This is a genomic window from Paenibacillus alvei DSM 29, assembly GCF_000293805.1.
GTDB classification, from domain to species: domain Bacteria; phylum Bacillota; class Bacilli; order Paenibacillales; family Paenibacillaceae; genus Paenibacillus_B; species Paenibacillus_B alvei.
The window spans coordinates 815,001-872,671 of the sequence record NZ_AMBZ01000002.1 but is presented as its reverse complement, the minus strand read 5'-3'; the positions used below and the strand labels follow the sequence as shown (position 1 = coordinate 872,671).

50 protein-coding genes, 11 tRNA genes, 2 rRNA genes and 1 pseudogene (1 of these 64 only partly in view) are annotated in these 57,671 nt (G+C 47.4%); 5 read left to right on the top strand and 59 right to left on the bottom strand.

All coding sequences use genetic code 11. The features are described from left to right. From rnr to PAV_RS10345, 13 genes are all read right to left on the bottom strand, one after another. Positions 1–758, bottom strand: partial view of a ribonuclease R gene (rnr, locus tag PAV_RS10400; RefSeq protein ID WP_005545820.1) — the 5' end (the start) only. The gene continues 2,458 nt to the left of window position 1, outside the view; the window shows 758 of its 3,216 coding nt (coding positions 1–758); it begins with the start codon at positions 756–758; its stop codon lies off the left edge, out of view. Positions 759–960: 202 nt separating this feature from the next. Then, positions 961–1,197: a preprotein translocase subunit SecG gene (secG, locus tag PAV_RS10395; protein WP_005545818.1), complete on the bottom strand. Its 237-nt coding sequence runs from the start codon at positions 1,195–1,197 to the stop codon at positions 961–963. A 179-nt stretch (positions 1,198–1,376) separates the two neighbouring features. Further along, positions 1,377–2,198: a pyridoxine/pyridoxal/pyridoxamine kinase gene (gene pdxK, locus PAV_RS10390; protein WP_005545816.1), complete on the bottom strand. Its 822-nt coding sequence runs from the start codon at positions 2,196–2,198 to the stop codon at positions 1,377–1,379. A gap of 91 nt (positions 2,199–2,289) precedes the next feature. After that, on the bottom strand, positions 2,290–2,853 hold the full coding sequence (locus PAV_RS10385; RefSeq protein ID WP_005545813.1) for a DUF4097 family beta strand repeat-containing protein: 564 nt from the start codon (positions 2,851–2,853) through the stop codon (positions 2,290–2,292). A gap of 5 nt (positions 2,854–2,858) precedes the next feature. Then, positions 2,859–3,155, bottom strand: coding sequence for a hypothetical protein (locus PAV_RS32270; RefSeq protein ID WP_005545811.1), 297 nt, complete (start codon positions 3,153–3,155; stop codon positions 2,859–2,861). Beyond that, positions 3,152–3,880: a DUF1700 domain-containing protein gene (locus tag PAV_RS10380; protein WP_005545809.1), complete on the bottom strand. Its 729-nt coding sequence runs from the start codon at positions 3,878–3,880 to the stop codon at positions 3,152–3,154. The genes PAV_RS32270 and PAV_RS10380 overlap by 4 nt, the downstream gene beginning before the upstream one ends. Positions 3,881–3,893: 13 nt before the next feature. Further along, complete coding sequence (locus tag PAV_RS10375; RefSeq protein WP_005545807.1) at positions 3,894–4,235, bottom strand: PadR family transcriptional regulator; 342 nt, start codon at positions 4,233–4,235, stop codon at positions 3,894–3,896. Between the two features lie 340 nt (positions 4,236–4,575). Continuing rightward, on the bottom strand, positions 4,576–5,862 hold the full coding sequence (gene eno, locus PAV_RS10370; protein ID WP_005545805.1) for a phosphopyruvate hydratase: 1,287 nt from the start codon (positions 5,860–5,862) through the stop codon (positions 4,576–4,578). A 66-nt stretch (positions 5,863–5,928) separates the two neighbouring features. Next, positions 5,929–7,467 (bottom strand): 2,3-bisphosphoglycerate-independent phosphoglycerate mutase, encoded by a 1,539-nt coding sequence (gene gpmI / locus PAV_RS10365; protein WP_005545803.1) that lies wholly within the window; start codon positions 7,465–7,467, stop codon positions 5,929–5,931. Position 7,468: 1 nt separating this feature from the next. Next, complete coding sequence (gene tpiA, locus PAV_RS10360; protein ID WP_005545801.1) at positions 7,469–8,221, bottom strand: triose-phosphate isomerase; 753 nt, start codon at positions 8,219–8,221, stop codon at positions 7,469–7,471. A 60-nt stretch (positions 8,222–8,281) separates the two neighbouring features. After that, positions 8,282–9,463, bottom strand: a complete 1,182-nt coding sequence (locus PAV_RS10355; RefSeq protein WP_005545800.1) for a phosphoglycerate kinase — start codon at positions 9,461–9,463, stop codon at positions 8,282–8,284. Positions 9,464–9,745: 282 nt separating this feature from the next. After that, a complete protein-coding gene (gap, locus tag PAV_RS10350; protein ID WP_005545799.1) occupies positions 9,746–10,750 on the bottom strand; it encodes a type I glyceraldehyde-3-phosphate dehydrogenase in 1,005 nt (334 codons plus the stop codon). 42 nt (positions 10,751–10,792) lie between these two features. Next, positions 10,793–11,842, bottom strand: a complete 1,050-nt coding sequence (locus tag PAV_RS10345; RefSeq protein WP_005545798.1) for a sugar-binding transcriptional regulator — start codon at positions 11,840–11,842, stop codon at positions 10,793–10,795. Between the two features lie 571 nt (positions 11,843–12,413). Between PAV_RS10345 and PAV_RS10340 the strand changes: the two genes are divergently transcribed. From PAV_RS10340 to PAV_RS10325, 3 genes are all read left to right on the top strand, one after another. Beyond that, positions 12,414–12,488 (top strand) — tRNA-Arg (locus PAV_RS10340). 204 nt (positions 12,489–12,692) lie between these two features. Then, entirely contained in the window at positions 12,693–13,274 is a 582-nt protein-coding gene (clpP, locus tag PAV_RS10335) for an ATP-dependent Clp endopeptidase proteolytic subunit ClpP (protein WP_005545797.1), read from the top strand. 638 nt (positions 13,275–13,912) lie between these two features. Then, on the top strand, positions 13,913–16,225 hold the full coding sequence (locus tag PAV_RS10325) for a helix-turn-helix domain-containing protein (protein ID WP_005545796.1): 2,313 nt from the start codon (positions 13,913–13,915) through the stop codon (positions 16,223–16,225). A 105-nt stretch (positions 16,226–16,330) separates the two neighbouring features. On the opposite strand, the gene PAV_RS10320 is transcribed toward PAV_RS10325, so the two are convergent. The 3 genes from PAV_RS10320 to PAV_RS10310 all read right to left on the bottom strand — a co-directional run bounded on the left by PAV_RS10320 (position 16,331) and on the right by PAV_RS10310 (position 19,986). Then, complete coding sequence (locus tag PAV_RS10320) at positions 16,331–17,929, bottom strand: extracellular solute-binding protein (RefSeq protein WP_005545795.1); 1,599 nt, start codon at positions 17,927–17,929, stop codon at positions 16,331–16,333. 167 nt (positions 17,930–18,096) lie between these two features. After that, complete coding sequence (locus tag PAV_RS10315; protein WP_005545794.1) at positions 18,097–19,011, bottom strand: carbohydrate ABC transporter permease; 915 nt, start codon at positions 19,009–19,011, stop codon at positions 18,097–18,099. Between the two features lie 18 nt (positions 19,012–19,029). Continuing rightward, entirely contained in the window at positions 19,030–19,986 is a 957-nt protein-coding gene (locus tag PAV_RS10310; protein WP_005545793.1) for an ABC transporter permease, read from the bottom strand. A 450-nt stretch (positions 19,987–20,436) separates the two neighbouring features. Between PAV_RS10310 and PAV_RS10305 the strand changes: the two genes are divergently transcribed. Further along, the gene (locus PAV_RS10305) at positions 20,437–21,117 is read left to right on the top strand and encodes an alpha/beta fold hydrolase (protein ID WP_005545791.1); all 681 of its coding nucleotides are present in this window, start codon (positions 20,437–20,439) and stop codon (positions 21,115–21,117) included. A gap of 65 nt (positions 21,118–21,182) precedes the next feature. Here PAV_RS10305 and PAV_RS10300 read toward each other — a convergent pair whose 3' ends face one another. The 28 genes and pseudogenes from PAV_RS10300 to hprK form a co-directional block, all read right to left on the bottom strand. Continuing rightward, on the bottom strand, positions 21,183–22,229 hold the full coding sequence (locus tag PAV_RS10300) for an ABC transporter substrate-binding protein (protein ID WP_005545790.1): 1,047 nt from the start codon (positions 22,227–22,229) through the stop codon (positions 21,183–21,185). 90 nt (positions 22,230–22,319) lie between these two features. Continuing rightward, a complete protein-coding gene (locus PAV_RS10295; protein WP_005545789.1) occupies positions 22,320–23,138 on the bottom strand; it encodes an ABC transporter permease in 819 nt (272 codons plus the stop codon). Continuing rightward, on the bottom strand, positions 23,135–23,986 hold the full coding sequence (locus PAV_RS10290; RefSeq protein WP_005545788.1) for an ABC transporter permease: 852 nt from the start codon (positions 23,984–23,986) through the stop codon (positions 23,135–23,137). Before PAV_RS10290 ends, PAV_RS10295 begins: the two co-directional genes overlap by 4 nt. Further along, complete coding sequence (locus tag PAV_RS10285; protein ID WP_005545786.1) at positions 23,983–24,954, bottom strand: ABC transporter ATP-binding protein; 972 nt, start codon at positions 24,952–24,954, stop codon at positions 23,983–23,985. Before PAV_RS10285 ends, PAV_RS10290 begins: the two co-directional genes overlap by 4 nt. Positions 24,955–24,961: 7 nt before the next feature. After that, on the bottom strand, positions 24,962–25,102 hold the full coding sequence (locus PAV_RS34570; protein WP_157266721.1) for a hypothetical protein: 141 nt from the start codon (positions 25,100–25,102) through the stop codon (positions 24,962–24,964). Between the two features lie 434 nt (positions 25,103–25,536). Beyond that, a complete protein-coding gene (locus PAV_RS10280; protein ID WP_005545784.1) occupies positions 25,537–26,304 on the bottom strand; it encodes an SIMPL domain-containing protein in 768 nt (255 codons plus the stop codon). 234 nt (positions 26,305–26,538) lie between these two features. Then, complete coding sequence (locus tag PAV_RS10275; RefSeq protein ID WP_005545782.1) at positions 26,539–26,805, bottom strand: HPr family phosphocarrier protein; 267 nt, start codon at positions 26,803–26,805, stop codon at positions 26,539–26,541. Positions 26,806–26,924: 119 nt separating this feature from the next. Further along, a pseudogene (gene whiA, locus PAV_RS10270) lies at positions 26,925–27,856 on the bottom strand (DNA-binding protein WhiA). 6 nt (positions 27,857–27,862) lie between these two features. Next, positions 27,863–28,849: a gluconeogenesis factor YvcK family protein gene (locus PAV_RS10265; RefSeq protein ID WP_005545777.1), complete on the bottom strand. Its 987-nt coding sequence runs from the start codon at positions 28,847–28,849 to the stop codon at positions 27,863–27,865. Positions 28,850–28,861: 12 nt separating this feature from the next. After that, a complete protein-coding gene (gene rapZ / locus PAV_RS10260; protein WP_005545775.1) occupies positions 28,862–29,758 on the bottom strand; it encodes an RNase adapter RapZ in 897 nt (298 codons plus the stop codon). A 30-nt stretch (positions 29,759–29,788) separates the two neighbouring features. Next, the gene (locus tag PAV_RS10255; RefSeq protein ID WP_005545773.1) at positions 29,789–30,739 is read right to left on the bottom strand and encodes an ROK family glucokinase; all 951 of its coding nucleotides are present in this window, start codon (positions 30,737–30,739) and stop codon (positions 29,789–29,791) included. Between the two features lie 364 nt (positions 30,740–31,103). Next, positions 31,104–32,069 (bottom strand): thioredoxin-disulfide reductase, encoded by a 966-nt coding sequence (gene trxB / locus PAV_RS10250; protein WP_005545771.1) that lies wholly within the window; start codon positions 32,067–32,069, stop codon positions 31,104–31,106. A gap of 39 nt (positions 32,070–32,108) precedes the next feature. Continuing rightward, a complete protein-coding gene (locus PAV_RS10245; protein WP_005545769.1) occupies positions 32,109–33,920 on the bottom strand; it encodes a tetratricopeptide repeat protein in 1,812 nt (603 codons plus the stop codon). Between the two features lie 405 nt (positions 33,921–34,325). After that, positions 34,326–35,036: a bifunctional phosphoribosyl-AMP cyclohydrolase/phosphoribosyl-ATP diphosphatase HisIE gene (gene hisIE, locus PAV_RS10240; protein ID WP_005545767.1), complete on the bottom strand. Its 711-nt coding sequence runs from the start codon at positions 35,034–35,036 to the stop codon at positions 34,326–34,328. After that, a complete protein-coding gene (gene hisF, locus PAV_RS10235) occupies positions 35,033–35,791 on the bottom strand; it encodes an imidazole glycerol phosphate synthase subunit HisF (protein WP_005545765.1) in 759 nt (252 codons plus the stop codon). The genes hisIE and hisF overlap by 4 nt, the downstream gene beginning before the upstream one ends. Before the next feature lie 20 nt (positions 35,792–35,811). Beyond that, positions 35,812–36,555 (bottom strand): 1-(5-phosphoribosyl)-5-[(5-phosphoribosylamino)methylideneamino]imidazole-4-carboxamide isomerase, encoded by a 744-nt coding sequence (hisA, locus tag PAV_RS10230; RefSeq protein WP_005545763.1) that lies wholly within the window; start codon positions 36,553–36,555, stop codon positions 35,812–35,814. A 46-nt stretch (positions 36,556–36,601) separates the two neighbouring features. Next, a complete protein-coding gene (hisH, locus tag PAV_RS10225; protein ID WP_005545761.1) occupies positions 36,602–37,240 on the bottom strand; it encodes an imidazole glycerol phosphate synthase subunit HisH in 639 nt (212 codons plus the stop codon). A gap of 3 nt (positions 37,241–37,243) precedes the next feature. Then, entirely contained in the window at positions 37,244–37,852 is a 609-nt protein-coding gene (hisB, locus tag PAV_RS10220) for an imidazoleglycerol-phosphate dehydratase HisB (protein ID WP_005545759.1), read from the bottom strand. A 191-nt stretch (positions 37,853–38,043) separates the two neighbouring features. Then, on the bottom strand, positions 38,044–39,357 hold the full coding sequence (hisD, locus tag PAV_RS10215) for a histidinol dehydrogenase (protein WP_005545758.1): 1,314 nt from the start codon (positions 39,355–39,357) through the stop codon (positions 38,044–38,046). A gap of 73 nt (positions 39,358–39,430) precedes the next feature. Next, entirely contained in the window at positions 39,431–40,096 is a 666-nt protein-coding gene (gene hisG, locus PAV_RS10210; RefSeq protein WP_005545756.1) for an ATP phosphoribosyltransferase, read from the bottom strand. 20 nt (positions 40,097–40,116) lie between these two features. Beyond that, positions 40,117–41,334, bottom strand: coding sequence for an ATP phosphoribosyltransferase regulatory subunit (locus PAV_RS10205; protein WP_005545754.1), 1,218 nt, complete (start codon positions 41,332–41,334; stop codon positions 40,117–40,119). Positions 41,335–41,605: 271 nt separating this feature from the next. Continuing rightward, complete coding sequence (locus tag PAV_RS32265; RefSeq protein ID WP_005545752.1) at positions 41,606–42,109, bottom strand: acyltransferase family protein; 504 nt, start codon at positions 42,107–42,109, stop codon at positions 41,606–41,608. 321 nt (positions 42,110–42,430) lie between these two features. Then, positions 42,431–42,811, bottom strand: coding sequence for an acyltransferase family protein (locus PAV_RS37545; protein ID WP_005545750.1), 381 nt, complete (start codon positions 42,809–42,811; stop codon positions 42,431–42,433). A 662-nt stretch (positions 42,812–43,473) separates the two neighbouring features. Continuing rightward, complete coding sequence (locus PAV_RS10195; RefSeq protein ID WP_005545748.1) at positions 43,474–44,703, bottom strand: polysaccharide deacetylase family protein; 1,230 nt, start codon at positions 44,701–44,703, stop codon at positions 43,474–43,476. A gap of 157 nt (positions 44,704–44,860) precedes the next feature. Continuing rightward, the gene (locus PAV_RS10190; protein WP_005545746.1) at positions 44,861–45,370 is read right to left on the bottom strand and encodes an acyltransferase; all 510 of its coding nucleotides are present in this window, start codon (positions 45,368–45,370) and stop codon (positions 44,861–44,863) included. A gap of 2 nt (positions 45,371–45,372) precedes the next feature. Beyond that, a complete protein-coding gene (ppaX, locus tag PAV_RS10185; RefSeq protein WP_005545744.1) occupies positions 45,373–46,020 on the bottom strand; it encodes a pyrophosphatase PpaX in 648 nt (215 codons plus the stop codon). A 5-nt stretch (positions 46,021–46,025) separates the two neighbouring features. Then, entirely contained in the window at positions 46,026–47,150 is a 1,125-nt protein-coding gene (lgt, locus tag PAV_RS10180) for a prolipoprotein diacylglyceryl transferase (RefSeq protein ID WP_005545743.1), read from the bottom strand. Between the two features lie 38 nt (positions 47,151–47,188). Then, positions 47,189–48,127, bottom strand: a complete 939-nt coding sequence (hprK, locus tag PAV_RS10175; RefSeq protein ID WP_005545741.1) for an HPr(Ser) kinase/phosphatase — start codon at positions 48,125–48,127, stop codon at positions 47,189–47,191. A gap of 383 nt (positions 48,128–48,510) precedes the next feature. On the opposite strand from hprK, the gene PAV_RS10170 reads away from it, so the two are divergent. Beyond that, a complete protein-coding gene (locus PAV_RS10170; RefSeq protein ID WP_005545739.1) occupies positions 48,511–50,334 on the top strand; it encodes a fibronectin type III domain-containing protein in 1,824 nt (607 codons plus the stop codon). Between the two features lie 282 nt (positions 50,335–50,616). Here PAV_RS10170 and PAV_RS10165 read toward each other — a convergent pair whose 3' ends face one another. From PAV_RS10165 to rrf, 15 genes are all read right to left on the bottom strand, one after another. Further along, complete coding sequence (locus PAV_RS10165) at positions 50,617–51,738, bottom strand: ABC transporter ATP-binding protein (protein WP_005545735.1); 1,122 nt, start codon at positions 51,736–51,738, stop codon at positions 50,617–50,619. Positions 51,739–51,849: 111 nt separating this feature from the next. Continuing rightward, positions 51,850–53,010: a PucR family transcriptional regulator gene (locus tag PAV_RS10160; protein WP_238555792.1), complete on the bottom strand. Its 1,161-nt coding sequence runs from the start codon at positions 53,008–53,010 to the stop codon at positions 51,850–51,852. A gap of 78 nt (positions 53,011–53,088) precedes the next feature. Continuing rightward, the gene (locus PAV_RS10155) at positions 53,089–53,274 is read right to left on the bottom strand and encodes a hypothetical protein (RefSeq protein ID WP_157266717.1); all 186 of its coding nucleotides are present in this window, start codon (positions 53,272–53,274) and stop codon (positions 53,089–53,091) included. A gap of 77 nt (positions 53,275–53,351) precedes the next feature. Then, positions 53,352–53,427: transfer RNA gene (locus tag PAV_RS10150), tRNA-Lys, on the bottom strand. 5 nt (positions 53,428–53,432) lie between these two features. Then, positions 53,433–53,518, bottom strand: a tRNA-Tyr gene (locus PAV_RS10145). Between the two features lie 9 nt (positions 53,519–53,527). Continuing rightward, positions 53,528–53,603: transfer RNA gene (locus PAV_RS10140), tRNA-Phe, on the bottom strand. A 53-nt stretch (positions 53,604–53,656) separates the two neighbouring features. Further along, a tRNA-Asp gene (locus tag PAV_RS10135) sits at positions 53,657–53,733 on the bottom strand. Positions 53,734–53,746: 13 nt separating this feature from the next. Further along, a tRNA-Thr gene (locus PAV_RS10130) sits at positions 53,747–53,822 on the bottom strand. Between the two features lie 6 nt (positions 53,823–53,828). After that, a tRNA-Val gene (locus PAV_RS10125) sits at positions 53,829–53,904 on the bottom strand. Between the two features lie 23 nt (positions 53,905–53,927). After that, positions 53,928–54,004: transfer RNA gene (locus PAV_RS10120), tRNA-Met, on the bottom strand. Between the two features lie 33 nt (positions 54,005–54,037). Continuing rightward, positions 54,038–54,126: transfer RNA gene (locus PAV_RS10115), tRNA-Ser, on the bottom strand. 112 nt (positions 54,127–54,238) lie between these two features. Further along, positions 54,239–57,166: ribosomal RNA gene (locus PAV_RS10110) — 23S ribosomal RNA — on the bottom strand. Between the two features lie 99 nt (positions 57,167–57,265). Next, positions 57,266–57,341 (bottom strand) — tRNA-Ala (locus tag PAV_RS10105). Positions 57,342–57,363: 22 nt separating this feature from the next. After that, positions 57,364–57,440, bottom strand: a tRNA-Ile gene (locus PAV_RS10100). Positions 57,441–57,483: 43 nt separating this feature from the next. Next, positions 57,484–57,600 (bottom strand): 5S ribosomal RNA (gene rrf / locus PAV_RS10095). Between the last annotated feature and the right edge of the window lie 71 nt (positions 57,601–57,671).

Sequence of the window (57,671 nt, the reverse complement as noted above, 5' to 3'; positions counted from 1 at the left end):
CCGCGTAAATCGCGGCGGCGTTGGCTAATGATTTCTTCCTCCGTAATGGAATCCGGCACAGCTTCTGCTTCTGCCATGACTTCATCCGGGAACGCTTCTGGGAGCTGATGCTTACGGATGACGGACAAAATATCAACACCCGGATCATCCTTATGACCAAGGATTTCGGCCACCATGCCTTGTGCAGCTGCCCTTCCTTCCGGATAGCTCACAATATGGACAACGACCTTCTGTCCGGTAACCGCGCCATGCATATCTTCCTTCGGAATGAAGATATCACGGTTGATCCGTTTATCATCCGGAATGACAAACCCATATGATTCGTAATTTTGAAAAAGACCGACGACGCGCTCCACTGCACGCTTCACTATGCGCACAACTTCGCCTTCCATTCGCGCACCATCAAAGCCTTTATTCGTCACGCGTACAAGCACGGTATCTCCATGCATCGCTGTTTTTAAATCATTCGCGTGAATGTATACATCGGGATGACCCGTTTCTTCTGGAATCAAGAACGCAAAGCCCTTGGCATGAGCCTGCAGACGCCCACGCAGCAAGTTCATACGCTCCGGCACGCCGTAGCGGTCGGTACGAGTGCGCAGTATCTTTCCCTCTTCTTCCATTTGATTCAGCATTTTCAGAAATGCTTTGAATTCTGAAGCGCCTTCAATATCGAAATGCTGCTCCAGCTCTTGATAGGTCATCGGCTTATAAGCGGTTTCACGCATAAAGTCCAACAACTGTTGTTCCGTTACCATTCCTTCACCTCACCTTGCCATGACCTGCATGATACAGTATACCAATATATAACCTAGTATACACGAAATAAAATCGTTACATCCCGGCGCTTTCCCTACATTTTTGCCGTTCGATCCACATCATAACAAGTTTTTTGTTTTTCCGGAAAAAAGGGTACAAAAAAGCGAGGAGCATGTCCTCGCTTTGCTTTACAAATGGAAATTAACTTTTAAGGAAATAAGCTACGATGAGTGACAAGATGAAGAATCCTCCTGCCAATACAACCGTTGCACGTTGCAGGAACAAGTCCAGACCGCGTGCCTTCTGCTTTCCGAATAGATGTTCCGCACCGCCGGAGATGGCACCTGACAAGCCGGCACTTTTCCCTTTCTGCAGAAGCACAATGCTAATCAAACCGATAGAAAAAATGACAAGCAAAATTTTCAAGAAAATTTCCACAGTTACACCTCCTAATGCGTGATACACGTTCGAAAAGCTAAAAACAGTACTTTCATTGTATCACACGTAACGGCAGTAGGCAAGGCCTATCCCTCTTCTTTCCTTTTCCACTTCAAGGATTTCCTATAGGTTCTGAAAAGCTGCACAATCATCGTATAACGTTTCGAAGCCCTTAAGGCTTATTCTTCTCCATGCTGCAGCAAACGCAGCGCATTGTGACGCACTGGGCCCACATACTGATTCAGTGGGAAAGAATGGCGGATCGCCTCCGTAATGAAGCTCTTTGCCCTATGAACGCTCTCCCTGACATCATTCCCCTTCGCCAGTTCTGCAGCAACTGCCGCGGAGTATGTGCAGCCAGCGCCATGTGTATATGTTGTATCGATGAGATCTGCCTCCAACATTTCGAAGGATTTGCCGTCGTACAATACATCGACGGAAGTAGGCAACCCAATCTTGGAACCGCCCTTTACCAATACATACTTAGCACCCTGCTCTTGAATGCGGGCTGCTGCTTCCTTCATATCTTCGAGGGTACGAATTGGTGCTGTCCCCGCCAATTGAGAAGCCTCGAACAAGTTCGGTGTTACCACGACAGCCTTCGGCACGAGAATATCGCGCAGGGCTTCGTTTGTCTCAGGATGCAGGGCTTCGTCAGCACCCTTGCATACCATCACTGGGTCAACGACAACATTCGGAATATTATGCTTCTCTATCGTACGAGCAGCAAGCTCAATAATATCAATGGAGCCAAGCATACCCGTCTTCATACCTGAAATGCCAACACTCATGATCGTCTTTAATTGTTCTTCTATTGTAGAAAGCGCGATTGGGAACACACGATGCGCCCATCCTTCTTCAGGATCCATGGTCACGATCGTTGTTAATGCGGTCATTCCATAAACACCGCGCTCTTGAAATGTTTTCAAGTCAGCTTGAATACCAGCTCCGCCGCTCGTATCCGAGCCAGCCAATGTCAGCACTTTATGAATCGATTTCATGTATCCTTACCCCTTTACTGTATCATGTACCTTTAATTTTAGATAAGTACATTATAACCGATTCGGGGAATACTTCCGATAATGACCCGTATTATTTTTCGACAATCTTTATGCCGCCTGCTTCTGTTCGTGCCTTAATGAGCATATCGCTTCGATTTTTCGACTCTGGCGCCTCTGTGCTTCCAAACTCCGTACGCAAATCATAACGACCATCAAACTCAGGAGAAACTCTAACATCAATACTGCCGAATTCGCTTTTCGCATCAATGGCGTGAGGCTCCAGTTGGTCAATTTCGATGCTGCCCGATTCTGCATGGACTTGAAGCGGCTTCCTTGTGTTCAGCAGCTCGATCGATCCGAACGAAGAGTGTGCCTGGATTTCCGCATCCACGCTGTTTGCTTTCACTTCACCTGCGTCCGAAGTCAATTTTGCAAATTCGCCCTTCAGTTTGCTCACGCTTACGCCTCCGAAGCTACTTGCTGCTTCTAATCGTTTTACTTGTCCGCCAGACATGTGGAATGCTCCCGCGGACTGCTTCGATGCAAGTCGATCTAGAACCATGTCCTCTGTCGCATGTATGATAACTTCGTGATTGCGGCTTTGGGATTGAAATCCGAAATTGATTTGAAACCAACCTTTATCTTGCGGGTTCACATAATTTAAGACAAGCTTTCCGTTTCTAACCTCGAATTCGCCGATTTTTTTATGACTTCGTCCGGCGCACGGCCCTTTAATTCAATCATTTGCTTATTATCGACTACCCAGTTGATTTCGACGTCCCCGAAATCTTCCTTGATCTCCAGTTCTCTCAGATCTTTTCCCATATCGATACGATATTCATATTTAGACAACTCAGAGCCTAAAATCTGATTGGATCCAAATAAAATCAGTCCTACGATACCTGCTGCTATACAAGCGATCGCAACAAAATTAATCGCCACCCGCTTTACGTTCATCTCATTCCCCCCTTTCCTTCATATACGGTCCAACGAAAATAGCTTGCATTCCATTTTGTATATTTACCACCCAAAAAGAGAACGGCTTGTATCAATAGAATGCCGAGACCAAAGGCAATCGCCAAGACTGACAATTCCGATCCATAAATGGGCGATCCAAGCACTAGCTTTACGACATATAGAATAGGAGACAGGAGAAGGGCAACAGCCGCTGCTCCAAGCCCAATGCAGACTCCCCACCCGCCAATTAAGAGTGGTACTATGAATAAGCTGATAAATAAAGTTCCTATGAGACCTGGAAAAGAACGTGAACGCCTTTCCTCATATGGCGCAATCGGAGGATACACATTCCTATTCATCATATCCCGCAAATGCGCATCATGTTGTTCATAGTGATGAAAGTGTAATGGCTGCTCTTGTTGATGCAGATACGTAGGATCCTCCCAGATCGGCGGCACCTGTTGTCCTTGGTTTGGGGGTTTATCGAACAGGTCTCCCGTCTCTCCTTCAATACTTTGAGCCTTGTCTCCGCGCCCGCCTAACAGCAGCTCCGCTGCCAGCTCTTCCGGATCGCCCAGCTCTCTTGCAATTTCCTCTTCTGTTCGTCCCTGCTGCTTGCTGAATTCGAAGTGCGCATCGTACTCTGCTAATATCTCATTGCGCTCCGCTTCTGGAAGCGACAACAGCCCCATTTTCAATTGCAGCATAAATAACTGCTTATGCACGCTGATTCACCTCTCACATCTCCTTGGTTTCTTCTTCTTCCGCTTCGATGAGCAAATTTGCTACCCCCGACACAAATTTATCCCACTCGGTCACGAGCTCATTCATATATGCCTTGCCGACTGGGGTAAGCTTGTAATACTTCCGTGGCGGACCCTCAGTCGATTCCTGCAAATATGTAGTGCAGTGGCCGTCAGCGACCATTCGCCGTAGAACCGGATACAAGGCGCCTTCGGCTACCTCCACATGCTTGGATATTTGCTGTGCCAACTCGAAGCCGTAGCGATCCCGCTGATTAATGAGAACCATGACACACAGACCGAGCACACCTTTTTTAAATTGAACGATTTCCTTCAACCCGGTCACCTCCTACCTCATGCGTGAATGATTTATTGTTTATGGTTCAGTATTGTATATTAATTAGTAGTACACGATGATTATATCTTCTGGAATAGTGTTCCACAATAGGCTTTTTCCAAAACTAGCCTCTGGTCTAGGTTAAACCCATCTATGGTCTGAATGAACCGACGGAGCATCATTTCACCAAGAAGAACAAGGTAAACAGGGGGTGACAAGAAAGAACAAAAGGAGAGCGCAGTATGCCTACTTTACATATGGAATCATAAAAAAGAAGCCAGACCCCTTCAAGGGAGTCTGGCTTCTATCGAATCAGCGAGCCGCTTGTGCGGCAAGCCAATTATTTTTTCAAGTTGTAGAAGGATTTCAAGCCATCGTAACGAGCTGTGCTTCCCAAGTTGTCTTCGATGCGAAGCAATTGGTTGTACTTCGCAACGCGGTCCGTACGGGAAGGAGCACCTGTCTTGATTTGGCCAGCGTTTGTTGCAACCGCGATGTCAGCGATTGTGCTGTCTTCGGACTCACCGGAACGGTGGGAGATAACAGCTGTGTAGCCAGCGCGTTTTGCCATTTCGATCGCTTCGAAAGTTTCTGTAAGCGTACCGATTTGGTTAACTTTAACCAAGATGGAGTTACCGATTCCTTTTTCGATACCTTGAGCAAGACGCTCAGTGTTTGTAACGAACAAGTCGTCACCAACGAGTTGAACTTTGCCGCCCAATTTTTCAGTGAGCAACTTCCAGCCATCCCAGTCGTCTTCGGACATACCGTCTTCGATTGTGATGATTGGGTACTTTTCGACCCAAGAAGCAAGAAGGTCGACATACTCAGCAGATGTGTAGGACTTGCCTTCGCCTGCCAATGTGTATTTACCGTCTTTGTAGAACTCAGTGGACGCAACGTCCATACCCAAGAATACTTCTTCGCCTGGCTTGTAGCCAGCTTTTTCGATTGCTTCAATAATCACTTGAAGCGCTTCTTCGTTGGAACCAAGGTTAGGAGCGAATCCGCCTTCGTCACCTACAGCTGTATTCAAGCCTTTGCTCTTCAATACGGACTTCAGGTTGTGGAAGATTTCAGCACCCATACGAAGTGCTTCTTTGAAGCTTGGTGCGCCAACTGGCAATACCATGAACTCTTGAACGTCGATGTTGTTGTCAGCATGCTCACCACCGTTGATGATGTTCATCATTGGTACTGGCAATTGCTTCGCGTTGAATCCGCCAAGGTACGTGTACAAAGGCATATCCAATGCATGTGCAGCAGCGCGAGCTACAGCCATGGATACAGCCAAGATTGCGTTCGCACCCAATTTGCCTTTGTTAGGCGTGCCATCAAGCTCGATCATCGCTTTGTCGATTGCAACTTGATCAAGTGCGTCGTAGCCGATGATTTCTGGAGCGATAATTTCGTTTACGTTTTTAACAGCGTTCTCTACGCCTTTACCAACGTAACGGCCTTTGTCGCCATCGCGAAGCTCAACTGCTTCGTGAGCACCAGTGGATGCACCGGAAGGTACGATTGCACGGCCGAAGCCGCCGGATTCCAATTTAACTTCTACTTCTACCGTAGGGTTACCACGGGAGTCAAGCACTTCGCGTGCGTATACGTCCATAATCATTGTCATGGTGTGTACAACTCCTTTTTGATTGTTTATAAATAAATTACTATATATCCAGGTAAGTTGTAAAACTTACTTCTTAATCATGCTTTGTCCCGTCATCTCGGCTGGCTGAGGCACGTTCATCAAGTCCAGAATCGTTGGAGCGATGTCTGCCAAGATGCCGCCTTCGCGCAACTCCACATCGTTCGAAGTGACGATGAATGGAACCGGGTTCGTCGTATGTGCTGTGAATGGACGGCCTGCTTCGTCGAATACCATATCCGCGTTGCCGTGATCCGCCGTAATAAGGCAGACGCCGCCTTTCGCCAATACCGCTTCAACGACCTTGCCCATGCACTCATCCGTAGCTTCTACAGCCTTGATCGTTGGCTCCAGCATACCGGAGTGGCCAACCATATCAGGGTTCGCGAAGTTCAGGATAATCGTATCGAACTGGTCAGAGTTGATTTCGTTCACGGCTGCTTCTGCAACTTCGTATGCGCTCATTTCAGGCTGAAGGTCGTAAGTTGCTACCTTAGGCGAGTTGATAAGCACACGCTTCTCACCAGGAAGCTCAACGTCACGGCCGCCGCTGAAGAAGAACGTTACATGCGGATACTTTTCTGTTTCCGCAATGCGAAGCTGCTTCTTACCATGCTGCACGAGCACTTCACCAAGTGTGTTGTCCAACTCTTTTGGAGAGTAAGCAACGTATCCGCCAACTGTCTCTGCGAACAACGTGAGCGCGACGAAGTGCAAGTTCTTAGGGAACTTGTCGCCACGATCGAAGCCGCGGAAGTCATCGTTGGTGAACACTTGGCCAAGCTGGATCGCACGGTCTGGGCGGAAGTTCATAAATACGACAGAGTCGCCATCTTGAACCAAGCCGACCGGCTGATCGTTCTCATCCACAATGACCGTTGGCATAACGAATTCGTCATACACGGATTGTGCATAAGATTCTTCAACTGCCGCAAGTGGATCGCGGTATTTCGGGCCTTCGCCGTATACCATAGCGCGGTACGATTTCTCAACGCGTTCCCAACGCTTATCGCGGTCCATCGCATAGTAGCGGCCTTGAACCGTAGCGATACGGCCAATTCCAACTTCAGCGATTTTGGCTTGCAGCTTTTCAATATATCCACGGGAGCTGTCAGGCGCAACGTCACGGCCATCCAAGAATGCGTGAACGTAAACATCCTTCAAGCCTTCGCGTGCACAGAGATCGAGCATCGCAAGGGCGTGGTCGATATGGCTGTGTACACCGCCATCGGACAACAATCCGTAAATATGAAGCGCCTTGTTGTTCTCCTTCGCACTCTTCACTGCTGCAAGCAATGTTTCGTTCGAGAAGAAGTCGCCTTCACGGATCGATTTCGTAATGCGAGTCAGGTCTTGATATACGATGCGGCCTGCACCAATATTCAAATGACCTACCTCGGAGTTCCCCATTTGACCTTCTGGCAAGCCTACCGCTTCGCCGCAAGCTGTCAGCGTCGTATGAGGATATTGACTCATGTAACGGTCGTAGTTCGGCTTGTTCGCTTGCGCGACTGCGTTGCCGACTACCGTATCGCGAAGTCCGAAGCCGTCCATGATGATAAGTGCTACCGGTCTAGGTGCGGACATCTTACTTCGCTCCTTCCACCAAGGAGATGTAGGAAGCTGGTTGCAAGCTTGCGCCGCCTACCAATGCGCCGTCAATATCACTTTCTGCCATGTATTCACGTACATTTTCAGGTTTAACGCTTCCGCCGTATTGAATGCGAACAGCTGCCGCAACTTCGTCATTGTACAAGCCCTTCACAACGCTGCGGATGTAGCTGATAACTTCATTCGCATCTTTCGCTGTGGAGGATTTCCCAGTACCGATCGCCCAGATTGGCTCATAAGCGATAACAGCTGCCTTAGCTTGTTCAGCAGACAATCCTTGGAATGCTGCTTCCGTTTGCACTTTGCACACGTCGTTCGTTTTGCCGGATTCACGCTCTTCAAGCGATTCACCTACACATACGATTGGCGTCAAGCCATGACGGAATGCTGCATGCATCTTTTTATTTACCGTTTCATCAGTTTCCGCGAAGTATGCACGACGCTCGGAATGTCCGATAATGACGTAGTGTACGCCAAGATCTTTCAACATTGCGCCGGAAATTTCGCCTGTGAATGCACCGGAATCTTCGAAGTGGAGGTTTTGAGCACCAATCTTGATGCTTGTCCCTTTCACTGCTTCAACCAATGCTGGCAAGTTTGTAAATGGTGCGCAGAGTACGCTCTCTACGCCTTCCACCTCTGCTTTGCCTTTCACTTCGGATACGAAAGCGACCGCTTCCGATACCGTTTTGAACATTTTCCAGTTCCCTGCGATAATCGGTTGTCTCACACGATTCACTCCTTTACGCATAAGGGAGCGGCCGAAGCCGCAATCCCCTTACTTGCTCTCTTACTTATCGTTCAATGCAACCACGCCTGGCAATGCTTTGCCTTCCATGAATTCAAGGGAAGCGCCGCCGCCTGTGGAGATGTGATCCATTTTATCTTTCAGCTTGAACTTCTCAACCGCTGCTGCAGAGTCGCCGCCGCCAATGATTGTGTAACCAGCAGTTTCCGCACATGCTTCTGCTACAGCACGCGTACCATGAGAGAACGGCTCGATTTCGAATACGCCCATAGGCCCGTTCCATACAACAAGCTTGGAATTCTTGATAACGTCAGCATAGATTTCACGAGTTTCTGGACCGATGTCAATGCCTTCCCACTCTGCAGGAATGCTGTCGATCGATACCACTTGCGTGTTTGCATCAGCGCTGAAGTCGTCTGTAACTACGATATCTACTGGCAAATAGAGGTTTTTACCAAGTTCTTTTGCTTTTTCGATGAAGCCAAGTGCAACATCAAGCTTCTCGTTGTCGACAAGCGACTTCCCGATTTCGTTGCCTTGTGCTTTGAAGAATGTGTACGTCAAGCCGCCGCCAATGACGATATTGTCAGCGATTTCCAACATTTTGTTGATAACGTCGATTTTATCTTTAACCTTGGATCCACCAACGATTGCTGTAAATGGACGCTCAGGGTTCGTCAGCGCTTTGCTCAGTACATTCAATTCTTTCTCCATCAACAAGCCGGACACGGCTGGCAAGTGATGTGCGATGCCTTCAGTGGATGCATGTGCACGGTGAGCCGCGCCGAACGCGTCGTTCACATACAAGTCCGCAAGCTCAGCGAAGGCTTTAGCCAATTCTGGATCGTTCTTCTCTTCGCCTTTGTGGAAACGAACGTTTTCAAGCACGATAACGTCGCCGTTTTCCATTTTTGCAATTTCAGCTTTTACGTTTTCACCAATCGACTCGTCCAACTTCTTAACGGGCTTGCCAAGCAGTTCGCCAAGACGTACTGCTGCAGGTGTCAGACGCATGGAATCCACAACTTCGCCCTTCGGACGACCCATGTGGCTTGCCAAAATAACTTTCGCACCTTGTTCCACCAAGTAGTTAATTGTTGGTAGCGTTTCTCGTACACGTGTATCATCCGTAATCACACCATTTTCCAATGGCACGTTGAAATCGACACGTACGAATACGCGCTTACCTTTAACTTCTACATCACGCACACTTTTCTTGTTCATCCCCGTGTTCCTCCTATCGTCGCTTACACCGGCACACGCCTCTCTCTGGTGTGTTGTTCGGTATGTTCTGTGTTCATGTTCTGTATGGGTTCCATCTAAATCTTTCTCTCTATTATATCGTATATCGTTCGTTAATATGTTCTGGTTTCTCTCTGTACTCTCTATCTCTGTATATCTATACAAATCTGTGTCCGCACTGGTTCTCGATATGCTCTAGGCACTATAAGGATCAAAAGAGGAGGCCTAAACGGTCACTCCTCTTTGATTGTAAGTGCTATGCGATTACAGACCTTTTTTTGCGATGAAAGCTGCCAAGTCTACAACGCGGTTGGAGTAGCCCCACTCGTTGTCGTACCAGGATACAACTTTCACCAAGTTGCCGCCGATTACCATCGTTGTCAAAGCATCGATAGTGGAGGAAGCTGGGTCGCCGTTGTAGTCGCTGGATACCAATGGCTCTTCGGAGTAGTTCAAGATGCCTTTCAATGGGCCCTCAGCTGCTTCTTTCAAAGCTGCATTCACTTCTTCAACTGTAACGTCCTTCTCAAGTTCTACTACCAAGTCCGTAACGGATACGTTAGGAGTAGGAACGCGCATGGACATACCGTTCAATTTGCCTTTCAATTCAGGCAATACGAGGGATACCGCTTTAGCAGCTCCAGTTGTTGTAGGAATGATGTTTTGAGCTGCTGCACGAGCACGACGCAAGTCTTTGTGCGGCAAGTCAAGAACGTTTTGGTCGTTAGTGTAGGAGTGAATTGTGTTCATCATACCTTTAACGATACCGAATTTCTCATGCAATACTTTTGCGAATGGAGCCAAGCAGTTCGTTGTGCAAGAAGCATTGGAGATGATTGTGTGGTTAGCAGCGTCATACTTGTCTTCGTTAACGCCCATAACGATTGTAATATCTTCGTTAGTAGCAGGTGCGGAGATGATAACTTTCTTCGCGCCGCCTTTCAAGTGCATTTCAGCTTTATCTTTCGCTGTGAAGATACCAGTGGACTCAACAACGATTTCAACGCCGTTAGCGCCCCAAGGCAAGTTCTCAGGGTTGCGCTCAGCGAATACTTTCACTTCGCGGCCGTTAACAATCAAAGCGCCCTCTTTAGCTTCTACGGAAGCTTCGAATTTGCCGTGAGTTGTGTCATATTTCAACAGGTGAGCCAGAGTCTTTACGTCTGTCAAATCGTTGATTGCAACGATTTCTACTTCTGGATTGTTCAATGCTGCGCGGAATACGTTACGTCCGATACGACCAAAGCCGTTAATACCAACTTTAACCATTGATGATTCCTCCCATTTCCTTCGCAATTTTTTTTATATATCTCAAGACGGCCTGTAAGGCACATCGAGACCACAATGTTTCAATACTTCCATAGCTGCTGCCTCATCAATGACGAGAATGTCTTCATGTCCTGCACGAAGCACAGCGGTAATGGATTCACCCTTACTTTGACCTCCAGCAACGGCGATGACAACCTCCGTACGAGAAATATCCTCTAGGCGAAGGCCTAGTGTCAGCATCGTATGTACGACATGTCCGTCTCGGTCGAAATAATACCCGAATGCTTCTGCAAGTGCTCCTTCCTGGAGCAACTGCTGGATCGTCTCCTCATCCGCCCGGCGACGCTTCGCCATGACGAGGGCCTCTCCAATGCCATGCACGACGATGCGTGCTTGGCGTATGACTCGCAAAATATCTTGGATGTTCGGTTCCTGCTTCAGCGACTGGTATGCTTCCTCACTCAGCAAGTCTGGCACATGCAAGAGCCGATACTGAGCGCCTACGCGCTTCGCCATCGTGGATGCGATTGTGTTCGCTTGATGTTCCAAGCTCTCCCCAAGTCCACCACGAGCGGGTACGAACCAGTTGCCTTTCAACGGTGTTGGACTCGTCAATTGATCTGCCATTGCAGCCAATGTGGAGCCGCCTGTCACCGCCACGACATCTTCCTTGTCCATTACGCTGCTGAGCGCTTTACAAGCCGCTTGCCCAAGTTCCTGTTTAACGACAGGCGATACATCCGAATTGCCGGGTACGACAATGACCTGCTTCAAACCAAATGCTTGGCGGATACTCTCCTCCAGCTGGCGCATTCCGAGCAGTTCACCCATCACGGATTCCAGCTTCCGGACAAGTTGCCGGCCTTCATCAGTGATTCGCATCCCCGTGTTATCCGAATCAATCAGGCCTTGTGCCTTCAATAAGTCGGTTTCTGCACGGAGCACACGCTCGGTCATCTGCAATGACGTTGCCAGCGTTCTTCTCCCGATGGAGTCGGACAACATGATTTGATGCAGGATGGTGTAACGCTTCTTCAACAGTTCAATGAGTTCAGGTAGAAGTCGCTTCTGTATTTCCAACCACTCACGCATTCTCTCCACTCCTGCTTCCCATAAGCAACCATTGGACTAAAAACGTCCCATCTCTACATTTTTTGTCCCACCACTATTCTACCGAATAATGAGGCAACTTGCAAGTAGCCAGAACCCCAGTACATACACCCAAAAATCAAAATTTTCATGCTAAGGAACAACTCTATAATGAGCAAGCAATATCAAAGTTATTCATAATTAGACAGCCTGTCCAAAGACATTCGAGCGCCTATGAAGTAATTAACCCAAAATGCGACATGTTCATACATTTTTTCTAAATCAATCTCGACATTTTTCAGTATAGACAGGAATGATGGACATCATGCTTGACCTTACAACGTTTACAAAAAATTTGAGCCTCCAGAGGAATAAAAAATGAAAACTGTACGGTCAGCGTTGTGAAGCGAGACCTAGCTTTTCATTAGAGTCCAAATATTATGCTGGCAAGTACTTTAACTTATAAGTAGAAGCGACTTGTTACCCCATCCATAGGAAAAGGAAATAATTCAGGGGCGCTCACTTGACTTTGTTATACGCTTTCTTATATAATAAGTTTTGCTCTTGTATGAATGCGCCCGTGGTCCAATGGATATGACGTAGGCCTCCGGAGCCTGAGATCAAGGTTCGATTCCTTGCGGGCGCGCCAATTACACTCCTGTCCTTATTAGGTACAGGATAAGAAGCTACGTTACGCATATATTTAGGTACATAAGCACGGAAGCAACATCTTGAATTTTGCAGAAGCGAAAGGATAGATGTTTTTTTCTCGACATAGTTTGACCATCTTTGACTTTTTGTTTTATGTCCTTTATATTGGATGTGTAACGACATTTAGTGAGGAGGGGTTATCTTGAGTTATGTACCCGTAGTTGTTGAACAAACGAATCGTGGTGAAAGATCCTATGATATTTATTCCCGGTTGTTGAAGGATCGCATCATTTTCCTCGGAACAGAAGTGAACGATCTGGTGGCGAATTCGATTATCGCCCAGTTGTTGTTCCTGGCTGCAGATGACCCGGAAAAGGATATCCATTTATACATCAATAGCCCGGGCGGTTCTATCTCGGCCGGCATGGCCATATACGATACAATGCAGCACATTAAGCCAGACGTATCTACGATTTGCGTCGGCATGGCTGCCTCCATGGGCGCTTTTCTGCTGAACGCAGGCGCTAAGGGCAAGCGCTTCGCGCTGCCGAATAGCGAAATTATGATTCACCAGCCGCTTGGCGGAGCTCAAGGTCAAGCTACCGATATCGAAATCCGCGCACGTCGCATCTTGAAGATGCGCGACAACTTGAACAAGATCTTGGCAGAGCGCACGGGACAACCGCTTGAGCGCGTGGAGCGCGACACAGATCGCGATTACTTCATGTCTGCCCAAGAGGCGTTTGATTATGGTCTTGTCGATAAGGTTCTTGGCAAAGAATAATTTCCAACATTCCTTTTCTACTACTTGAAGGCAAAGGTCGAGTCTGTGTTCTTGAACGCTGGCTCGATCTTTTTTGTCTGTATTTCCACACCCAACAATAAATCGTAGTCCAAGAAGAAACGGCTGTATCCATAAAAAAAGGACCGCATCGCGTAAACGCTGATGCGGTCTATATATGTTCTAGGGGTAAACTGTAAACCATGAGAAAGATGAAACGGATCACCTGGTGCAACGGAAGACTTCCGGTTGACCAAGGCCAGTAATCGCTGCCGGCAACCCTCCTTCGCAAGAACTCATCTGTCATTCGGTCCATTGTTAGAATACTAGAGTTACATTAAAGAAAACTGAACTGAACCTTAAAATAAGATAAAATGCGCTTCCTCACCTTAAAATCCCCTTCGATTGTCCTCTCCACAAAAATAGTTGTACGCGCCATGAAATCATTCCATTTCCCATTGGAATCGTTTACAATAAGAATATTGCTGATTTTTTCTGATTTCTCGCTTTACAGACGAGTCGAAACGTATACAATGATTACAAATCATCAACATCTCTTCTCGAATAGATTGTCTTCTTAATTTTTGCAAGATTCACTTCATAGCAAGATTACATCAGGGACTACTAGGAGGTTTGTCAGGATGAGTTGGAACTATTTTCGGTCGAAGCTGCTATTACAGTACATATGGTCGTATATTTTGATTTTTCTCATCCCATTAGTGGTTCTTACTATCTTCATCTATCAAAATGCCGTCAACAATCTGCGCTCCGAAATTGAACAATCGAACGTGAATCAGCTTAATCAGGTGAAACTGAATATTGATTCTCGCATGACGGAACTCCGGGATATTGCTTCACGCATTGCCTATGACGAACAATTGACTCCATATATGATTCGGCATCCTTATTACAGCCGTGACGCGATATCCGCACTCGGCAAATACAAAGCGAATAGCTCCATCTTGGAAGAACTATTCCTCTATTACCGCAATACTCAAGCCATCTACTCTCCGAAAGGAATGACCAATGTTAATGTGCTCTTTGAGCAATATTATTTGTTCGAAGACTGGAATAAAAAGGATATTATTCATGGACTAGAAACAGAACTGTATCCCATAGTTCGGCCTGCTGAATCGGTCAACTTAAATATGAATATTACAAAGTCCATGCTTGCGTATATGATTCCGATTACACCAAACAGCTCTTCTCCGCATGGAACGGTGCTCTTCCTAATGGAGGAATCCAAGCTTACTGGACTGATGGATACCATCTTGAACGGGTTCAAGGGCAACACGTACATTTTTGATGAAAAGGGACGTGTACTTACACAGAACAACCATGGTGAGCCTATTCCAAAAAATGAAATTCATTTGCTGTCAGCGCTCGGACCCGGCATCCACAGCTTAAAGCTGGATAACAGACAACAATCCGTTGTGTCCGTCAAATCCTCCATGAATGGATGGACCTATGTAACGGCTATGCCGAGCGAGCAATTTTTTGGACGCGTATTCCATATTCAGACGTTTTTCCTGCTCGCCTTTGCCGTCGTCGTGTTAGGTGGCATTTTGGCTGCTGTATTCCTTGCCCGCAAGCAATATCACCCGATCCACGATTTGATGGAATTTGCCATGCTCAAGGCGGAAGCAACAGAGGCGACATCCACACAGCATGTACAGAAGTCACGCAATGAGTTGGAATGGATCCGTAAAGCCTTACACGACTATAGCGCCCGCGTCGATATTCAGGAGCCATTTGCCCGTAACCAATTTCTGCTTATGCTGCTTAAGCACGGGAAGCTGGACAACCCTGAATCGGAACATATCATGGACGTACTCGGAATTGAACTGACAGGCAAGCATTATTTCGTAATCGCCATCTCATGGGATGAATACCCTGGCGTAACTGATGCACTGCATCATCGCCAACACATTGCCGAGTTGCTTGAGGAAATCGAAATCCCTGATTACGGTACCCATGCGTATGGCATCGAACTGCCGCATTTTGATCAATTTGCACTCATTGTAACCATGAACGAAGATACGCAAATCACGGTCGGGCATCGAATGGAGCAAATTGTCGATGCACTGCGCATTATCGTAATGGAGAGCACCCATCTTATCCCCTCTATCGGCGTCGGTACAGCTTACGAAAATGCGGTGCTGCTGAATCAGTCTTATATTGAGGCGGCTTCTGCACTCGAATATCGAATGGCGAATGGGAAAGGCAGCATTACGTACTTCGACAAGCTCTCTCATACTCCGAGCGATACGTTCTGGATTGCGAAGGATTCCCTTCTGAAGCTCACGCAGAGCTTGAAGCAGGGCAACGACACCATCGCTATGCAAATGATTGAAGCCATATTCATCAAGCTGAAAGCAGAGCGCCTATCCATCTCTCTGCTGCGCTGCATTTGTTTTGATATTATGAATACGCTGTTGAAAACAGCATCCGAGCTCGGCCTAAATGAATTGATTCGCGATATTCCCGGCTTTACTTCATTCGAATCGCTAGAGGAGCTCGAAAAAAAGCTACAGCTATTGGCCGCACACATTTGCGAACAGGTCGAGCGCAATACAGAGTCCGAGCAGATTTCGTTAATGGATAATGCCATTGCCTTTATCGATCAACAGTATACCGATTACAGTTTAAGCCTTGAAGGAGTTGCACAGAAGTTCTCGATTTCGTCCTCCTATTTAAGCCGTGCCTTCAAGGAGAAGACCGGAAGCAACTTCTCCCAATATATATGGCAGCGGCGCATGGATGAGGTCATCCGTCAGTTGCTCACAACAAGCGATCCGCTGAAGGATATCATTGTTAGGGTTGGATATTTGGATACTCCGAACTTCATTCGCAAGTTCAAGAAGGAAACCGGCTATACACCTGGCCAATACCGGAAGCTTCACGCCTCAAGCGAGCAAGCGAAAGCTGCCGCTGATGCGGATGATGAATCCTAATAGATATCGCTAAGAAATAGAGCACCTGGGCAGATACACAAGCCCAAGGTGCTCTATTTTCATCCGATTAGCTATCTTGCATTTTCATACTGTATTTCAATACGCTTACTTCGCTGTATTCCATTGATCATAGGCTTTTTGATAAATCTCAACGATCTTATCAGCACCCATTTTCTTCAGGGTCTCTACGTATTTATCCCAGTTCGCCAGAGATTCTTGGCCTGTCACGAACTTCGCTTCCATTTGCTCTACATACTTATCGAGATCGGAGCGCATGCTGCTCACTTGCTGCTGATCTGCTTCAGACAAGTATACGCTTGGGAATGGAACCTTTGCGATTGGGATAATCTTCTCATCGGTTTCTTTCTTCAGCCACTTCTCGAAGTCGCCTTGGAAACCGCGACCCACTTCTTCACTAGCCAGCTTCGGAACAATCGTACCATAGTCCGGTGTCAGCTTTGCACGGTATTCCTCACGATCGCCGCCCCCTGGTACTGGCAGCCATTTTTTCGTATGATCGTCCTTGTTCACATATTCCCACAGTATGCCCTCTGGGCCAAAGCTAAGCAATTCTGATCCTTCTACCGAGTACAAGTAATCAATCCAACGGATTGTTGCTTCTGGATTCTTGTTCTTATTCGTAATGGCAAATGCGCCTGTAATCAAGCCAGGGTGCTTCGCAGCTACCGGCTCGGACATTTCGCTCTTTACTGGTGCATACATTGGATCTGTCATGCTAGGCTCTCCGCCCAATGTAAAGTAGGCATGGTAGTCAGAGAACAATCCGATTTGATTGTTTTTCCCTTTCGCCTTCTTCTGCTCATCCGTTTGCGAGAATGTTTCCTTATCCAGCAAGTCTTCGTTCCACAGCTTGTTCAAGAATGTCAGGTAGCCTTTGTAGCCTTCTTCCATTGGCGTGTAGTGTACTTTGTTCGCTTTGTCAGCATAGATAACCTCATTATAGATGCCCCAAGAGCCAAGCAGCCACATACGAATGTCGTTCAATTTTACCGAGGCCAATGGCACTTCATCCTGCTTGCCGTTGCCATTCGGATCTTCTTCCTTAACACGCTTCAAGTACGTGTACAGCTCATCAATTGTCGATGGTACCTTCTCAATGCCAAGCTTCTTCAGGAACTTGCCGTTATACCAGAGCGGACCACGATACCAGCCTGCATCCAAATCAATGTTCGGCAAGGAGTAGATATGTCCATCCGGTGTTGTAATCGACTTACGAATATCAGGGTGATCATTCAAAATCTTGGTCAAGTTAGGTGCATACTGTTCTAGGAGTCCTTCCAGCGGAATCAAGGCACCTTGTGCGCCATAGTTTACTTCATCCGCAGTCTTTAGCTGACCAGAGAAAAATACATCCGGGTATTCTCCACTTGCGAATACCAGGTTGCGTTTCGTATCGAAGCTGTCGAGCGGCGCATTCTGAAATTCGAATTTAACCCCTGTCTTCTCCTCCATCTTCTTGAAGAAGTCCATGTCCTTCCAGTTTTGAATGCCGACATCCTGGCCCATCATCGTCAAGGTAATTGACTCTTTAACAATTGGATAGCCTTCCTTGTTCAAGTTCTCTACATTGCCTTGGCCCGCCTCTGCCGCAGGCTTATCCGAAGATGAACCGCATCCTGCGAGCATTGTGAAGATCAAGCTCATAGACAACAGCAGCGCACATGTTTTTTTCCATTTCTGCATGGCGATGATCCTCCCTTTGATGATTCGTATAATGTCCTTCTTTATAATAAACAAAGGCGTTGGCACCTTCGATTATTACCGTTGAAGCATTCAACCCTGTAACAAGCCACATCCGACGTACTTACATGAATCTTATATAGAGGCATACAATCAATACTCAATAATAATCAGCCTTTGACAGAACCGATCATAACACCTTGCACGAAATACCGTTGCAAGAACGGATACACAACGATGACAGGCAAGGTCGATACGATAATGACAGAGTATTTCACCAGAGCTGCAATTTCTGCCTTGTTGTTCAGCGCAGCAGCTACTGAGCTGCTTACCGCTGCTCCTGTAGTCTCTGCCGACATCTCTTGGAGAACCAAAATTTGACGCAGGATCATTTGCAACGGATATTTCACTTCGTCATTCAAGTAAATCAAGGCCCCAAAGTAACTGTTCCAGTGTCCTACTCCATAAAAGAGCGCCATAACCGCAATAATTGGAGCCGACAACGGCAATATAATGCGCAGGAACAACCGCAAATTCGTGCAGCCATCGATGCTCGCCGCTTCTTGGAGCTCCTTAGGTATCGTAGATTGGAAGAACGTGCGTGCAACGATTATGTTCCATACAGACGCTGCACCCGGCAGGATTAAGGCCCACATGCTGTTGATAAGCCCCAGTTCCTTAATGAGGAGATAGCCAGGAACCAGACCACCGCCGAAAAACATCGTGAATAAGAACATCCCCATAAAGAAGCCGCGACCGATAAAGTCAGAACGACTCAATGCATATGCCGCCGGTAGCGTTACAAAAAGATTCACACAAGTCCCGACAACCGTATAAAGAATCGTATTTGCATAACCGTTCCAAATCTTTGAGTTCTCGAACACTCTGGCATACCCTTCGAATGTGATACCTTTAGGGAATAGCCACATTTCGCCTGATGCTACATACTTCGGATCACTGATCGACGCACTCAAGATATACAAAACTGGATAAAGCACCAGGATTAGCGCAATCGTCAAATAGATATAGTTACATACGATGAATATTTTATCCGCTCTCGTTTCTTTCACTGCAGCAGCTGCCATGTGCTGTTCTCCTCCTTCCTACCACAAGCTGTTTTCACTCGTGCGACGTGCGATTTGGTTAACTACAATGAGCAAAATAGCGTTCACGATTGAGTTGAACAAGCCAATCGCTGTAGAGAAGCTATATTGCGCATCGACTAGACCAGATCGATACACGAAGGTGGAAATAACGTCGGACGCTTCTTTGTTGAGCGGGTTTTGCAAAAGCAAGATCTTTTCAAATCCGACACCAAGAATGCTGCCCATGTTCAAAATGAGCAAAATCGTAATTGTCGGCACAATTGCCGGAATGTTAATATGCAAAATACGCTGGAATCGACTTGCACCGTCCACGATGGCTGCTTCATGCAGCTGCGGATCAACGCCCGATAAGGCTGCCAAATAAATGATCGTACCCCAACCTGTGCCCTGCCAAACACCAGACAAGACATACATCGTCTTAAACCAGGCTGGATCGGTTAAGAATGCAGCCGGCTCAAACCCAAAGAATTTAATAATATGAATGATAATACCAGTTGAAGGAGACAGGAACGTAATAATAATACCTGCCATTACGACAACGGAAATGAAATGCGGCGCATAGGTTACGGTTTGAACCGTCCGCTTGAATACCCCATCCTTAATCTCATTGAAGGCAAGCGCCAATATAATCGGCAGCGGGAAGCCTACCGCCAGCTCATACAAGCTGATGCTCAGCGTATTCCAAAGCAAATCCCAGAAGTAATAAGAATTGAAGAAACGTTCGAAATGGTCAAATCCAACCCATGGGCTCCCCATAATCCCTTTCGCTGGGATAAAGTTTTTGAAAGCGATTTGAATTCCGTACATCGGGCCGTAATGGAAAATGAGGAAGTACAAAAATGCAGGAGCAATAAATAAATACAACTCCCAATTCTGAAGCATCTTCTTCCACGTCGGTTTCTTCTTATTTGGAACCACGTTCATTGAAAGGGCACTCTGTCCATTTCCTTGCATCGTGTCCACTCCCTCCTTTCAAAGGATGGCATGATTGGCATCGCCGATGCTGCACATGATTTTGACATGTCGCGCATTAACGATGGACGAAGCCGTGCTAGCGCTTTCATGAGATAATTGTAGGCATCCTTTACCAATAACGTAAATATGTCGTTTCCGCATTGTCGTTACATATCCTTTACAACCGCGCCATTGTGCGGTTTTTTGAACTCATCGCCTAGCCCGCAGTCACTCCAGTTGCCGCAAAATTGGTTAAATTTGATGTTGCCGATCACACACCAAATCTTACACATTGTCAGGAAAAACATGCCGTAAAACACCTCTTACAACTCTGGTAGATGAAAATAATGACTGGTTGACCGAACCAACTATTGCTTAAAGTGAGGCGCTATTGTATGATAGTTCTATAATTATCGAACTTATATTTGTGATGAAAGGAGCAAGATTCAATTGTCTACCTATCTTCTTGTTCACGGAGCTTGGGATGGCGGTTTTGTATGGAAGGAGGTAGCTGCTTTCCTCCGGCAAGCTGGCCATGACGTATACACTCCCTCACTTACCGGGCTTGGGGAACGGACGCACTTGGCACGTCCCGAAATTGACTTAGATACATTCATTCAGGATATTGTAGGGGTCATTACCTACGAGCAACTGGAAGATGTCATTCTTGTCGGTCATAGCTTCTCTGGCATGGTCATCACAGGGACGGCCGAACAGGTTCCTGATCGAATCAAGCACCTTGTGTATGTAGATGCTATGGTGCCGCGTCATGGTGAATCGGTATCAACGTTATCTGCCCCATTTCTGGACACCCCCTATAACGACACGCCAGATGACAATACACCGGAATTTATTGCACCGCGTGACCCATCAGATCCGCTAAAATCGCCAATGCCGACTCGTGCTTATATGCAGAAGATCTCTATTTCTAATGGGCATGCTGCACAAATCCCCCGTACTTACATAGAACCGCTGGACAATCCAGATAGCTGGCCGATGACCGCTTTCTTCCGTGCAATGGCATTACGGGCGCGAGAAGCTGGATGGCGTCATTTGAGCATCGAACAAGGAGGACATTGGCTCATGAAGACACAGCCTAAGCAATTGTCCAAGCTGCTAATAGACATATAAATGCAAAAAAGCCCCTGATCTACAACAGATCAGGGGCTTTCTCTTATCATTTTAGATATGCTTGATTATCTTCCGCTCTTCAATTCCGTCCACATGCGGTCATACAACTGCAGATGTTTACCGACATCGCCAAGCCACTCCGTACGAGTCAGCTCGTCGTCAGACAAATTGATCATTTTGTTATCCAAATACTCTTTGCTATGGAACTCTTTCGCCTTCGTCACAGGGTTGCTGTAGCCGATGGACTCATAGTTCTTTGCGCTGTTCTCTGGATCAAGCATGAAGTTGATGAATTTCTGTGCCAATTCCTTATTTTTAGAGCCCTTTGGAATTGCGTAGTTGTCCGAGAAGATCGTGCTTCCTGTCTTCGGAATCATGAATGCAACATCCGGATTTTCTCCATGAATGACAGAAGCGTCGCCAGACCATACTGTGCCAATCCAGCCTTCTTCCGCAATCATCTTCTGCTTGATGTTGTCAGTATCAAACGCAAGCACGTTCGGCACTAGCTTACGCAAATCATCAACAGCTGCGTTAATATCAGCTTCATTTTCAGAGCTGTTCGACTTGCCCGCCTTCTTCAGCGCCATTCCGATGATTTCACGGTTGTCATCCAGAAGGAGTACCTTTCCTTTGTACTCATCCTTCCACAAATCCGCCCAATCGGTTGGAGCTTGCTTCACATATTTTGTGTTATAGGCAATGCCTGTAACACCCCATGTATATACGATGGAATACTTGTTGCCGGGATCAAATTCAGGGTTTTTGAAACGATCCGTGACGTATTGGAAATTCGGAATTTGATTTAAATCAAGTGGCTCCAGCAAATCTTGCTTAATCATGCTAGCCACCATGTAGTCGGACGGTTGAATTAAATCATAATTCGCGCCGCCGGCTTTCAACTTCGCCAGCAGTTCCTCGTTGTTGGCAAAAATCGCATAGTTAACTTTTACGTTATTCTCCGATTCGAATTTCTTGATCATATCCATATCGAAGTTATCTGCCCAGCTATACAAATTCAATGTTTGCTCCGGCTTAGAAGAGCAACCTGCCAGCGCAGTAAGTGCCAACATCCCGGCCAATACGACCGCGAACCATTTCTTTTTGTTCAATTCTTGTAACCCCTCTCTGATCCTGCAAAAGATCCTTAGAATGTATTAATATGATTCAAATTCACATGCTTACATCTGATAAGCGGTGAATTAGAACGGCAGCATAGAGCTTTTCTTTTCTCCGTTGCCACGGTTCAGCAACCATTGTGCAAGTACGATTAGCACGACGCTAAATATAATCATCAACGTACATAAGGCGTTGATTTCTGGAGAAATTCCCCGTTTTACCAAGCCGTAAATGTAGATCGGCAAGGTCGTTGAGTTCGGCCCGGCAACAAAGAAACTGATCATAAAGTCGTCTATCGACAGTGTGAACGCCATGATTGCTCCGGCAAGCACGCCTGGCCATATCGAAGGTAGCGTAACATGGCGGAATGTCTGCCATGGTGTAGCACCAAGATCAGATGCTGCTTCTTCAAGTTGCTTGCCCATGTTGGCAAGTCTGGAAGCAACAATGACATATACGTACGAAATACTGAACGTTATATGTGCAATGATAACCGTCATTTTGCCCAGCTCAATTTTAAACTGGCTGAATAATACCAATAGGGACAAGCCCATAATGATATCCGGCACAATGATTGGCAAGTATAATAGGCCTATTACCCCTTGCTTGCGTCGGGAAGCCATACGGCGAAGTGCTATCGCCGCCAACGTGCCAAGTACGGTTGATATGACGGTAGATATCAATGCGATCGACAAGCTGTTGCTCAACGCCTCCATTACTTGCCGATTATCGAACAAAGAGCTGTACCATTTGAACGTGAATCCGCTCCAATTCGAATTAATGCGCGAATTGTTGAACGAGTACGCAATAATCAAAAATACTGGGACATAAATAAACAGAATTAACAGTATCGAATGGAGCGCAAGCAGCGGATGCTGCTTCTTTTTGCTTGCCACCTTCATGCCCCCGCCTCCTTCGATGCTTCATATTTGGAGCGGAGTGCCCGGTTGAACAGACCGATGATGATCAATGAACTGATCACGAACACGACTGACAGCGCGGAACCGAATGGCCAGTCGCGCGCACCTAGGAACTGATTCTGTATAATATTACTGAGCATTTGCGCCTTAGCGCCGCCCAGAATGTCTGTTACCACGAACATACCCGCCGTTGTTACGAAGACAAGCACGCTGCCTGTCATCATGCCAGACTTCGTCTGAGGCAACGTAATATGCAAGAACGATTTCCACTTTGTAGCACCCAAGTCGCTGGATGCTTCAAGCAATCGTTTATCCATTTGCTCCAATGATACATAAATCGGAAGCACCATATACGGAATGAACGTATAAACCATTCCAAGGAGCACTGCACCCTTGGTATAAAGCATTTGCAGAGGCTCCGCTATCCAGCCCAAATCAAGAAGCGTTTGGTTGACGATCCCTTGCGTACGAAGCAATAGCACCCACGCATACGTCCGAATAAGGAAGTTAATCCAGAACGGAACTGTAATGAGAATGAGTAGCAGCTTCTGCTTTGCCGGGCTCGTCGTTGAAATATAATACGCAAGCGGATAGCTGAACAACAAGCAGATTATTGTTGTTAATACCGATAGCCACAGTGTATCCCAATAAATTCCCAAGTATAAGGGATCGAAAAATCGTTCATAATTGTTCAGCGTAAACGAAAAGACGATATTGCCGAGCTCGTCCCGCTGCATAAAGGACACAGCAATAACTGCAATCATCGGCACGACAAGAAATATCGTCAGCCACAATACGACCGGCGCAATGATGCCAAATGAGCGTTTCATGAGCCGATCATCACCTCATCCTGCTTATTCCAACTTACTCCGATGTGTTGGCCAATTTCCCACGTTCGCTCGTCCTTGAAGTCAAGCACAACCGATACGTTCGTTTGGTCATTATCCAAGTGAACGATCAGCTTGTGGATATTCCCCAAATAAACGATATCCTGAATAATTCCGGTACGCGGTGCACCTTCCACTTCTGCTGTCACATGAATCTTTTCTGGACGAACGGTAAAGAGGTTCTCTTCATGGAACACGTTGTTCTCTCCAACAAACGTAGCTGCAAACAACGTCTCCGGGCGTTCGTAAATATTTTTAGGAGAGTCGATCTGTTCGACACGACCATTATTCATAATCACGATCCGATCCGACATCATCATCGCTTCTTCTTGATCATGGGTTACATATACGAATGTAATTCCCAAGCTCCGCTGCAACTGTTTCAGTTCAGCCTGCAAGTTTTTGCGAAGCTGCAAATCAAGCGCGCCAAGCGGCTCGTCCAATAGAAGCACCTTCGGCTTGTTAGCAATAGCACGAGCAATCGCAACACGCTGCTGCTGTCCACCGGACAATTGATGCGGATAACGCTTCGCAAGCGCTGTAAGCTGCGTCAATCGAATTGCTTCTGCAATGCGCTCACGCTGCTCTGCCTGCGGAATTTTCTTCATTTTCAGGCCGAATTGAATGTTCTGCTCGACCGTCATATGAGGGAACAAGGCATAATGTTGAAATACAAGATTCAAATTCCGCTTGTTCGGAGGTAAGTTCGTAACATCTTCTCCATCTAGGCGGATATGGCCAGATGAAGGCTGTTCAAAGCCAGCTATCATGCGTAAAATGGTTGTCTTCCCACAACCACTCGGACCGAGCAGCGTCAAAAATTCCCCTTCGCCAATCGTAAGCGACAGAGGATGCACAACGGGTTGCCCGGCAAAATGTTTCTCCACATTTACCAGTTCAATCATTAGCATCAACCCCTTACATCGTCAGTCTGCCAATTGAGGTGGCTGTTCCTGCATGCAGCATGCCCGTCGTAATGGCAGCTGGCACGCTCTGCAGCACCACCCCAAAAGGGATGAACAAGAATGCGCGCAGTGTATAGGATACGTTCTTATTCATTAAGCAAAAAAAGCCATATCCATTGGTATGGCTTCTACGTCCCGTTCACGTTGGCGTTTTTGCATATCCAATATACATCGTTTTGTCTGACGATACAACTTATTTTAACGTAATTTCGACAAAAACATACATTTCGTTTCAACGGTTCGCCTTACTTCCACCACGGATCAGGCCATTAGGCACTTATTTGAAATATATTAATAGAAGAATACATCAGTATTCATTTCCCCTGTTACATTCTAGGGCTTTGTTCCTTAAAATACAACCCCTAATCCAACATCATCGTCACACAAAAAGGCACTATGCCATTTCTGACACAAGTGCCCCTTGGTACAACGCCATTTATTCTGATTTACTCGCCTTCTCTTTGGAAAATATGCATGGATTTAACAATAGGAGACTACACTCATAAAAGGAACATTTATACTAGATGCTTATTTCAATTGATACTGAATTTGTACCTGAGCATTCAGCTTAATAAGTCCACCCTGCAAATCTGTTGTTGCTGTATCCTTCTTCATTTCAGCTGCATTGGAAGTATCGTACATGACACGTACAGGGGACCAGTCTGCACCGGACTCCGCAATCGTAAGTGCTGCCCCTACTTCACGACCGGCAGCCTTCGCCAATGCAGACGCCTTCTTTGCTGCATGCTGTACTGCCTTCTCCAATACTTGTGCCTCATAGTCGGCACGCTTTTCGGTGTCGAATTGGATACGAGCAACTCGATTCACACCTGCATCAGTCGCGGCATCAACTAAGCTTCCTAATCGACTCAAGTCCCGGTATGTGACACGAACAGCATGCTGCGCTTGATAGCCAACAATTTGAGGCTCCTTGTTTTCTTCGTATTTATACTCTGGATTGACCGAAAAGTTTACCGTCTTCAAATCCTTCTCCTGAATGCCGTATTTTTTGGTGAGCACCTGCTTCACCTTATCATATAATGCCGCATTTTGTTTTTGTGCTTCTGCCGCTGTTTTTCCCCGTGTATCTACCGCGAGTTCTGCATAAGCCACATCAGGAGTAACTTCCAACTCGCCAACACCTGACACACTCACTGTATCCTTAATACTGAATTCGGCTGCCGCTGCCTTCACCGGTACAGGAGCTGCAACACCTGTACCTACAAGCAGCGCTCCTGTCAGCATTACTGCCATTGCCATTCTCCGCCATGCCGTTCTTCCTGCCAATTGCGTCATAACCATTCCTCCATCGCGTTATAGAATGTAAGATTGACTTGCTTCTTGCCTTCTAAACGTTGCCAAGGTAAATATTGTTGCAAATCAGCATGAAACTTTGGAATGATATTTTTCAATATATATGATAACCGCTCAATCTTTCACAATAAAAAAGAGCCTGAACGGCTCTTCTCTTAGTATCAGTCACAGCTCCGCTGCTTCCACAATGGAATGGACAATTCATCAGCTATTGATTTAGCTGTCCAATTCTTCTTTGCTTACAAGCCCGACTAAAGCGCTTACAGCCTGATCGGCGTCCGCGCCATCCGCAGTAATGGTAATCGACGTGCCGGTGCTGATTGCGAGACTCATAATACCCATGATGCTCTTAGCATTAACTTTCTTATCTTCTTTTTCAACGAAGATATCCGAAGAATATTTATTCGCTTCTTGAACGAACAAGGCTGCAGGTCTTGCGTGCAGTCCAGTCTTCAAACGTACGACAATTGGTTGTTGAGCCATGCGAATCATACCCCCTATATTCCATGTAGTTTACATTACTCAAATTTACGCTAATTTGCTCTATTTCATCACATATTAGCATTATAAACGATTTCAAGCGAGGAATAAAGTTTATCTCGCTATCCGTTGCGCAATCGTTCAGCCATCTCATCTATCTTGCGCAGTCGATGATTGACACCAGATTTACTTACTTTACCACTCAGAAGCTCGCCTACTTCCTTCAGGTTAATATCCGGGTGTGCCAATCTGACCTCCGCTACTTCCCTTAGCTTATCCGGTAGTTTCTCTAATCCAAGATGCCTCTCCAGATAACGAATATTCTCGATTTGACGAACGGCTGCACCAATCGTCTTATTCAGGTTAGCCGTTTCGCAATTGACGATCCGATTCACTGAGTTGCGCATATCCCGCATAATACGGACATCCTCAAACTTGAACAGTGCTTGGTGGGCACCAATGATATTGAGGAATTCGATGATTTTCTCGCCCTCTTTAATGTACAGGACAAAGCCTTTTTTACGTTCAATGAATCGGGTATTCAGTTGGAACTCATTCGCTAATTCAACCAATGCGCGGCAATGCTCCTCGTACATCGAGGATATTTCCAAGTGATATGATGATCCCTCTGGATTATTCACCGATCCACCTGCCATGAACGCCCCACGCAAATACGCACGTTTGCAGCAGTTATTTTCAACGATTTGCTCATTTATGCCGTCCGTGAATAAAAAACCTTCCGATACAATGTGCAAATCACGTAAAATCTCCTGCACACGCGTCGGAATGCGTACAATGTACACGTTGTTCTTTTTCAGGCGCATCTTTTTGCGGACAAGCAGCTCTGTATGAACTTGAAAATACGTTTTGACAAGTGTATAAATGCGGCGGGCGATCGCAGCATTCTCTGTAGAAATGTCCAATATTACCTTGCGGTTGGACGAGAGCTGCACAGAACCGTTCATGCGCATTAATGCAGACAGTTCCGCCTTCTCACAGCACGACTCGGATTCGATCATCGTTAATTCTTTTTTGTCTGTGCTGCAAAAGACATTGCGGCTCACCTCTTTCGTATCATCCAATTTTCCACAAGCTGATAAATATGATGACTAAGCTTATCTGCGTCATGTCGCAGATAGGTGCGGAACAGCACTAAAGAATCTGCAATTACTTGATAGCCGCGCTTCGTCACTTCTTCCATATCTAAATGTACGGCCTTCGCGCCCTGCTCGGCATATTTATCCTGAACTTGAGGCGGGATTTCACCGTTATTCACGATCACATAATCGAACAGCTGACTGCCGACATGCAACTGTACAGCCTCTAAATGATCACCGACCGAATAATTATCCGTTTCTCCCGGTTGGGTCATCACATTACATACAAATATTTTCACCGCATTAGATTCTAACACCGCCTGGGCCAGCTTTGGTACGAGCAGTGTTGGGATAATGCTGGTATAAAGACTGCCTGGGCCGATCAAAATTGCATCCGCCTGACGGAGCGCCTCCACGGCCTCAGGCAACGCATCCACCTGTTCCGGTTCTAAAAAAACACGTTTAATACGCTGCCCCGCTTGAGGAATGGAAGATTCACCGGATACAATCGACCCATCTTCCATCTCTGCCTTAAGGACAACTGCCTGATTCGCTGCTGGCAGCACGCGGCCTCGAACCGCAAGTACGCGGCTTAATTCCCGTATACCTGCCACAAAGTCGCCGGTAATGTCAGTCATTGCTGCTAGGATCAAGTTACCCAAACTATGTCCTGCCAATCCAGACCCATTCTTGAAGCGGTATTTCAACATCTCTGACAGCGAGGGCTCCACATCTGCCAACGCTGTCAGCACACTGCGTATATCTCCTGGCGGGGGCATTTGCAGCTCGCTGCGCAATATGCCGGAGCTGCCTCCATCATCCGCCACGGTAACGATTGCGGTAATATCGAGCGGCTTTTCCTTCAACCCACGCAACATGACCGACAGCCCTGTGCCGCCGCCCATAACCACAATACGCGGGTGAACTCGCTCTTCATCTTTACATGTCATAACGCCCCTCCACTAATGCCGATCTCTCTCAGCATCACGGTGACTGACACGAACAACCTCCGTGTCACTCGCACCAATTGTACGACCTAAATATTCTGCAATAGCCACTGATCGGTGCTTGCCGCCTGTGCATCCGATGCCGATGATGACCTGACCTTTCCCTTCCTTGCGATACTGCGGCATGAGAAAGTTCAGCAAATCAAGCAATTTAGTAAGGAAGGCCTGTGTTTCAGGCCATTTCATGACATAATCGTATACTTCAATATCCTGTCCAGTTCTCGGGCGAAGTTGCTCCACATAATGCGGATTTGGCAAAAAGCGTACGTCAAAAATAAGATCCGCGTCAATTGGCACGCCATATTTAAAGCCGAACGATGTCACATTCACCGACATCACGTTCTGATCGGCGTGCGTGAATCTAGCCGCAATTCGTTCCTTCAGCTGCACGGGCTTCAAATTGCTCGTATCAATGACTTGTGTCGCCCAACCCTTCAAATCTTCCAGCAGAGTGCGTTCCTGCTTAATTCCCTCAAGCGGCATGCCGCCTGGATTGAGAGGATGACGACGACGGCTCTCCTTATAACGGCGAACGAGAACAGAATCCGTTGCATCCAAGAACAATATTTCACAATGAATGGTAAAGTGATCACGAATATAATTAATCGATTCCGATAAAGCCGTGAAAAATTCCCTTCCGCGCAAATCAATGACAAGGGCTACCTTGCCGATCTTGCCCTTGGACTGCTCGATGAGTTCAGCAAACTTCGGTATAAGTACTGGTGGCAAATTATCCACGCAGAAAAATCCGATATCCTCCAAGCTTTGAACCGCAATTGTCTTCCCAGCACCAGACATTCCCGTAATGATAACCAGCTTCGCTAAAGCTGTCATCTCTGATGATTCCATCATCGTTCGTCCTCTCCTCCTTACAAGATTCGGCTACGAACGCAAGAACAAGCCTGCCGCACCGATCATACCGGCATCATTGCCTAGCTCTGCTGGCACGATGGATACGCCGCGCGTAACCGGGTCAGGTGTTAATTTCATGAATGTTTCACGAATCTGCTCAAACAGGAATTCCCCTGCCTTCGATACGCCTCCACCAATTATGAAACGCTCTGGATTCAGCGTCACTGCTACAGCAGCCATTGCTTTACCTAAGTAATAAGCTGCACGGGATACGATGCGAACTGCGACCTCGTCCCCTGCCTTCGCAGCGTCAAATACATCCTTTGCTGTGATACTCTCTACAAGGGATAAGGAAGTACGATCCCCACGTTCAACTGCATCATTGGCCATACGAATGATACCAGTAGCAGAAGATACTGTTTCCAAGCAGCCCATCTTGCCGCAGCCGCATTGGATAGCCTCCAGATCCGGGATAACCGCCATATGGCCAAGCTCTCCTGCAAGACCTGAGAATCCTTGTACAATTCTTCCATTAATAATGATGCCTCCGCCGACACCCGTTCCTAGCGTGTAGCAAACACAGTGGTCAATACCCTTGCCTGCGCCGCTCCACACCTCGCCAAGTGCGGCAACATTTGCATCATTGTCAATTTTAACTGGCTTGCCTAGACGTTCTTCCAATATGGAACGGATCGGCACATCCTTGAATCCTACGTTGGGCGCCAAAATAATAATGCCTTCCTTTACATTCGTAAATCCTGCGACTCCCGCGCCAACACCAGCCACTTGGCTCCAATCGTAAGGAGATTGTTCCACGATGAGACGAACATATTTTTCGATATTATCCATGACAGTATCCGGACCCTTAGCTACTTCAGTTGGACCCTCAAATGTATGCAAAAGCTTGCCTTCTGCATCACAGATTCCAACTTTAATGGCCGTACCGCCCAAATCGACACCCACGTAGATCTGCTCAGACATGCGTCATCCACCTTTTATATACGTAATCGAATTATGGTACTTTCAGTACCCACTATACGCGAACCCACTAGTCAGGTCAAGAGAACGGAACCTCTAGTAAAACGTTGTCAGGCCGCGCCAGAAGTGCTTACCACTCCTTCTGACAACCCAATTGATCCATACGATCCAATGCTCGCCCGCAGGCTCGTTTCTCCTCTGTTCCGCATAAATATCTGCCCGATTATTCGAAAGAAAAGAGGGAGCCCGCAGGCTCCCAACTTTCCGAAAAGTGAGTACACTTCCAGCTATATCTCCAACAGCACTACACCTTCATTTTCCAGTGTTTTATTCCTATCGAAGACGTGCTTAACTGGAGGTCAGCACATTATTTATTCAAAGACTGGCTCCAGTCCTGTGTAATATGGCCTTCGAGGAATTTCTCACAGTCCAAAGCGGCTTGGCAGCCAGAGCCTGCTGCTGTAATTGCCTGACGGTACTTCGTATCATGCACGTCGCCAGCGGCAAATACACCTGGAACGCTCGTTTCCGTTGAACCTGGCTTCACGATGACATAACCTTGCTCATCCAAGTCGATGTGACCCTTCAGGAAATCCGTATTTGGCTTATGACCGATGGCTACGAACAAGCCGTCCGTCTCCAAAACTTCTTCTTCGCCTGTTTCGTTATTCTTCACCTTCAAGCCCGTTACACCCATACCTGTGGAAATGACCTCGATTGGAGTACGGTTCAATCCCCATTTGATCTTCTCGTTGTTCTTCGCGCGATCTTGCATAATCTTCGAAGCGCGAAGCTCATCACGACGGTGAACCAATGTAAGCTCGGATGCGAAGCGAGTTAAGAAGTTCGCTTCCTCCATTGCGGAGTCTCCGCCCCCGACAACGATAATTTTCTTCCCTCGGAAGAAGAATCCGTCGCAAGTCGCACATGCGCTAACCCCTTTGCCCAAGTTTTCTTGTTCACCTGGGATGTTCAGGTATTTTGCGGATGCGCCAGTTGCGACAATCAACGTTTCCGTAACAATTTCGCCTACGCCTTCCACTTGAAGCTTGAAGGGACGGCTAGATACATCAACGCTGTTTACCCAACCTGTCTTGAACTCTGTGCCGAAGCGCTCAGCCTGCTTGCGCATATTGTCCATCAATTCAGGGCCCTGAATGCCTTCAGGAAATCCAGGGAAGTTCTCAACTTCTGTAGTTGTCGTTAACTGCCCGCCTGGTTGAGGGCCCTCGATCACAAGCGGATTCATGTTGGCACGCGCCAAGTAAATAGCTGCTGTATATCCTGCTGGTCCTGTACCGATAACAACTGATTTATATACTTTGTTCTCCATGGGGTTGGCCTCCCTTATGATCAAGTTTTGACTTTATCTTCATGTAAAGGATTGCTTGATTTTAGCTTCTACCTGACATGTGTCTTCCATTCGTTTCACATGCTTGGCAACCGTAGCTGCTGATACGCCATATTGCTCTGCTGCAACCTGATAGGATATCTCTCGACGCAGCATTTTCGCAATGATGAATTCAATTGCCGCTGCCCAGCTTGCCGCCTTGCCAATACGAGGTACTTCATCGGGATATAGACGCGTAATAAACTCCACCCAGAGCGTCTCTGCATCATGCATATGGAACAGATCATAACGCTCCCTCATGGACTCGCGCAATATATCAAGCACCTGCTGCCACTGCGCTTCCCACACCGGCAGACGATTCGCAATATGATTGTGGTGAACTTGGATGTGCTCACCCTTCCACTCTACTTCAATGGGCCCTTCCACTCCGTGCATACGGAGAACATAGACTGCCACCTGCTTCAAATAGGCATCCTGTTCAGGATCCAACAGCATAGAGCACAGCGCATCATTTGCCTCATCGTCACCAAGCATACTCATTGCCTGCAGCGCTTGAAGCTTCACATCTGGTTCGCCAAACCGCAGCGCCCAAAACAAGGAAGCACGTACTAGCGGATCTTTCTTCAACTGCTGCTCCCAATTCCCACCACTCTTTGATCTTCCAGAGCGCCCGCTATCCTGGGATGCAGCCTTAGCAGCAGCCCTACGGCTTGCCTCCTCATAAGGCAAACGATAATGGTAGGTTGGCATAGGATCAATGTCGCCTTGATCACGCTGCTGCAATCGCTCCATATAGTAAGTTGCGATGCCTGATTCAGGATCGAGTCTGCGGCATACTGCCCACCAGCGCGACGCTTCCTCATATCGACCTAAACGGCAAGCCGCTACGGCCGCATAATGATAAATGCTTGCTTCTCGCAGCATATTGCCCGCTACTAAACGCCGCAAATGCCGATAGGCAAGTTCATGTTCATCCAGCATCCCCATCGTGGTCGCAATCTTGAACAGATGCTCCCGATAGAAGGGCTGAACCTTGCTAATCATCGCAATCAGCTGTTGGACTACAGCTTCATTGCCTGCGTGGCGTTCGAATATCGCGAGGTTACACAGAGCGTGCAAATTCCCCTGATCTCTCTCAAGCACGGCATCAAGCGCCTTCCGAGCTTCATCGAACTGCCCCATATAATAATAAACTAACGCTAGGTTGTTCCGTGCTGCCAAATAATCTGGATCTGACTCTACAACCTGCTTCAACAATTTCTCTGCCTCGACGAATCGACCCGCCTCCAGAAGCAAGCGTGCTTCTGCATGGTTATCCTCTGCCTGCTCGGAGACTCCCATCTCTTCGTCGCTCAGCGCTGACGGCAGCTTCGCTGCTGACGATTCTGCCCTCACATTCTGCCCACCTCGGTGCTGTGATGAGGATTGCTTATTGGCCTCGAAACGGATCATTTCGAGCATTTCTTCCGCTTCCTCCGCATACATCCCCGTAAGATCTCGGGACAAATACGTTTCCAGCATCGCCTCCGACTGTTCGAACTGTTCCATATATGCAAAGTTATTCGCCATATAGTAGTAGCATTCGTTCATGTTCGGATCGAGTTTATGCAAGATGTGGTGCAATGTATCGTTTGACTCTTCGAACTGGCCCGCTTCTGCAAGAGTTCCTGCTAAGTTGCAATGCAAAATAGGGTTGTCCGGTTCGAATTCCACCGCCTTACGAAAATATGTCAACGCCTTGTCGTAGTGCAGCCGTTCCAACGATTGTACTGCACGTTCAGAGAACGCAGCAGCGTCCATTGGGAACATAACCACCTTATTCTGTTCTGCCATCGCCAAGGCCCCTCCTGACACTATATACTGTACACATACCCATCAGTATACCATAATGAAGCTCATTTCCCGCATCCCTTTCGCGAAGACTTTAAAAGGAGTCGTTTTGATCCCTTCATTCCGTCGCAATAGCAGGTCTAAGCCGCCATATGCCCCACAACCTCGCAAAGGCTGAAGGGACAAGAAGGAGCACATCTGAATGACATCAGCAATCAGATGTTTATTTTTATTTAATAATTATTCTTATCTTATTATAACTCAAATCTTTGTTTCCGGCAATCAATAAACCCTTATAATGGATAGTAACCGAATTGATTCGATCACAAACAAAAAGCAGACACTGCACTGCGCGCTCTTCACAGAACACACATCACAACGCCCGCCATTCCAAATCCAGCCTGTTATTCACGATTTTACTTTCCCCTGCTCATTATACGTATCTCGTCTTGGCCCACTGTGCCGTATTTCTAATTCGGATAATACATCTGCTAGCGCGATATCGCGCTCCCGGAGCAGCACAAGCACATGGAACAGCAGGTCACCAATTTCACCGACCATTTCCGTCTTGTCCCCACTCTTCGCTGCGATGACAACCTCCGTTGCTTCCTCGCCAATCTTCTTCAATATTTTATCGAGGCCTTTCTCGAATAAATAAGTGGTGTATGATCCTTCTGGCCGTTCAAGCTGCCTTTGTGCGAGAAGGTTCTCCAGTGCTGATAATACTGAAACGCCTGCAGGCGCTATTTTATCTGCTTCTGGTACCGCAGTTATCTTCTGAGCATTATCGAAGCAAGTTCGGCTTCCGGTATGGCAAGCCGGCCCTTTGGATCTCACCTGAACAAGAAGCGTGTCCTGATCGCAATCCACAGACATGGATACAATTTGCTGCGTATTGCCTGATGTTGCTCCCTTATGCCACAGTTCCTGACGGGAACGACTCCAAAATATGGTTTCCCCCATCTTGCACGACAAAAGCAAGGATTCCCGATTCATATACGCTACCATTAGAACATCCTTCGTTTCTGAGTCCTGCACGACAGTCGGAACAAGTCCACAATCATTCCAACGAATCAGATTTGCCAAGCGTTCACCAGCTGCCATTACCTGTTGAGTCATCGTACATGTACCCCCTCTGCCTGAAGCGATGCCTTCACCCCCGAAATCGACACCTCTTTATAGTGGAAAATTGACGCCGCAAGCGCTGCATCTGCATGCCCTTCAGTAAATGCCTCTACAAAATCACCCGCGCTGCCTGCACCGCCTGAAGCGATAACGGGAATGCCGACCGCATCAGATACCGCACGCGTCAAGGCAATATCGAAGCCATCCTTCGTTCCATCCGCGTCCATACTCGTTAACAGCAGCTCTCCTGCTCCTAGCCGCTCTACCTCTTGAGCCCAAGCGACTGTACGCAAGCCAGTCGGTGTACGGCCACCATCGATATACACTTCCCACTCGCCCCAAGCTCTATTGTACTTAGCATCAATGGCAACAACGATACATTGCGATCCGAATCGCCGAGCTCCATCTGCTATCAAACTCGGCTTTTTGACTGCCGCTGTATTTATGCCAATCTTATCCGCACCTGCACGAAGCATGCGCATCATATCCTCGACAGAGGAAATGCCGCCACCTACTGTGAAGGGGATGGAGATCTCTCCTGCGGTCTGACGTACTACCTCCACCATCGTCGCCCTGCCCTCGACAGTTGCGGAAATGTCCAAGAACACCAGCTCATCCGCACCTTCCCGATCATACAGAGCAGCCAGTTCTACCGGATCTCCAGCATCACGCAATTGAACAAAATTTACTCCTTTTACAACACGGCCATCCTTTACATCCAGACAAGGAATTACACGCTTCGCCAACATCGCAGTCGCCCCCGTCCGTATTAGCTTCGCTCGGCTGCTCCCAGCCGTACCGCCTCAGTTAAATCAATACCGCCTGTATAAAGTGCCTTGCCAATAATCGCCCCTGCTACACCATCTGCCGCATACGCTGATAGTGCACGGATATCATCCATGCCGCTCACACCGCCTGAAGCAATTACCTGCTGTCCTGATGCCTTCGCCAGCTGTACAATTGCCTCGACATTCGGGCCCTTCATCATGCCGTCTCGTGAGATGTCCGTAAAAATGAACGTCTTCGCTCCTACCGCAGCCAATTCAGCAGCCAGTATATCCGCTTTCACTTCCGACGTCTCCAACCACCCGCGTGTGGCAACAAATCCATTGCGAGCATCAATACCGATCGCTATGCGTTCTCCATACTTTCCAAGTGCCGCTTCGACGAAATCGCGATCCTCTATCGCCGCTGTACCCAGTATGACCCTCGGTACACCCGTATCAAGCAACAGTTCAATATCCTCAAGCGTACGCAAGCCGCCTCCAACCTGAATCGGAACCGATACTGTCCGTGCAATTTCGCCAACCAACTGTGCATTCATCGGCCGTCCTTCCTTCGCTCCGTCCAAATCCACCACATGAATCCAAGATGCTCCATTCGCTTCCCAACGCTTTGCTACCTCTACTGGCTGCTCATCATAGACTGTTTCCTGTCCATAGTCCCCTTGTACAAGTCGGACACACTTTCCCCCGCGAATATCAATTGCTGGATATATCGTGAACGCCGCCATCTGTCTCGCCTTCCTTTCCCATCGTTCTTCATTGCTGCCTTGTCACTTATGTTGCAGATTTCCTGTCCACCCCAGTCAGTGCTAAAAATCTCCCCAATAGACACTGTCCTAACGCACCGCTTTTTTCCGGATGAAACTGCATACCATACAAGGAGCCTCGACCTACAATAGCCGTTACCTCTACGCCCCCATAACTGCACGTAGCAAGCACATCTGTACGCTCCTCCGCAACGACGCGATAAGAGTGCACGAAATATACGTGACCTTCTTCTATCCCCTCAGCAAATGGATGCAAATATGCTGCCTGCTTCCAGCGCAGCTCATTCCAGCCCATATGCGGAACCTTATAGGAGCCGCCCTCGAAGCGTACTGCACGGCCTGGCAGCATGTCCAATCCCTCATGATAGCCATGTTCATCGCTTCCTTCGAACAGCAGCTGCATCCCTAGGCAGATACCGAGCATCGGCTTGCCACTCTCCACGATCTCGTGCAGAGTGGGGATTAATCCACTAGCCCGCAGCGCCAGCATGGCGTCTCCGTATGCGCCTACACCCGGCAAAATGACACCCGCTGCTGTAAGCAAATCCTCACGGGAATTTGTCAGGATGAACTCATATCCCAATCGCTCTACAGCCTTGCTGACACTATGCAAATTCCCCATCCCATAATCGACTATGGCGATCATGAGCTACAGCACTCCTTTTGTAGAAGGGATGCCTTGTACACGTGGATCAATCGACGTTGCTTCATCGAGCGCCCGTCCAAGCGCCTTGAATACCGCCTCGATCATGTGATGCGTATTCTGACCATAATGAACGATGACATGGAGGGTGATTCTTGCCTCCAGCGCTAGCTTCCACAAAAACTCTTGTACAAGTTCTGTAGAGAATGTGCCCACTTGTACGGAAGGATAAGAGGCTCTATATTCAAAATGCGGACGGTTGCTCACATCTATCACCACTTGAGCCAATGCTTCATCCATCGGGATAAACACAGAGGCATAACGCCGAATTCCGGACTTATCACCCAACGCCTCTCTCAAGGCATGGCCAAGACAAATGCCAATATCCTCTACCGTGTGATGATCATCGATTTCAATATCGCCCTTGGCATTAACCTTCAAGTCGAAATGACCGTGCTTTGCAAACAAATCGAGCATATGAGTTAGGAAAGGAACGCCAGTATCCAGCTCGCTTTTTCCGGTTCCATCAATAGAAAATGACAATTGAATGTTAGTCTCGTTCGTCTTGCGGTCAATATCCGCTTGACGTGCACAATTGATCGCTTCCTGTACCATCAGAATTTCCACCCTTCTACTGAGGATTCTCGCTCCATTTTTATATCGAGGAATATTTCCGTTCAATGTGAGATTGCTGATTTACAGCATCATTTCACACCGCCAAAGATGTCTTCTCTCCACTTCCCCACTATCTCTAAACCGTACTTTATATCTCTTTATATCTCTATATCTCCATAAATACTATTACTCTATGATTCGTTGTGTAACTCTTTCTTGTCATAAGATTGTTCACGCAATCGAACCTCAATTGCACGAGCATGCCCTTCTAGTCCTTCATGACGGGCCAGCTCTATAATGGCCGCCCCGTTGGTCAACAGCGCTTCCTTGCTGTAGCGAATTAAGCTTGATTTCTTCATAAACATATCTACATCGACCGGTGAAGAGAAACGTGCTGTTCCATTAGTCGGAATAATATGGTTCGGCCCTGCAAAGTAGTCCCCAACAGGCTCGGAGCTGTATGCGCCAAGGAAGATCGCTCCTGCATTTTCAATGAGACCGAGCCACTCCATCGGCTCCTCTGTCATAATCTCCACATGCTCAGGAGCCATCCGATTTACGAGCTTGACACCCTCTTGCAAATCCTGTACCACCAGAATTGCCCCATACTGTTCAATGGAAGCTCGGGCAATTGGATATCGCGGGAGCTCCTGTAATTGGCGATCTACTTCAAAGGACACAGCTTGGGCCAACTCCATAGAATCTGTCACGAGCACTGCCGATGCCATCTCATCATGCTCGGCTTGGGATAATAAATCAGCTGCCACATAGACGGGATTGGCCCACTTATCCGCTAACACGACAATCTCAGATGGGCCAGCAATACTATCGATATCAACAGTTCCATAAACTTCCCGCTTCGCGAGAGCCACATAGATATTCCCAGGACCGCATATTTTATCGACCGGAGCAATTGTCTCCGTCCCGTACGCCAATGCAGCTATCGCCTGTGCACCGCCCACGCGGTAAATTTCCTTTACTCCAGCTTCAGCTGCGGCTACGAGAATATAAGGGTTAATCCCTTCCACTCCACCTGTAGCTGGGGGGGTAACCATCACAATCTCCTCTACACCCGCAACTTGGGCAGGAATAACGTTCATGAGAACAGAGGAGGGATAGGCTGCCTTACCGCCTGGCACATAGACGCCCACACGTTTCAGTGGACGCATAATCTGGCCTAACAGCGTTCCATCTGGTTCACACTCCATCCAAGATGTTCGCTTCTGTCTCTTATGGAATCGTCTGATATTGCTTGCAGCTTGACGAATTGCTGCTAAGAATGATTGCTCCACTTGCTCGTACGCCTGTGAAATATCTGCCTCGGTTACACGAAGCTGCTCTTGGATCAGCTCTACCTTGTCATGCTCGCTTGTATATTTGAGAAGTCCGGTATCCCCTTCATATCGCACATCGCTTACAATACGCTTCACGCTGTTCAATTGATCCGGAGTTCCATAATCGACCTTCCGATCCAGATTCCAATCTGCTGCCTGAATGATCCGCATCTCGTTCTCCCCCTCCTAAATCCCGCGCTGCTATAAGCATCATTCGACTTTCGCTTTCATATTGTGTGCTTGTTTATCCTAACGAAAATGCTGCTGACGCTGGCTTCTCCAATGTCTGGGGCACAATACCCTGTAACCGGTCGCACAGCCCTTGAATTGCCTCGCTCTTCATTCGGTAGCTAACTCGATTGGCTATCAATCGGCTAGTAATGCCGAACATCTCTTCCAGCTCAATCAGACCATTCTCTTTCAGTGTCTTACCCGTTTCCACCATATCTACAATTCGATCCGCCAGGCCGATTAAGGGAGCCAATTCGATTGAGCCATTGAGCTTAATCACTTCCACCTGCTGGCCTTGCTCTCGAAAATATTGAGAAGCTACATTTGGATACTTCGTTGCTACCCGCAAATGGCTGACCGGCTTCCATGAAGGCAATCCGATAACCGACATCCGGCAGCGCGCAATTCCGAGATCCAGAAGCTCATATACATCCTTGTTCTCTTCCATCAATACATCTTTACCGACAATGCCGATATCAGCAGTGCCATACTCCACATAGGTCGGCACATCAACAGGCTTCGCCATGATGAACTGCATCCCCGCTTCCAGTACATCAATAATCAGCTTGCGCGAGTCATCTTCATCTTCTGGCACATAGAGTCCGGCTTGCCGAAACAGGGCGGATGCCTGCTTATAAATACGTCCTTTCGGCATTGCAACCTTTAGCCACTCCTGCATAAGTCGTTCCTCCTTCGTCATCAAGCCCGATTCGTAAAGGCAAGCATCTCGATTCCGCGATTGCCGCAAGCATTGGAATGAACTTCTGCCTTACCAACTCCATCACGTTGATCCTCACATACAGTGCCAATAAGTTGTGTCACTACGTTTTTGCCTTCCTTTCGCAAACGCGCAGCTTCTTGAAATGCTTCTTGACGGTGAAGCTCATCATAGCGAATGGTCATTACCTGCTCCCCTTCATCAGCTGCACCACAACTGCCAGAAAGTGCATCTACGATACGCGTCGTCTGCAGTGCGAACCCCGTCGCAGGAGCAGGTCGACCGAACTGCTGCAACAAATTGTCATAACGGCCCCCGCTCATGACAGGAAAACCCGTATCTGCCGCATAACCCTCAAATATCGTACCCGTGTAATAAGAGAAATCACCCAGCATCGTTAAATCCAATACGATATGCTCTTCCACGCCGTACGCCATCAGCACACTCCATACCTGCTCCAAATGCCGGATCGACTGCTGTATAGCTGACACATCAGCTATACCTCGAGCTGTCTCCAGCACCTCACGCCCCCCACGCAAATGCAATACTTTCTCCAGGTAATTTCTGTACTCCTGTTCAATAGACAGGCTATTCACAAGCTCTCGATAACCAACTACATCACGCTGCACCAGGCGAAGCTTCAACTGTGTCTGCACAACTTCCTGATTGGGAAGTGCGCATTCAAGCAACCCTTGCAAAAAGCCATGATGCCCAAGCGCAACCTTAAAACGTTCAATACCCGCCGCCTCCAGACAAGCAATTGACAGTGCAATCACCTCAGCATCGGCATCGGGTGAGCCGTCTCCTATCATCTCCGCTCCTGTCTGATAGAACTCCGCTTCGCGTCCAGCCTCCTCCTCCATAGAGCGAAAAACGTTGGCATGATAAGACAAACGGATTGGGAACGGTTCCTTGCCCAGCAAGGAACCAACCACTCTCGCAATGGGCGCTGTCATATCAGAACGCAGCACCATCGTTGTACCGCGCTGATTTAACAGCTTGAACAGCTTGTGGTCAGAGGTAGAGCTCGCTGCACCTACCGTATCGTAATACTCCATGGTCGGCGTTATGATTTGCGCATATCCCCAACTGTCCATCGTGCGGAGTGCCTTGCCTTCCACTACACGCAGCCGTCGCACGGCTTCCGGTAAATAATCACGCATACCCGATGGCTTTTCAAACATTCTCGGCTTTGTCATTGGATCACCTCGGAAAAAAACTTTAGTGAGTTAATATATTAACAAGTTACCTTATTAGCAAGTTGAAGAAATTTAATGGTAATATTATCACGTATTGTTTGCTCCGTCAATCCATTTTCAACCTCTCCTTAATCTACTTTGTTTGACTTGTTGACCCCTTCATTGTCAGCTTTTGCATAAGCAGAGAAGGACGCCCGTTCCTTGCATACTGCAAGAATACAGGGCGTCCTCCGTCTGATGACAATGTATGAATTTTTACCTTATACTATTGTTAAGATGCATTGCTGTGTCTAGCCACATCAATTGTTGCGACTGGCTTTTTGCGGTTCATCAAATAGCGCGGCGAAGCACCTAGTCCAAATGAAGCGCCCGGTATATATCGGATTGCCCCATATACGAATATCCACGACATCCCGAGCGCGAACAGATATCCGCCTCCAATGAATAAAGGATACAGCAGCGGACTCCCCTTATACCAAGGGAACTTCCGATATACGGCGAGAAATACAGGATGAATCAAATACATTCCGAATGACAAATCACCTAACTGAGACAAAAGCTTCCGCCCCAGATTCGGAAGACGCCGCTCCAAATAGAACGCAAGCTGCATAAGTACAATCGCTGAAAGCATCGTGTGTCCATTCCAAAGCAGTTCGTAGATCAGAGAATGCATCTCTTTGCCTGTTGAACGCGTCCAATACCAGATCTGCACATGCAGCAGTGCAAATGCGAGCCATGACAACCAGATAGCAGCCGTCATCAGCTTATAACGCACCGAGCAAGCTCGTCCAATAGAATCAGTATATTGTGAAAATGTATCCCTAAGTAAGCACCTAAAAATAAAAGCTTATGTATGACAGCGAAATACTCCCTTTCGCTGGAATTTGCACACCGTATTTGTTCCATACGACAAACCCCCATTGCAAGCAAGTCCAAGCGGAATAGCCCAAGCCACGATTCGCCGTGAACGGAACAGCAAGAGCAGCAATGGAAACAACAAATAAAATTGAATGCTGATGTACACGAAATATAGATGCGTATAAGTTGTCCCTGTTAACAGCTTGTTTACGAATAAAGGAGCCGCTTCGCTCTACGATTAGTGCGAGTACAGTGTTACCTGTACAAAAGCAAAATAAAAAAGAGAACAAATTACATACGGAATACATACATAGAAAAATCGATTTTTATAAAACTTTCCCAACACACTGACCTGCAGCTTATCGCCTCCGTAGTTATAAAAAAGAACAAAGCTGCTTAACAAAATAAACGTAGGCGTTCCATACTTAAAGAAAATGTTAAAGAAGGTATATCCGTAAAATACGCTCGATTTCTTCATAATTGCTGCGGTTTCTGATGTAGCGTGCACACTAATGACACCAAGTATGGCAAGTGCCCGCACGATAGAAAGAGTAGAAATACGATCTTTTCGTGGCTCTATTGCATCCCTCCCCACTACGTCAGGTCTTTGCCGATGCATTCATTTAACAAAGACAGACCCACGTACGTATTGTTTTCTAACTTGGAGGCTGTAAAGTTATCTGCTTTTGTTGGCTTTTTGTTTCGTTGTGCCTCCACCTTTTTTCGGCAGTGCCCCGATGAACATCCAACTATCTTGAAATATAGCGATGGGTGAAATTCTAAGAGTAGGTTTGTCTCCTTATTAAGTTAAGTCCATATACCATGACAAGTCTAATAGGCTTCAACTTTGACGGGCAGTCTAAAAACTCCAGAATAAAATAACAAGTGGTAAAGGGAAAAAGGGGAGAAGAATGAGCTGTAATCGTTTGGGGTAGAACTCCTTTAAGGAATATTCAATGAGGATAACCCTTGTCATCATAAGTATAGAACATGTCGAAGCCTTTCAGGCAGCAAGAAGGCCTACAGCAAAATTTGCTGAACATATAGAAAAAAATTATAGACGAAAATAGGTCATTCGTATACTCTGCCTTAATCGTCTATGATGTTGCATGAATGCACACTATGTCCAACATCGCGATAGCTCTATAAGATAGATTAGGGTGAAGAATTCTTTACTTATTGCACATATTATTTTTATCTCCCCATTACCGAGAGCCTAATGATGTCGAATTATAGAGGCAACTCGGCAATACAAATTATTAATTTCGACAACTTGTGAGGTTATTTCCCGGGAAACAACCTCACAACCTGTTGAACATCGTCAATCTTATATTTAATACCGAACACCTGATGAAGCTGAGCGAGCTGAAGATACCAAATGTCCTTTTTTCTCACCGGCCTCAGCTCAGAGTATACCGGCTCCTGATTCCATCGTACCGTATAAGAAGTCTTGGCACGTCCAAGCTGAGCATCCTTGCCCTTATTCCCCATTCGCTCTAACAGATCAGATGTTCTAATCTTTTGATTGCCTGCATTAATACGGAATCCATTCGTAGTCGTGCGTTGATTGATGCCCGGCTTCACAGTGAAAGTAACATAGATGCCCAATTGCTTGCATACATCAAGAACATCCTTGTTAAAAGCTCCATACGGGAAAGCAACCACACTATACGTGTTGCCAAGCATTTGCTTCAATCGCATTTCTGCCCGCTGAAGATCCTGTTTGGCCCGAGCTGTAAATTCCTCACGCGTCTCCTTGCGATGGAGCTTTTTCAAATACTGAGGCTTGGACAACATCGGCCTCAAAGTCCCCTTCTCGTTAACCACCGTGTATGCATGGGAATTGTAGGTATGGCTGTAGAAGCTCATACCATTACGCTTCATCTCTCGCATTTGTTCCCAAGTCAGCTTTGGTCTTCCTACACTTTTTCGATTATCAATCGTTGACACAATTACAAAATTCGTCGCTGGAATATGATACTTCTGCATAATCGGGTACACTTCCGTATAGAACGATTCATAGCCGTCATCGAATGTCATCAAGACAGCATTCGGCGGAATCTGCGCCCCATAAAGCATAAAGTTTATATACTGATCCATGGATATAAAATTGTAATTGTTATGAAGCAGAGCCTGAATCTGCTCCTCTAATTGATTCGGTGAAATGAAGGTGACATGATCTGGATTCTTCTGAATATTGTGATACATTAGTGTTATCACTTCACCACGATAATGGAGCGGTCTGTATTCCCAATGTGATTTCAGATTATCCGTTGAAGACATCTCCAATTGTTTGTCTGTCGTACGCACTTGAATGCCAAAGGCTTTCTCTAGGGCGTCGGCTGGGACATACCACTCATTCCCCATCAACAATGCTTGCTCTTCAAAACCATTATACCCATCCCATACAATACGGTGTGATTGCGCCTGTACTCCATCCGTATTCAAGAACAGCGTGCAGCATAGAAGAGCTATGAGCAATATGACACCTACAGTGCGTTTCTTTCGCATGTTGTACTTCCCTCTTCTTCCAGTAACATTACACCTATTTTAAACTAACCTACTTCTCAATTGTTGACATTATTGTTTCCATGTACAAATTGTTTGTAAATACCAAAAAAAGTGGCAGGTGGGGAGCCCCTTTCCTACCACTTCTCGGCTGATTCTTCTATTGTGAGGACAGTTCTGTCATGAGAGCTGCATCCCGAATGACCCGCATAGGATTGCCGCCTACCATTTGACCAGGCAATACGTCTTTGTACACGACCGTTCCCGCAGCGACAACTGCGTGATCCCCAATTGTGACACCAGGTAAGATCGTACTATTGGCCCCGATCATGACATGGCTGCCGATACGCACAGTTCCGAGTCGATATTCATGTGTCAAATATTCATGCGCCAAGATCGTGGAATTATAGCCGATTATCGTATTATCCCCGATCTCAATTCGTTCAGGAAAGAAGACATCCACCATCGCCATCAGACCGAAGGCTGTGCACTCTCCAACCTTCATACGCAGAAGCCTACGATAGATCCACAGCTTCAGTCGCAGGGATGGGCTATACCGTGCAATTTGAATGCAGATGAAGTTCCACATTCCTTTCCAAGGACTGACCGTACGGTAGATCTGCCACAGACTATTCGGTCCTTCGACAGGATGCCGCTCCACATCTCTCACTTTTATTTCCGCTCCAATCCGACCAATGCGTACAAATCACGCATGTCATGAATAATATGGCGTGGCTCATATTGACGAAGTACAGCTTCTCCTTTCAGTGACCAAGCTACGCCGCATGATACAACACCAGCAGCATTCGCAGCTTGTATATCTGCAGGACTATCGCCGACCATAATCGTCTGTACTGGATCTGCCTTCAGTGCTTCAACAGCACGAAGCACAGGTTCAGGGTGCGGCTTCGGATGAGTCACATCCTGAACGGTAACAATCGTGCTCAAATAGTCGATTAGACCGAACATGCGCAGGGCCCGCTCTGTTGTAGCCCGCATTTTCGTCGTCACGACACCGAGCTGAATCCCTGATGCATGCAGCTCAGCCATCACTTCCTTCACATAAGGAAATTCACGTACAAGCTCGTCATGACGCGTAACGTTGTATTCTCGGTAAGCTGCCACCAGTTCATCAACCTGATCCTGTCCTGTAAAAATTCGAATTTGCTCTTCTAGCGTAAGCCCCATACTTGGGATAATATGTTCACGTGTGAACGGCGACGGCGTCTTATCTCGCAGTACGTGGAGAAAAGTCTCGATGATAAGCTCATTCGTATCGATAATTGTGCCATCCAAATCAAATAGTACCGTTCGTATCATTTATACTACTCCTTCTTGCTATCATGATCTAGTTGTTTGTTATCTGTCCCTTTATCCGCTACTTCCAATTCAGAAGAGTCCGGTGAGCCCTGCATGCTCTCCGCTGCTTCTTCCACAGATACTTCTTCGTTCTTTACATTTTCGACTGCCATGGTCTTCTGAACAGGTGCCTCCACTTGGGGCAAACTCCCGGTAGCATCTGTACCTGCCTCTACACGAATCGCGGAAGTCATCGGCGAATTATAAGGAACTCGCGCAGCACCTGTCATACGACGAGCGATAATAAGAATAACGCCCGCTACAATTAAGAAGATGGCAAGCAACTGCGAGATGCGTACATTGCCATATGCAGGATCTAAATAGCCTGGCTCGAATACAACTGTCATTGGAGACCACAGTCCATCAATCAATGATACTACCCAGTCTGATCCTTGGTACGCCAAGCTATCCGTACGCAGTCCCTCAATAAAGAACCGCCCAATCGAATACCAGATTAGATAACTGATGAATACTTCACCGCTGCGCACATTGCGTAGACGGCGGAAGCCGAATAGCAGCAGCACTCCTGTGAAGCTCCACAGCGATTCATATAAGAAGGTTGGGTGGTGGAATATACCTTGAACGTTCATTTGATTCACAATGAAATCAGGAAGATGCAAGGTGTTGCGCAAAAACGCTTCCTCAATCGGCCCGCCATATGCTTCTTGGTTCACATAGTTGCCCCAGCGTCCGATAGCCTGTCCAATTAGAAGCCCGGGTGCACAGATATCCGCAATCCGCCAAAACGAATAGCCCTTCTTGCGGACATAAATCATCGCACAGATAACTGCACCAATTAGGGCACCATAGATGGCAATGCCCCCATTCCATATTTTAAAGACATCTACCCAATTGTCTTTATATTCATCCCACTTAAACGCCACATAATATGCACGCGCCCCTATCAAAGCAGAAGGCACACCGAACAATAGCAAATCCATAAAGAAGTCCTGGGATATGCCGAATCTCTTTCCTTCCCGCATTGCGAGCAGCAGACCAACCAATGCAGCGGTACCTAATATAATCCCGTACCAATGCACCTTCAGCGGCCCTAGCTGAATCGCTATCGGATCTAGCAGCATTGTTGCCATGCTTTACACTCCTTCATGTATATAGGTTACGCTTATGATCAATCAAAATCATCCATATCCTCGGCAATCGTTTCTGTCAGCTTGTTCGTAAACTGCAATGCCGCATTGTAACCCATACGCTTGAGACGATAGTTCATGGCTGCCACTTCAATAATAACGGCCAAGTTCCGGCCTGGACGAACCGGTACCGTAACGAGTGGAACATCCGTGTCAATAATTCTGGTTGTCTCCTCATCAATGCCTAAACGATCATATTGCTTATCTTGTTGCCAATTCTCCAATGAAATGACCACGCTGATTCGCTTATTGTTACGAATGGCACCTGCCCCGAACAATGTCATAACGTTAATGATACCGATGCCGCGAATTTCAAGCAGATGGCGAATAAGCTCTGGTGCCGAACCGTGCAGTACATTGTCAGAAGTTTGACGGATTTCTACTGCGTCATCCGCTACTAGACGATGTCCGCGCTTAACCAGTTCTAATGCAGTCTCACTCTTACCAATCCCGCTGCCGCCAGTAATAAGCATTCCGACACCATATACATCGACCAATACGCCATGAATGGTTGCCGTTGGTGCCAGCTTCTTCTCCAGGAAGCTCGTAATGCGGCTAGACAGAATCGTTGTTGCGATGCGTGAGCGCAGCAAGGGCACTCCCTGCTCTTGGCATACGTCGATAATCTCCTGCGGAACATCGAGTCCTCTTGTTACGATAATGCAGGGCATCTCTTCCGAACAGAACAATTGCATCCGTTCACGCTTCGTTTCTGGGGAGAGCATCTCGAAGAAAGCAAGCTCCGTCTTGCCGAGCAGCTGTACACGTTCCTTCGGGTGATATTCAAAATATCCGGCCATCTCAAGCCCCGGTCGATGCAAATCATCAACAGTAATTGTCCGCTTCAAGCCTGTATCGCCAGCCAAAACCTCCAGGTGGAACTGCTCCACCATTTCGGAGACCTTTACCTTTTTGGCCATCGTCGTTCACTCCTTCGTCTCCGGCATTGCTCACAATCGCTTACGTCCTGTTATGATGCTAATAATGCCGTATCTCTTTGTATTCATCGTATAGGAAAAGCTCGCTTTTTTCAACGTACCTCACCTCGTAAACACAACAACGGAATAATCAAAGAGAATATTTCTATATTTAGTTGAGGGGAAGCAGGAAAATCCCCTAATTTTCACGAATATTTCAAATTACTTACGGAAAAGGAGGTGGATGATATTTATCCGGATTCCTCACCCTTCGTTACTGCGAATCATAAAACCCGTTAAATGTAGGAATCCGATCCTCACCTATAATGACTTCCCTGTCAGACCCATCTGTCCATCCCTTATCTTTGAACGAAGGAGGCATTCTCATGAATCGAAGTCCGTTACGATTGGTAATGAATCCGCTTCCAAGATCGTTTGCAGCCCTTGCTCTTGTATTCGTCCTCTTGCTGTCGATCTTTCCTTCCACAGTACTCGGAGCAGCTGCTCCATGGTCGCCGAGCACCGCATACAAGTCCGGAGATCTCGTCTCCTACAGTGGGAAGACATATGCTTGCCTCCAAGCTCATACCTCTCTTACTGGTTGGGAGCCGCCAAATGTACCTGCGTTATGGAAGCTGTCAGCTGATGATCCCGGCGACACCACACCTCCTACAGCTCCAACTAACCTGCGCGCAGATTTGATTGGCACTGCCGAGATCGCATTAATATGGAATGCAGCTACGGATAACATCGGCGTTGTATCCTATGAAGTATACAATGGTTCACAGCTTGCAGGATCAACGAATTCCACTTCATTCACTGTCAAAGCTCTAACTCCTAACACTTCTTATTCATTCACCGTCACCGCTCTGGATGCAGCAGGCAACCGATCCACACCAAGCAGCAGCCTTGTCGTTCGTACGAACGCCGCGCCTGTCGATACTGATCCGCCTACAGCTCCTACCGGATTGCAACTACTGTCAGCTACCCCAACCAGCTTAACGATAGCGTGGAATTCATCCACAGACAATATCGGCGTTGCGGGATACGATATCCTGCTTAATGGTTCTGACGCTGCTTTCACAACCAACACGACTTACACCTTGACGGGACTGAATGCCGCAACTTCCTATACCATTTTCGTTCGTGCATTCGACACTGCTGGCAATCGCTCTGCGGATAGCAATGTCCTTACGGCCGACACACCTCAAGTTCCGATTGGCTCCAGTTCGAAGCAATTAATCGGATACTGGCACAACTTCGACAACGGATCATCCAATATTCGATTAAAGGATATATCCTCACGCTACGATATTATTCAAGTGGCATTCGCTGAGCCTATCAGCGATAGGGCAACAATGGCCTTCACGCCATACAACGCAACGAAAGAACAATTCAAGGCTGATATCGCCCTGCTCCAATCGCAAGGGAAGAAGGTACTCATCTCCATCGGCGGAGCAAACGGCACCGTCGAGCTTACCTCTGTAACAGCTAGAGATAATTTCGTCCGCTCCATGAACGATCTTATTCAGGAATACGGCTTCAACGGGATGGATATCGATCTGGAAGGAAGCTCATTGGCCTTAACCGGTGCCGACACTGATTTTAAAAACCCAACAACACCGAAAATCGTCAATCTGATTAGCGCAATTCATTCCATCCTGTCAAACAAACCTACAGACTTCATGCTGACAATGGCACCAGAAACCGCGTATGTACAAGGAGGCATGGTCGCATATGGCGGGCCATGGGGAGCCTATCTGCCAGTAATTTATGCGTTCAAGGATCGCTTGAATATTCTGCATGTTCAACATTACAATACGGGCTCTATCACCGCATTAGATGGACGATCCTATAGTCAAGGCACGGCCGACTTCCAAGTTGCCATGGCCGAAATGCTGCTGCAGGGCTTCCCGGTCAATGGCAACGCTGCAAACCGCTTCCCTGCACTGCGCGAAGATCAAGTCGCGATTGGCTTGCCGGCTGCTCCAGCTGCAGCAAGCGGAGGCTATACCTCTCCAGCAAATATTGATAAGGCATTACAATATCTCGTTAAAGGCACTTCTTATGGAGGATCCTATCAGCTAATCAAGTCATCCGGTTACCGCGGCTTCCGTGGAGTCATGACATGGTCTATCAACTGGGATCAAGCAAGTGGCAACAGCTTCTCGCAACCTGTCCGTACCTCACTGAATGGATTGCAGCAATAAGGGAAATTCCGAATCTGTATCAGTAAAATAGATTTCACTCAACTGTCCAAAAGTATAACCGATTGAACTTGGAAAAGTTCGATGCGGCCATTTTCTCTCTTATAACATTCTTGTTAAGGCTACACATCTATCAAATTAAAACTGTATCGGGATATATATGGTATATGAAGTTCATAACTGCCTTTCAAAAAGTCATTAAAAGGTTGAAATAAAGACTCCGTGGGAAATGGAAGAGATAAAAAGGCTGGCCCCAAGGGACCAGCCTTTTTATTTTATATTGAATTAGTTCTCGAACAAGTTCAACTCGGAATCTTTGTCGAAAATATGGATTTTGTTCATGTCGATAGCAAGCTTCACGTTTTGGCCTTCTTTCGCGTTAGAACGTCCGTCTACGCGAGCGATAACCGTTTCCTTGCCTACACCTGTCAAGTACAAGAACATTTCATGACCCATGTTCTCTGTAACTTCGATAGCCGCAGTGAAGATGCTGTTAGGGGAAGCTTCCAAGAATACAGGCTCTTCATGGATATCTTCGGAACGCACGCCGAGAATAACCTCTTTGCCCACATATCCTTTTTCTTTCAAGATTTGTGCACGACCTGCAGGAACTGCTACATCCAAGCCAGTTGCCTTGAAGCGGAAGTTGCCGCCTTCTTCGGATAATAAACCTGTAATGAAGTTCATTGTTGGGGAACCGATGAAACCTGCAACGAACATATTAACCGGATGATTGTACAATACGTCTGGGGAAGCTGCTTGTTGAATGATACCATCTTTCATAACAACGATACGGTCACCCATTGTCATTGCTTCGATTTGGTCATGCGTTACGTAAATAACAGTGGTTTGCAAACGCTTAGCAAGCTTGGAAATTTCCGCGCGCATTTGACCACGCAATTTTGCATCCAAGTTAGAAAGTGGTTCGTCCATCAAGAATACTTGTGGTTCACGAACGATCGCACGACCCAAGGCAACACGTTGACGCTGACCACCGGACAAAGCCTTAGGCTTGCGGTCAAGCAAATGCTCGATGTCCAAGATGCGAGCTGCTTCACGAACACGCTTGTCGATATCTTCTTTTTTGAACTTACGTAATTTCAAACCGAACGCCATATTTTGATACACGTTCATGTGTGGATACAAAGCGTAAGATTGGAAAACCATCGCGATATCGCGATCTTTAGGAGCAACGTCATTCACAAGGCGATCGCCAATGAACAATTTACCTTCAGAGATTTCTTCAAGACCTGCGATCATACGCAGTGTTGTCGACTTACCGCAACCAGATGGGCCTACCAATACGAGGAACTCTTTGTCTTGAATGTCCAGGTTAACATCCTTAACTGTTGGATTTTCTGCACCCGGATACTTCTTGAAAATATGTTCTAAACGTACGCCTGCCATGTGCGTTTCCCCCTTATAGTTAGATAAAATGTAATCGGTTACTTTCGATACATTTATCTTACCGGAACCCTGTACAAATAACTATACACAATCTGCACAAAAATGAATGTCCTATTTTGTTACTTTGTACAATAGCAATATGAGTTTTACCAACACAGCATCCGTAAACTGACGAACATCCAACCCCGTCTCATGCTTAATTTTATCTAATCGGTATAATAGCGTATTGCGATGAATATAGAGACGTTTTGCCGTTTCGCTAACACTACAATCATGCTGAAAGAACGTATCTAAAGTTGACAAAGTCTCCGGATCATTAAAGCTGTCGGCCTTTGTTACGACCCGCTGAAGGAACTGCTTGCGCACCCCATCCGGTATACTGTTAACAAGCCGTTCTAAATGCAGCTCCCAAGGAAGATGGATGTTGTCAGTGACATGAAAGGTACGTCCCAAATACATCGTCTCTCTGAGCTGGCTTACAACCGATGGCATTCCCTTCACTGGAGCAAATGGATAACCAATTGATAACTGACTATCCCCTACCCATTCACTCGCTAGTAGCTCATACAGCCCTAGACAGAATGAAGTTAGCTGTTCCTCCATCGTTTCCTTGGATTCCACATCTTCGTCTGCTTCACTGACTTGAATCAGCTGCTCTGGGCATAAAATAAGCCATTCCTTGTCCGATAAAGGTAGCAAAATTAAGTCCCCACCAAAGTAGGATTTAAGCAGCTTATATAAATGCTTGTATCCCGGATTCTCCCGATGAGCATGCTCTGCCACCAACAGAAAGGGTACACTCTGCGTAAACATTTTTGTTTTCCATGAGAAGGAATCCGGAATTTCCGCGGTCGTATCGCCATCCTTCATATGCTCAATAATCCATTGACTTATAAGATAGGCCTGCTGCTCATCCGTTACATGTGCACTATTCATTGCAGGTTTCGACTGATGCTGCATCCATAGAACAAGCCCAAGCCATTGGAGATCTTGCGCTGATAATGTGCTGCCATCCAGCTTCATAACCTCTGTTGTCGTTTTGCCAGGCTTCCATAATAGAAACCATTGACCATCTCGCTTTACCATCGCAAGGGGGGATGACGGTAAATTATCCTTCTCTTCCACCGCTGTTGATACCCACTCTTCCCACTGTGCCGTTGGAATGTGTAACGACTCTAAGCGCATACCCGTTAGTCGCTCGATCTGCAGTTGCAATGCTTGCTTATCCATCATCGCTCTCAACCCATTTCGTCCAGCATAAATTACTTCCATTGTACCATATCAAGATGCAAAAAAACCGATTAGGCTGCCCCAACCGGTATCTATGTAGCGACTATGCTTTATGTGCTATTAGGCAGACTGTTTCTCTTGCCTTATGCGAATCAAATGATCTGCGATTGAAACGGTAACTATGCTGCAACCATAAATAATACCAGCCGTCCATGGCTTACCGATTGCGTCAAACCATTTAGCAATACCAAACCCGATAAAAACTGTCGCTACAAACACGACCGCTCGTATTAACCATTTCATCATGCTATATTCACCTTCATGTAAAATATACGTGAACATACAAAAAAACCTCAGCTTTCGCTGAGATCGATTGAAAAAACTGGTGAGCCATGAAGGACTCGAACCTTCGACACCCTGATTAAAAGTCAGGTGCTCTACCAACTGAGCTAATGGCTCGCAAATGGTGGAGGATGATGGATTCGAACCACCGAACCCGGACGGGAACAGATTTACAGTCTGCTGCGTTTGGCCACTTCGCTAATCCTCCATTTTGCAATGGTGGCTCGGGACGGAATCGAACCGCCGACACAAGGATTTTCAGTCCTTTGCTCTACCAACTGAGCTACCGAGCCATATTCAATTAAAAAAAGTGGGGGTTGACCTCCACTTTTACTTGAGATAAAAATGGCGGAGCTGACGGGATTCGAACCCGCGGTCTCCTGCGTGACAGGCAGGCATGTTAGGCCTCTACACCACAGCTCCAGGATGGTTAAAATGGTGCCGGCGAAAGGAGTCGAACCCTCGACCTACTGATTACAAGTCAGCCGCTCTACCAACTGAGCTACACCGGCATATTATGGTGGACGCTGACGGGATCGAACCGCCGACCCTCTGCTTGTAAGGCAGATGCTCTCCCAGCTGAGCTAAGCGTCCATGTTTTTGTAAGAAAGGTAATATGGTAGCGGCGGAGGGAGTCGAACCCACGACCTCACGGGTATGAACCGTACGCTCTAGCCAGCTGAGCTACACCGCCATATTATTAATTATTGTATCACCAGAGTATAACTGGCGGAGAGAGAGGGATTCGAACCCTCGCGGCTGTTACACCCTAACGCTTTAGCAAAGCGTCCCCTTCGGCCTCTTGGGTATCTCTCCAATTCGTTAAGGTGCGTAATACGCTTGTCCACCGTATTATACGCGATTCATGATACAATTACAAGGCTTGAACCTTGAAAACTGAATGCGAAAGTTCGTGTTTTGAATCAAATAGGATAAGCCCTCGACCGATTAGTATTGGTCAGCTCCACACATTGCTGTGCTTCCACCTCCAACCTATCTACCTCGTCGTCTTCAAGGGGTCTTACTAATTGGGAAATCTCATCTTGAGGGGGGCTTCACGCTTAGATGCTTTCAGCGCTTATCCCTTCCGCACATAGCTACCCAGCTATGCTCCTGGCGGAACAACTGGTACACCAGCGGTGCGTCCATCCCGGTCCTCTCGTACTAAGGACAGCTCCTCTCAAATTTCCTACGCCCGCGACAGATAGGGACCGAACTGTCTCACGACGTTCTGAACCCAGCTCGCGTACCGCTTTAATGGGCGAACAGCCCAACCCTTGGGACCTACTTCAGCCCCAGGATGCGATGAGCCGACATCGAGGTGCCAAACCTCCCCGTCGATGTGGACTCTTGGGGGAGATAAGCCTGTTATCCCCAGGGTAGCTTTTATCCGTTGAGCGATGGCCCTTCCATGCGGAACCACCGGATCACTAAGCCCGACTTTCGTCCCTGCTCGACTTGTAGGTCTCGCAGTCAAGCTCCCTTATGCCTTTGCACTCTTCGAATGATTTCCAACCATTCTGAGGGAACCTTGGGGCGCCTCCGTTACTCTTTAGGAGGCGACCGCCCCAGTCAAACTACCCACCTGACACTGTCCCCGAACCGGATTACGGTCCTAGGTTAGAACTCCGATACGAACAGGGTGGTATCCCAACGGCGCCTCCACCTAAGCTGGCGCTCAGGCTTCTCAGGCTCCCACCTATCCTGTACAGTCCGTACCAAAGTCCAATATCAAGCTGTAGTAAAGCTCCATGGGGTCTTTCCGTCTTGTCGCGGGTAACCTGCATCTTCACAGGTATTAAAATTTCACCGGATCTCTCGTTGAGACAGCGCCCAAGTCGTTACGCCATTCGTGCGGGTCAGAATTTACCTGACAAGGAATTTCGCTACCTTAGGACCGTTATAGTTACGGCCGCCGTTTACTGGGGCTTCGGTTCATAGCTTCGCCTTGCGGCTAACCACTCCCCTTAACCTTCCAGCACCGGGCAGGCGTCAGCCCGTATACTTCGCCTTGCGGCTTCGCACAGACCTGTGTTTTTGCTAAACAGTCGCTTGGGCCTTTTCACTGCGGCCCCCTCGGGCTATTCACCCTACCGAGGCACCCCTTCTCCCGAAGTTACGGGGTCATTTTGCCGAGTTCCTTAACGAGAGTTCTTCCGCGCGCCTTAGAATTCTCTTCTCACCTACCTGTGTCGGTTTGCGGTACGGGCACCTTCACCTGGCTAGAGGCTTTTCTTGGCAGCATGAAATCAAGACCTTCGGTACTGTAATTTTCCCTCCCCATCACAGCCTAGCCTTAACGATGTGCGGATTTGCCTACACATCAGCCTCACTGCTTGGACGAGCATCCATCAGCTCGCGTCCCTATCCTTCTGCGTCCCCCCATTGCTCATAACGGTTACGGTGGTACAGGAATTTCAACCTGTTGTCCTTCGACTACGCCTTTCGGCCTCGCCTTAGGTCCCGACTTACCCTGAGTGGACGAGCCTTCCTCAGGAACCCTTAGGTTTTCGGCGGACATGATTCTCACATGTCTTTTCGTTACTCATACCGGCATTCTCACTTGTGTACAGTCCAGCAGTCCTCTCGGTCTACCTTCAACCCGGTACACAACGCTCCCCTACCACTGATACATACGTATCAATCCATAGCTTCGGCAGTATGTTTAGCCCCGTTACATTTTCGGCGCAGAGTCACTCGACCAGTGAGCTATTACGCACTCTTTAAATGATGGCTGCTTCTAAGCCAACATCCTGGTTGTCTGGGCAACTCCACATCCTTTCCCACTTAACATACATTTAGGGGCCTTAGCTGATGGTCTGGGCTGTTTCCCTCTTGACAATGGACCTTAGCACCCACTGTCTGACTCCCGGATATAAGTCGATGGCATTCGGAGTTTGACTGAACTTGGTAACCCTTGGCGGGCCCCGCATCCAATCAGTGCTCTACCTCCATGACTCTTTACTCCGAGGCTAGCCCTAAAGCTATTTCGGGGAGAACCAGCTATCTCCGAGTTCGATTGGAATTTCTCCGCTACCCCCACCTCATCCCCGCACTTTTCAACGTGCGTGGGTTCGGGCCTCCAGTGCGTGTTACCGCACCTTCACCCTGGACAGGGGTAGATCACACGGTTTCGGGTCTACGCCTACGTACTTATTCGCCCTATTCAGACTCGCTTTCGCTTCGGCTCCAGCTCTTCACCTTAACCTTGCACGCAAACGTAACTCGCCGGTTCATTCTACAAAAGGCACGCCATCACCCATGAATAGGGCTCTGACTTCTTGTAAGCACACGGTTTCAGGTTCTATTTCACTCCCCTTCCGGGGTGCTTTTCACCTTTCCCTCACGGTACTGCTTCACTATCGGTCACCAGGGAGTATTTAGCCTTAGCAGATGGTCCTGCCAGATTCCCACGGGGTTTCACGTGTCCCGCGGTACTCGGGATCCGTCTCGGAGGGCATTTACTTTCGATTACAGGGCTTTTACCTTCTATGGCGGGCCTTTCCAGACCTCTTCGTCTAATAAACACCTTTCTGACTCCATGTGAGACGTCCCACAACCCCAAGGAGCAAGCTCCTTGGTTTAGGCTCTTCCGCGTTCGCTCGCCGCTACTGACGGAATCACTATTGTTTTCTCTTCCTGAGGGTACTTAGATGTTTCAGTTCCCCTCGTATGCCTCAACATACCCTATGTATTCAGGTATGCGTGGCTGCCTATTACGACAGCCGGGTTTCCCCATTCGGACATCCCCGGATCAATGCTTGCTTACAGCTCCCCGAGGCATTTCGTTGTTCGCCACGTCCTTCATCGGCTCCTGGTGCCTAGGCATCCTCCGTGTGCTCTTACTAGCTTAACCTAGTATGCTCATAGCTGAGCGTATATCAACTAAAAGGATGATTCTAAGACACTTAACTTTCGCGATTCAGTTTTCAAGGTACAATGTTGTAAAACTATTTGGTGGAGCCAAGCGGGATCGAACCGCTGACCTCCTGCTTGCAAGGCAGGCGCTCTCCCAGCTGAGCTATGGCCCCATATTGGGATATAAAGTTTATATGGTGGGCCCTAGTGGACTCGAACCACCGACCTCACCCTTATCAGGGGTGCGCTCTAACCAGCTGAGCTAAGGGCCCTCATCACAGTCAACAAGAACTGTATATGAGCAATATATGCTCTGCTTGGCGACGTCCTACTCTCCCGGGATCCTGCGATCCAAGTACCATCGACGCTGGAGGGCTTAACGGTCGTGTTCGGGATGGGTACGTGTGGAACCCCTCCGCCATCGCCACCAAACAGATTGAAAGAGTTGATCTTTCAAAACTGACAACGAGCAATCGTTTGGTTTGGAAGCTTTGCTTCCTTGT

Coding starts and splice junctions, on each gene's coding strand:
- eno (WP_005545805.1), bottom strand. CDS start 5,862: ATGACAATGATTATGGACGTATACGCACGCGAAGTGCTTGACTCCCGT.
- hprK (WP_005545741.1), bottom strand. CDS start 48,127: ATGGCCAAAAAGGTAAAGGTCTCCGAAATGGTGGAGCAGTTCCACCTG.
- PAV_RS10280 (WP_005545784.1), bottom strand. CDS start 26,304: ATGACGCAATTGGCAGGAAGAACGGCATGGCGGAGAATGGCAATGGCA.
- hisIE (WP_005545767.1), bottom strand. CDS start 35,036: ATGACTCAACAGGTAATGGCAGCTGGTGAACGCTTGGCAAATCTGATT.
- PAV_RS10205 (WP_005545754.1), bottom strand. CDS start 41,334: ATGACAAAGCCGAGAATGTTTGAAAAGCCATCGGGTATGCGTGATTAT.
- hisH (WP_005545761.1), bottom strand. CDS start 37,240: ATGATCGCCATAGTCGATTATGGGATGGGGAATTTGCATAGTGTCAGC.
- trxB (WP_005545771.1), bottom strand. CDS start 32,069: ATGGAGAACAAAGTATATAAATCAGTTGTTATCGGTACAGGACCAGCA.
- PAV_RS32270 (WP_005545811.1), bottom strand. CDS start 3,155: ATGAACGTAAAGCGGGTGGCGATTAATTTTGTTGCGATCGCTTGTATA.
- PAV_RS10170 (WP_005545739.1), top strand. CDS start 48,511: ATGAATCGAAGTCCGTTACGATTGGTAATGAATCCGCTTCCAAGATCG.
- pdxK (WP_005545816.1), bottom strand. CDS start 2,198: ATGAAATCGATTCATAAAGTGCTGACATTGGCTGGCTCGGATACGAGC.
- rapZ (WP_005545775.1), bottom strand. CDS start 29,758: ATGATGGAATCATCAGAGATGACAGCTTTAGCGAAGCTGGTTATCATT.
- ppaX (WP_005545744.1), bottom strand. CDS start 46,020: ATGATACGAACGGTACTATTTGATTTGGATGGCACAATTATCGATACG.
- PAV_RS10355 (WP_005545800.1), bottom strand. CDS start 9,463: ATGAACAAGAAAAGTGTGCGTGATGTAGAAGTTAAAGGTAAGCGCGTA.
- PAV_RS10275 (WP_005545782.1), bottom strand. CDS start 26,805: ATGGCTCAACAACCAATTGTCGTACGTTTGAAGACTGGACTGCACGCA.
- PAV_RS10265 (WP_005545777.1), bottom strand. CDS start 28,849: ATGACATGTAAAGATGAAGAGCGAGTTCACCCGCGTATTGTGGTTATG.
- hisB (WP_005545759.1), bottom strand. CDS start 37,852: ATGGTACAGGAAGCGATCAATTGTGCACGTCAAGCGGATATTGACCGC.
- PAV_RS34570 (WP_157266721.1), bottom strand. CDS start 25,102: ATGAATAAGAACGTATCCTATACACTGCGCGCATTCTTGTTCATCCCT.
- gpmI (WP_005545803.1), bottom strand. CDS start 7,467: ATGTCCGCACCTAGACCGGTAGCACTTATCATCATGGACGGCTTCGGA.
- hisF (WP_005545765.1), bottom strand. CDS start 35,791: ATGTTGGCGAAGCGTGTAATTCCTTGTCTGGATGTAAAGGATGGCCGT.
- PAV_RS10320 (WP_005545795.1), bottom strand. CDS start 17,929: ATGCAGAAATGGAAAAAAACATGTGCGCTGCTGTTGTCTATGAGCTTG.
- PAV_RS10160 (WP_238555792.1), bottom strand. CDS start 53,010: ATGGAAGTAATTTATGCTGGACGAAATGGGTTGAGAGCGATGATGGAT.
- PAV_RS10285 (WP_005545786.1), bottom strand. CDS start 24,954: ATGCTAATGATTGAACTGGTAAATGTGGAGAAACATTTTGCCGGGCAA.
- PAV_RS10245 (WP_005545769.1), bottom strand. CDS start 33,920: ATGGCAGAACAGAATAAGGTGGTTATGTTCCCAATGGACGCTGCTGCG.
- PAV_RS10155 (WP_157266717.1), bottom strand. CDS start 53,274: ATGATGAAATGGTTAATACGAGCGGTCGTGTTTGTAGCGACAGTTTTT.
- PAV_RS10345 (WP_005545798.1), bottom strand. CDS start 11,842: ATGCGTGAGTGGTTGGAAATACAGAAGCGACTTCTACCTGAACTCATT.
- lgt (WP_005545743.1), bottom strand. CDS start 47,150: ATGGCAACAATGCTGCTAGATCCGATAGCGATTCAGCTAGGGCCGCTG.
- gap (WP_005545799.1), bottom strand. CDS start 10,750: ATGGTTAAAGTTGGTATTAACGGCTTTGGTCGTATCGGACGTAACGTA.
- PAV_RS10295 (WP_005545789.1), bottom strand. CDS start 23,138: ATGAAGGTGGCAAGCAAAAAGAAGCAGCATCCGCTGCTTGCGCTCCAT.
- hisD (WP_005545758.1), bottom strand. CDS start 39,357: ATGCGGATCATTCAGGCAGCAGATTGGAATCTGGATCGGAAGGTCGAT.
- hisA (WP_005545763.1), bottom strand. CDS start 36,555: ATGGCGGCGTTCACGATATATCCAGCAATTGATATTCGCGGGGGAAAG.
- PAV_RS10315 (WP_005545794.1), bottom strand. CDS start 19,011: ATGGCAGCTGCTGCAGTGAAAGAAACGAGAGCGGATAAAATATTCATC.
- hisG (WP_005545756.1), bottom strand. CDS start 40,096: ATGCAGGAGTGGCTAAAGGTTGCAATGCCGAAAGGACGTATTTATAAG.
- PAV_RS10290 (WP_005545788.1), bottom strand. CDS start 23,986: ATGAAACGCTCATTTGGCATCATTGCGCCGGTCGTATTGTGGCTGACG.
- PAV_RS10310 (WP_005545793.1), bottom strand. CDS start 19,986: ATGCAAGGAAATGGACAGAGTGCCCTTTCAATGAACGTGGTTCCAAAT.
- PAV_RS10165 (WP_005545735.1), bottom strand. CDS start 51,738: ATGGCAGGCGTACGTTTAGAACATATTTTCAAGAAGTATCCGGGTGCA.
- PAV_RS10255 (WP_005545773.1), bottom strand. CDS start 30,739: ATGTCTGAGCAGATCTACGTGGGTGTCGATTTGGGCGGTACGGCCATT.
- PAV_RS37545 (WP_005545750.1), bottom strand. CDS start 42,811: ATGCATCGGCAAAGACCTGACGTAGTGGGGAGGGATGCAATAGAGCCA.
- PAV_RS10195 (WP_005545748.1), bottom strand. CDS start 44,703: ATGCGAAAGAAACGCACTGTAGGTGTCATATTGCTCATAGCTCTTCTA.
- PAV_RS10325 (WP_005545796.1), top strand. CDS start 13,913: ATGAGTTGGAACTATTTTCGGTCGAAGCTGCTATTACAGTACATATGG.